Raw genomic sequence first — 45,166 nt, forward strand, 5'->3', positions numbered from 1 at the left:
TCAAGCCGCTGCAGCTCGAGGGGGACAACGCGATCCTGACCGGCACCACCGTGCACGTCTCCGCCGACGCCGCGAAGCTGCTCAACGACACCTTCAAGACCGACGCCGTCACGGGCGGCCTGCTCGTCGGCACCGCCACCATCACCGCCCAGATCAAGTAACAACTGATCTGACACACCACGAGAACGCCGCCCCGCACCCGCGAGGCGGCGTTCTCGCGTGCCCGGACCCGGCGCGACGGCCGGGAGGCCCGGATCACCTCACCCGCGTCGGCGCCACCACCGGGACGGCCGGGTCTCAACCGCGTGCGCGGCCGCAGCCGACGCGGCGGCCGCGGCACGGACCTCCCGTCGGTCCCGCCACCGCGCGACCTCGGCGTCGACGTCGCGCATCGGTGTGACCACCGGCGGCCCGCCGAGGAGTTGCCGACGCGCCTCCTTCACCCGCGCGTTGAAGTCCACGAGGACGTCCCGGACGTCCGACTCCACTGAGAGTGCGTCCAGGTGGTCGTCGAGCTCAGCGTCCTCGGTCCGCAGGGCGAGGGCCGGCGGCGCGATCCCGCGGATGTCCTCACGCTCGATCTTCGACTTGATCCACCAGTCCGGGTCGTGCTGGCCGTCGAGGCCCGGCAGCGGCTTGCCGTGGTACGGGTTGCCCTCGAACACCCCGCGGCGCTCGGCCTCGGCGATCCGGGCACGGGCATGCGCGGCGACGTCGGCGGCCTTCAGCAGCTGTCGCTCCTCGCGCTCGGCACGGACCTCGTCCGGGTCGAGGGAACCCCGCTCGACCTCGCTGTCCACGAGCTGCTGGTAGCGGTACCGCGCGGCCTTCCGCAGGCGGTCCATCCGGGCGTCGACGTCGTTCATCGTCGGGCCATGATGCCCTGGACCCCCGACGAAGCCGTCCAGCCGGCGCGGACCGGAGGACGACCCAGCCGTGAGGGTGCATCGTCACCCTCGTGGAATCCCTGCCCCTCTGGTTGCTCGTCGTCGTCTTCGTCGCCGGCGCCGCCGTGATCTGGATCGCCGGCATCCAGCTGTCCAAGACGACCGACGTGCTCGACTCCCGTCTGCACCTCGGCAGCGCGCTCGGCGGGCTCATCGTGCTCGCGGTCGCGACGAACCTGCCCGAGATCGCCATCACCGTCAGCGCCGGGCTGTCCGGGTCGATCGAGGTCGCGGCCGGCAACATCCTCGGCGGCATCGCCCTGCAGACCGTCGTCATCGCCGTCCTCGACGCGTTCGGCAAGCGCGGGAAGGGCGTGAAGCCGATCACCTACCGCGCGGCCTCGCTGACCCTGGTGCTCGAGGCGGTCGTCGTCGTCGCCGTCCTCGCCGTCGTCATCGCGGGCAGCCAACTCCCGCCGGACCTGGTCGTCGCCCGCCTGACCCCCGACGTCGTGCTCATCGCCGTGATCTGGGTGATCGGGCTCTTCCTCGTGCAGCGCGCGAGCAAGGGGCTGCCGTGGCACGAGAGCGGCCATGCCCCGGACGCCAGCCCGCACGCCGCCGGGCACCGCACCCGGAAGCAGGACACGAAGCCGATGAGCACCCGGAAGGCGGTGATCGTCTTCGCGGTGTCCGCCCTCGCGACCCTCGTCGCCGGTGTCGTGCTCGAACGCGCCGGAGACGCGGCATCGAATCAGATCGGACTGTCCGGTGTGCTGTTCGGGGCGACCGTCCTGGCCCTCGCGACGAGCCTGCCGGAGATCTCCACGGGCCTCCAGGCCGTCAAGCAGGGCGACGACAACCTGGCGGTGTCCGACATCTTCGGCGGCAACGCCTTCCTGCCGGTGCTGTTCCTCGTGGCCACCGTTCTGTCCGGCAAGGCGGTGCTGCCGCAGGCGAACGCGAGCGACGTGTACCTGACGGCGCTCGCGGCGCTGCTGACCCTGGTCTACGCGGTGGGGCTCGTGTTCCGGCCGCAGCGGCGGATCGTCGGGATGGGGGTCGACTCGTTCGTCGTCGTGGTGCTGTACCTGATCGGGGTCGCCGGCCTCGTCGCGATCAGCCTGGGGTGACGGTCAGTCCTCCGCGGGGGCCTCGTCCGAGGTGACCTCCTCGATCGTCAGCGCCGCCTGGATGAGCGCCAGGTGCGACAGCCCCTGCGGGATGTTCCCCATGAAGTCGCCGTCCTCGCTGATCATCTCGCTGAACAACCCGACCTCGTTCGCCTGGTCGACCATTTCATCCATCAGGTGCCGTGCGTCGTCGTGGCGGCCGACGCAGGCCATCGCGGCCGCGAGCCAGAACGAGCATGCGACGAACGGCGACTCCTCGTCCTCGATGCCGGAGTACCGGTAGACGAGTGGGCCGCGCTGCAGCTGCTCCTCGATCGCCCGGACCGTCGACTCCATCCGGGGCCCACGGTCGAACGTCGACATCGCGTGCAGCAGGATCGAGGTGTCCAGGGCGTCCGAGCCCGGGTACATCACGTAGTGGCCGAGCTCCTCGTCCCATCCGTGCTCGCCGACCCACTGCTCGATGAGCTCGCGGTTCTCGACCCACTTGTCCCGCGGGCCGTCGATCATGCCGGCGTCGTGCAGCTCGACCGCGGCGTCGAGCGCCTGCCAGCAGCCGATCTTGCTCGTGACGTAGTGCTGCGCGTCCTGCAGCTCCCACATGCCCGAGTCCCGTTCCACCCAGCGGTGGCAGGCGTCGTCGGCCAGGTCCTGCAGCACCGACGCGGTCTTCCGGTCGAGCACGTTGCCGGCGTTGACGTACTGGCGCATGATCGCGAAGACGTCGCCCCAGACGCCGAGCTGCAGCTGGTCACCGGCGCGGTTGCCGATGGTCACGGGTCCGATGCCGGTCCACCCCGGGACGTCACGCTCCTCGACCGCGTCGCTCTTCGAACCGTCCAGGCCGTAGAAGATCGGCATCGTCTCGTCGTGTTCGGCGATGGTCCGCATCACCCACGAGACGGCCGCGTGCGTCTCCTCGCGCAGGCCGAAGCGCGTGAGCGCGTTGACCGTGTAAGCGAGGTCCCGGACCCAGGCGAACCGGTAGTCCCAGTTCTTCCCGCCGTCGCGGTTCTCCGGGAGGCTCGTGGTCGGCGCCGCCGCGATCGCTCCGGTCGGCGAGGAGATGAGCAGCTTCAAGGCGAGGGCGCTCCGCTGCACGGCCTCGGACCACGGCCCGTCGTAGGAGAACTCCGTCGACCAAGTCGACCAGTTCTCGATCGTGCGGTCGATGCCCTCCATCGAGCGCTGCGGGTCGGGCATGAAGATCGGTTCGTCATGCGTGCCCACGATCGTCAGGATGTGCTTCGACCCCTCGGCCGTGTGGAAGCGTCCCGAAAACCGCGGCCCGTCGTCGTGCACCGGTTCGAAGCCCTGCTCGACGACCGCGATGGTGATGCCGTCGATCCCGATGACGGTGCCGTTCACGGTGTCGAGACGTTCCGGCTCGGCGGTGTTCAGCAGCGTGCCCGGGACGACAGCCCACTCCATCTCGACGGACCCCTCGACGCCCTGCACGCAGCGGCCGATCTCGGCCCACGGCAGGCGGCCGGCGACCCCCGTCACCATCGCGTCCGTCACGGTGGCCTGTCCTGAGGACGTCGTCCAGGTGGAGAGCAGGACGTTCGTCCCCGGTATGTACTTCCGGGAGACCGAGGCGTCGTCGTCGACCGGTCGGAGGGCGACGTGCCCACCGTGCTCGGCGTCGAGGATGCTCGCGAACACCGGTGGCGAGTCCATCGCGGGGATCGGCAGCCAGTCGATCCGGCCGTCCCGGGCGATCAGTGCCACGGTCCGGCCGTCACCGATCGCGCCGTAGGAGCGGAGCGGGACGTACCCGTCGGTGCGCTCCTCGTTGTCGGTGGCGTCGGGGGTGTCCCGTGTCCGTTCGGTCATGCCTCCATCGTGCCCGGAACGGCTCGACGTGCCGCGGACGCCACGTACCCCGGCTGTGCGGCCGGACAGGGACCGCTCGACCGGGCAAGCTCGTGGGGTGACCGACGCAGCCCAGGACGCAGCCCGAGAGACCGGACGACAGGCGCGCCGTGTCGCCGACAGCCGCTGGTTCGAGACCACCGCCCGCGCGGGCTTCGTCGGGACGGGGGTCGTGCACCTGCTCATCGGGTACCTGGCCGTCCTGCTGGGCATCGGCAACGCCTCGGCCGGCACCGGTGCCCAGGGGGCGCAGTCCGGCGACACGGACCAGTCCGGTGCCCTCGCGCAGATCGCCTCCGTGCCGGGCGGGGTCCTCCTGCTCTGGATCGTCGCGATCGGCACCGCTGCACTGACGGTCCGGCTGGTCGTCGAGGCCGTCGTCGGCGGACGGACCGACGACGCCCGCGCCTGGCTCGCCCGGGCGAAGAACGCCGGCAAGGCCGTCGTCTACGGGGCGATCGCGTACTCGTCCGCCAGCTACGCCCTCGGCGCCGGCAAGAGCTCGACCGGCTCGAGCCGCAGCGCCGCCGCGACCGCCCTGGCCACGCCCGGCGGTGTCGTCCTCCTGCTGCTGGTCGCCGCCGTCGCGATCGCCATCGGCGTCGGACTCGTCGTGATCGGCGTCCGCGGCTCGTGGAAGAAGAACCTGCGCCCGCAGCCGGAGTCCGTCCGCCGGACCGTCGCCGTGCTCGCGACGCTCGGGTACATCGCGAAGGGCATCGCGGTCGTCATCGTCGGCGTGCTCATCGCCGTCGCCGGGTTCCGCAGCGACCCGGACCAAGCGAGCGGTCTCGACGGGGCCTTCGACGCCCTCCGGTCGATGCCGGGCGGGTCCGTGGTGCTCGTCGTGGTCGGACTCGGGTTCGCCGCGTTCGGGCTCTACAGCTTCGTGCGTGCCCGGTACGCGCGGATCTGATCGCGACGCGCGGAATTGCTCGCGACGCGCGGATCTGATCGCGCACACGGGATGGTGGCGGCCCACGGGGTCCCGGCGGTGCGAAGATGCATCGTCGCGTCGGCGACACGCCCGATGAGTCGTCACGCCACGCGAGACGCCCCCACCGAAGACGAGGACGCATGGCCCCGACGGACGAAGCCCAGGAGCGCCCCGGTCTCCTGGCTGGCCGCTACCGGCTCGAGAAGATCATCGGCCAGGGCGGCATGTCCGTCGTGCACCATGCCTGGGACGAGTCCCTGGACCGGCCGGTCGCCGTGAAGCTCTTCCACCCGGGCATCGTCGACATCGCCCGCCAGGAGGCCGAGCAGGGCGTCCTGGCGACCCTCGACCACCACAACCTCGTCAGCCTGCTCGACGCCGGGGTCGTCGAGGACCGGCACGGGGCACTGCAGCGGTTCATCGTGATGGCGCTCGTGCACGGTCAGGACCTCGAGGAGCGTCTGGCCCTCGGCCCCCTCGCCTCGCGGCACATCGCCGAGATCGGCTACGACATGGCCGAGGCGCTCGACTACATCCACGCGCAGGGCGTCGTGCACCGCGACATCAAGCCCTCGAACATCCTGCTCGTCGACTACGGCAACGGGTCCGACCGGGCGCGCGCGCGGCTCACCGACTTCGGCATCGCCCTGGCCGCCGGCGTCGAACGACTCACGGCGGACGGGGTCACGACCGGCACGGCCGCCTACCTCAGCCCCGAACAAGCCCGGGGCGCGGACGTCGGCCCGGCCAGCGACGTCTACTCGCTCGGCCTGGTGCTGCTGCAGTGCTTCACCCGGCGGCGGGAGTTCCCCGGCTCGCTCGTCGAGTCCGCGCTCGCCCGCCTGTCCCGCGACCCCGTGGTGCCGGAGCCGCTGCCCGACCACTGGAAGAACGCCCTCGCCGCGATGACCGCGCAGGACCCCCGCGACCGACCGGTGGGTGCCGAGCTCGTCGCGCTCCTCCGGGACGTCGTCATCACGGACACCGCGGGGGAGGCCCCTCCCGCGGACCCGACGTCGGCCGACGTCGGGCACGCCGACGGACCAGCCGTCTCGTCGGCCGTGAGTGGTCCGGCCACCGGTGGCGGAGCCTCGCGTCCGGTGCCGCAAGCGTCGGGAACCGCCGCGTCAGGACCCGCCACCCTCGACGTCCTGCCGGAGGAAGCGCTGCAGCGGACCACGAAGATGGCCGCGCGACTGTTCGACGCCCCGATCGCCCTCATCGAGGTGCTCGACGAGGACCGCGAGTGGTCGCAGTCGTACGTCGCCGACGGCGTCGACAAGTCCGCCCGGAGCATCACCTTCCGGAACGGCTTCGCACCCGTCCCGGTGCCGGTCGTGATCCCGGACGGGTCCACGCACCCCGAGATGCGGAACAGCCCGCTCGTCACGGGACCGCTCGGCATCCGCTTCTACGTCAGCGTCCCCCTGGTCCGGCACGACGGGGTCACCGTGGGCACGCTCGCCGTGCTGGACTCCCGACCCCGAACAGCGGACGAGGCCGACATGGCGAACCTGCGCGACCTCGCCGCACTCGCCGTGACCCAGCTCGAGCTCCGGCAGGAGTCGCTCCGGACCACCAGCGACTCGGTCCCGATCGTGCGCACCGGGCAGGGCGCGCACGCGGCACCGGTGACCGCCGACGCGGACGCTGATCCGGGCACGTCCCGGCCCGAACACGCCGTCTGAGCCCGCACCCGGCACCGTCCCCGGGCGCGCGTGACTAGCGTGTGGGGCGTGGACATGGACGACGAGGCAACCCGCACCGACGAGCGGATCGCGGACGAGCAGCTGACCGGTGGACGACTGCCCGTCGGCGGGGTCCCGGAGCAGGACAGCGGCGACCTGAGCGGCGCCGAGACCGACGACGACGAGGCGGCTCCGGTCGCCCCGGAGATCACCTACGACGAACAGCTCTACCCGGCACGACCGCGTCGACTGCGCCCCCGGGTCAACCTGCGCGGCGGCAGCCTGCAGCGTCGGTTCTCGGACCCACGTGCCGCGAACGGTGAGAACCCGGCGTACATCGAGTGGCTCGTCCGGCAGTCGATGCTCAAGGACGCGGACGTCCTCAGCCGCACGCTCTCGGGCACGCCGGCCATGTGGCGGAACCCCTACGCCCGACCCGACGCCCGCCGTGCGGTGTCGACCTCGGACGTGTGGTTCACCGCGTACCCGATCTCGCTCATCACCCGCGAGGGCGAGTCCTTCCTCACCGCGCTCGCCGACCCGCAGCTCTGGACGGCGTTCGAGCGCATCGGCATCAACGGCGTGCACACCGGCCCGGTGAAGCGTGCCGGCGGCATCCGCGGCTGGCAGGAGACCCCGAGCGTCGACGGTCACTTCGACCGGATCGGCACCCAGATCGACCCGACCTTCGGTGACGAGGAGACCTTCCAGAGGATGACCGACGTCGCCGAGGAGCACGGCGGCAGCATCATCGACGACATCGTGCCCGGCCACACCGGCAAGGGCGCCGACTTCCGTCTGGCCGAGATGGCCTTCAAGGACTACCCCGGGATCTACCACATGGTCGAGATCCCGCCGGAGGAGTGGCACCTCCTCCCGACCGTGCCCGAGCACCGCGACTCGGTGAACCTGGACCCCGCCACCGAGTCGGCACTCGCCGAACGGGGCTACATCATCGGCGAGCTGCAGCGCGTGATCTTCCACCAGCCCGGCGTGAAGGAGACGAACTGGAGCGTCACGGCCCCGGTCGTCGGCGTCGACGGGACCACCCGGCGCTGGGTCTACCTGCACTACTTCAAGGAGGGGCAGCCCTCGGTCAACTGGCTCGACCCGACCTTCGCCGGCATGCGCCTGGTGATCGGTGACGCCCTGCACTCCCTCGGCGACCTCGGCACGAGTGCACTGCGCCTCGATGCGAACGGGTTCCTCGGCGTCGAGAAGAGCGCGGAGGGCGCCCCGGGTTGGTCCGAGGGCCACCCGCTCTCGCACGCGGCGAACCACGTCATCGCGGGCATGGTCCGGAAGGTCGGGGGCTTCACGTTCCAGGAGCTCAACCTGACGATCGAGGACATCCGCGACACCGGGGCCGTCGGCGCCGACCTGTCGTACGACTTCATCAACCGGCCCGCGTACCACCACGCCCTGGCCACCGGCGACACCGAGTTCCTCCGCCTGACGCTGCGCACCTCACTCGAGCTCGGCGTCGAGCCGGTCAGCCTGGTGCACGGCATGCAGAACCACGACGAGCTGACGTACGAGTTGGTGCACTGGGCGACGCTGCACCAGGACGACGTCTACACGTTCCACGGCGAGGACACCACGGGTGGTGCGCTCGCCGAGCGGATCCGCGCCGACCTCACCGAGGCGCTGACCGGGGAGGCCGCGGACTACAACCTGGTCTTCACGACGAACGGCATCGCCTGCACGACGGCGTCGCTCATCGCCGCGACCCAGGGGCACACCACGCTCGACGACATCGCCGAGGAGCACGTGCCGCAGATCCGTGACGCCCATCTGCTCCTCGCCGCGTTCAACGCCTGGCAGCCCGGCGTGTTCGCGATGTCCGGCTGGGACCTGCTCGGGTCGCTCACGGTGCCGAAGGAGCTCGTCACGGACCTCATCGCCGAGGGCGACACCCGGTGGATCGAGCGCGGTGCGCACGACCTGCTCGGCGTCGCCCCGGACACCGAGCGCTCGGCCTCCGGCATGCCCCGGGCGCGTTCGCTCTACGGCCCGCTGCCGGAACAGCTCGACCGGCCGGACTCGTTCGCGTCCCGCCTGAGCGAGCTCCTGCGCGTGCGGACCGAGTACGGCATCGCCTCGGCCCGCCAGGTCGACGTGCCCGAGGTCGCCCACCGGGGGATGCTCGTCATGGTGCACGAACTCGAGACCACCGACGAGACGGGCGAGCCGGTGGTGCAGATCACCGTGCTCAACATGACCGACACCCCGCTCGACGGCACGATCCGGTCCGAGTCGTTGCCGCACGGTGCGACGGTCGTCGACGCCACCGACCACAGCGAGCTCGGCACCGTCGACGACCTGTGCAGCTTCCCGTTGCGCATCGGCGCCTACGGGTCGCGTTTCCTGGTGCTCCGGCGGAACACCGAGCAGGGGGCGTGACACGGTGACGGAGCGCGCCACCTCCGGTCCGGCCCGGGTGTTCAGCGACGTCCGGGCGACCCTGGCCGAGAGCATCGTGTGGGACCCCGCGCAGGGGGTCGGCCGGTGGGTCGACATCCCGAACGGCACCCTGTTCACCGCGGACGCCGACGGACGGGTGCTGGACACCACGCAGCTCGACCCACCGTTGCCGTCCTTCCAGCCGCGTGCCGGCGGTGGCTTCATCGCCGCGCAGGACGCCACCGTGGTGCTGACCGACGCCCAGGGTCGCGTCGAACGCGAGCTGGCGAGCGTCGTGCACGCCAACGACGAGATGCGCTTCAACGAGGGCAAGTGCGACCCGTTCGGTCGCTTCCTGGTGGGGAGCATGGACCCGACCGACGGCCCACCGGCCGGGGTGCTCTACGCGTTCTCGGCGGACGGCTCGGTGTCGGTCCTGCGGAGCGGGTTCGGCACCACCAACGGCATGGAGTGGAACGACGACGGGTCCGAGATGTACGTGACGGACACCGACACGAACACGGTCTACCGAGCTGCTTACGGGGCGGACGGCGTGCTCGGCGACCTCGAGCCGTTCATCGACGGTGCCGCCCACGACGGCCTCGTCCGTGACGACGAGGGCTGCTTCTGGGGCGCGATCTACGGTGCGAGCAAGGTCGAGCGGTACGGCCCGGACGGCCGGCACCTGGAGACGGTGGACATCCCGGCACCCAACGTGACCTCCGTGGCCTTCGGCGGCTCGGACATGTCGCTGCTGCTCGTCGGGACCGCTCGGGAGAACCTGACGGAGGACCAGCTCGAACGGTCTCCCCACTCCGGTTCCGTGTTCGCGGTGCCGACCCGCGTGCACGGTCGTCCGGCGTTCCCCTTCGCCGGCTGAGGACCCGGCCGGCTCCGGTCGCGCCGACCCCGTGCGGTCGGGCGCCCGCGGTAGCCTGGGCGACCGCCAGCCACCGCGAGGAGCGCCCATGAACGACGAGCACCACCAGGGTCACCCCGTCCCGCCCGGCGCGCCCGACCCGGCCGGGGAACTCGCCCGTGCCGAGGACGCCGACGTCGAGGTCCGCGTCGACCGCATCGCCGTCGACCACACCCACGTCCGCGTCAGTTCGATCGGCGAGCCCGGCGAGCGCGCGTTCGTCCTGGTCGCCGGGCTCGGCATCGCCTCCACCTACTACGAGCGCCTGGCTCCGCACCTCAACGAGAACGGCCCGGTGCACGCACTCGACCTCCCCGGCTTCGCGGGGGTCCCGCGCTTCCGTGGCGGTGTGTCGATCGAGCGGTACGCCGACGCCGTCGAGAAGGTCATCGACGACCTGCGGTTGCACGACCCGGTGCTCATCGGGCACTCGATGGGGACGCAGGTCGTCGTCGAGGTCGCGGCCCGCCGACCCGACATCTCCGACCTGGTGCTCATCAGCCCGGTCCTCGACCCGGCGTCGCGGTCGGTCCCGAAGGCAGCGCTCCGCTTCCTCCGCTCCGCCGTGCACGAACCGCCAGCGGTCCGTTGGCACGCGATCACCGCGTACGCGCTCTGCGGGTGGCACTGGTTCGCCCAGGTCCTGCCGAAGACGATCGCGTACCCGATCGAGGACCGCGTCGCCGACGTGCAGGCGCACACGCTGGTCGTCCGCGGGGAACACGACGCGCTCGTGCCGCGATCCTGGGTGCGGCGACTCGCCCGCGCGCTGCCCTACGGCGTCCTCCGCGAGGTCGTGGGCGGCGCGCACTCGGTCATGCACGCCCAGGCGGACGCCGTGGCGCAGCTCGCCGTCGCACACGTCGACGGCCGTCTGCCCGACCGCGGCGTCTCGTCGTTGCAACGCGTCCGCGACCACTCCACCGCGACGGACCTCGACCGTCTCGGTCCGACGGACCGCTGGCTGGTCGTGAAGTCCCGGTTCATGGAGCTGTTCGGCATGGCGAAGGGGGACGACGAGCAGCTCGAGGCCGCGAAGTCCGCCCACGCCGTCGCGATGGCGGACCACGACGGCATCCCGGTCGACCCTCGCGAGCGCGACGAGGTCGTCGGGGCCGTCGCGCCGGAGCGTGGCGGTGACCGACGCCCCTTCTGACCACGCCCCGCGGACAGGTGGACGGACGGGAGGCCCGTGACCGGTCCCGCCAGACCGGTCACGGGCCTCCAGTCGGTCACGACCGACGGATCGGGCGGCCGACGTCGATCAGTCCGCGGTGATGGTCCCGGGCAGCATGTCCGGCGTCAGCGCGTGCGCCTCGGCCAGGACCTTGCGGGCCTCGTCGGTCTTGCCGGGGACGTTCCAGAGCAGGACGCCGGCGACCAGGTCGTCGTCGTCCAGGTGGTAGACGACACCCGTGACGTCCGGTTCTGCCCAGTCCTCGACGGAGCGGAGCGACGAGGACACCACGCCGACGGCCTCGTACCCGAGGTCGAAGACGTTCGAGTAGAACATCGGCGTGTGGTCGTACGTCTCGCCGGCGCCGGCCAGGTTGCGGCCCGCCTGCCGACCCTGCTGCTGGGCGTTGTCGACGTGCTCGACACGGCGGGTGCCGAGCAGTCGGTCCGGGTAGGACGCGACGTCACCCGCGGCGAACACCGCGGGATCGTCGGTGACGAGCGTCGACGACACCGTGATGCCGTCGTCGACAGCGAGGCCAGCGTCCTCGGCGAGCTGGGTCAGGGGTTCGATGCCGAGCCCGGCCACGGCAGCGTCCGCCGTGATGGTCGTGCCGTCGTCGAGGGTGAGCGTCACGCCGTCGGTGGTCTCCTGGCCGGACTCCACCCGGAGGCCCGTCCGGACCTCGACGCCGGCGTCGGTGAAGCGCTGCTGGAACGCCGCGGCCAGGCCAGCCGGGAACATGTGCCCACCGAGGACGTCGTCGGGGGTGACGAGCGTCACGCGCGCACCGTTCTGGACGAGCCCGGCGGCGATCTCGGTGCCGATGTAGCTGCCGCCAACGACGACCACGTGCGCGTTCGCGTCGGCGTGCCGTCGGAGCGTGCGGTAGTCGGCGGCGCTCCGGTAGCTGAGCACCCGGTCGGACGGCACGAGACCCGGCAGGTCCCGCGGGCGGCCGCCGGTGGCCAGGAGGAGCCGCTCGTAGCCGACCGTCGAGCCGTCGTCGGTCGTCACGGTCTTCGCGCCGCGGTCGATCGACGTCACGCGGGTACCGAGCACGAACGTGGCGCCGGTGTCCTCGGTGTGCAGGTCGACCTTCTCGTCCCAGCTGAAGTCCGGGTCCGTCCAGAGCTTCTTGGAGAGCGCGGGGCGGGCGTAGGGGCGATCAACGTCTGCGCTGATGACCCCGATCGAACCGTCGGGGTCGAGCTCGCGGATGCCGCGGGCAGCGGAGTCGGCGACCATCCCGCCGCCGACGACGAGGTAGCGGTGGTCGGTCATGGTTCCTCCGTCAGATGGTGGCGACCGAGCCGGAGTCGACCCGGTAGTTCGACCCGTTCACGAAGCTGGCGAGTTCGGAGCAGAGGAACGCCACGACGTTCGCGACCTCTTCCGGTTCACCGCGCCGCTCGAGCTCCATGTACGGACGCTGCTCGTCCAGGAAGCTCGAGATGGCCTGGTCGAACGAGGTGCCGAGCTGCTTCGACCGCTTGTCCATCATCGCGTCGGTCATCGGGGTGTGGATGAAGGCGGGGGAGACCGTGTTCACGAGCAGCCCCTCCTTCGCGTAGGACCGCGACAGGCCCTTGGCGAACGAGAGCACCCCGGCCTTCGCTGCGCAGTACGGCAGCTCGTCGTCGTACGGTTGCGTGGCGTCTTCGGACACCAGGTACACGATCCGCCCCCAACCACCGCTCCGCAGGTCCGCGATGAACTCGCGGGTGATGCGGACCGGGCCCATCAGGTCGACGTCGAGCGTCTCCTGCCAGCCGGCCTCGTCGATCTCGTGGAACATCCCCTGGGCGCCGGTGACGCCAGACGACTGCACCAGGATGTCGATCTCGCCGACGGCGTCCCGCACCTTGTCGTGCAGGGCGGCGAGGCTCTCGGCGCTGCGGACGTCCGCCGCGAACGCGTGCAACCTGCCGACAGGTGCTTCGAGCTGGTCGGCGCTGGTGTCGAGCCGGCTCTGCTCGATGTCGGTGACGACCACGGTGGCACCCTCCGCCAGGAGGATGCGCGCCGTGTTCCAGCCGATGCCGGAGTCACCACCGAAGACGAGTGCGGTCTTGCCCTGGATCCCGAGGTCCACGTGCGACCCGGACTTACTCGTGCTCGGATGCTTCGGCCACCGCGGCGGTCGTCGCGCTCGCCAGCGGCGTCCGGGGGGCGCGGTTCTCCGCACTGACCATCCAGGCGAGCTGCTCGAGGCGCTCGATGAAGCCGTGCAGCAGGTCGGCGGTCGTGGGGTCTTCCTCGTCGACCTCGTCGTGCACGTCGCGCATGGTCGCGGTGGCCTGGTAGAGGCGCAGCGTGACCAGGTCGATGGCATCGTGCGTGAGCACCTCGCCGTCGGGGAACGAGTCGAGGTGGGTGCCGGCAGCGACGGTCGCGGCGCGGCCGTCCGGGACGGCGTAGAGCGCACGCATGCGCTCCGCCATGTCGTCGGCGAACTCACGGGCGGCGTCGACGATCTCGTCGAGCTGCAGGTGGAGGTCACGGAAGTTGGTGCCGAGGATGTTCCAGTGGGCCTGCTTGCCCTGCAGGTGCAGGTCGATCAGGTCGACGAGGACCTTCTGCATGTTGGCGGCGAGCTTGTCCGATGCGTGCATGTGACGACTCCTTCTTCGCGGGACTGACCCTTCTGGTCTACGCGGTCCGCGACGAGGAGTTCCCAGTGGGTGTCGAGGAACCGGTCCCCCGGCATCCCGGCTGGCCGTCAGTGCGCGACGACGGCTGGATCGACCTGGTCGACGGCGATGCGCATCTCCTCGAGGAACATCGCGACGACGCGGGCGTCGGTCGCGGACAGGCTCTCGGCGATCTGCATCATGCGGCGGTGCATGATGCCGAGCGTGGCCCGGACCTCGGCGTCGGTCTCGGTGGTCGGCACGATGATGAGCCCGCGGCGGTCGGTGGGGTGCGGCTCACGGCGCACGTGTCCGCTCTTGACCAGACGGTCGACCAGGATCGTCGTCGAGGCGGACGAGATCTTGAGGTAGGCGGACAGGTCCTTCGGGCTGACCGAGCGGCCGGCGCGTTGGGCCTGCAGCAGGTGGCGGACCGCCAGCAGGTCCGTCTCGCCCATGCCCATCGAGTCACGTGTGCGGCGGCGCATGGCCGTCTCGGACGCCCGGTAGCGACGCAGTGCGTTCAACACGGCGACACCGCGCTGGGTGGCGTCGTCGTCCGGGAACCAGTAGCCGGACGGCTCCTCGATCTCCTGCGTCGTCATCCGATGATGCTAATCCGTCTGGTGACGAGGCTGCGGACGATCTCCTGGACATGACGGACGGGAGGCTGCCCACCCGCTGGTGGGGAGCCTCCCGTCCGTCATCGGTCGTGTCGGTTCGGGTCCGTCGCGACGTCGGGTGGGCTACGCGGCGACGGGCGCGCCGGCGGCGTCGGCGAGCGCGGTCAAGGCGCCGCGGACGAGACCGACGACCTCTTCGTCCTCACGCGGGTGCGTCTCGGCGAAGCGGACGACGGACTGCGGGATCGCGACCTTGACGTCCTCCAGGACCTTCGCGCCGGCGATGCCGGCGGCCTTGCGGGCGTCGTCGTGCGCCCAGACGCCGCCGTACTGGCCGAACGCCGACCCGATGACCGCGAGCGGCTTGCCGGAGATCGGCGACGAGCCGAACGGACGCGAGGCCCAGTCGAGTGCGTTCTTCAGCACGGCCGGCATCGTGCCGTTGTACTCGGGGGTGACGAGCAGGAGGCCGTCGGCGTCGGCGACGGCCTGACGGAACGCGACCGCAGCGGCCGGCGGGGTGTCGCCGTCGATGTCCTCGTTGTAGAACGGCAGGTCCACGATGCCGTCGAAGACCGAGAGCTCGATGCCCTCCGGAGCGTGCTGGACCGCGGCCTCGGTGAGCTTGCGGTTGATGGATCCGGCGCGGAGGCTGCCCACGAGGGCGACGATCTGGGTCATGACGTTCCTTCTGGTCGTGATGGTTCGACCGACAACCAATCCATCCCGCGCGGGATTCCCGCGCTGACGAGGCGGGCGTGTCCCGGGCCTCCCGACACGCGGAGCAGCCGTCGGTAGTGTCGGCCAGGTGACCCCGAGACGCACGCCGAGCGACACGCCCCGCACCACCGACCCGAACTGGTGGCGGCAGGCCGTCGTCTACCAGGTGTACCCGCGCAGCTTCGCCGACTCCGACGCGGACGGCATCGGGGACATCGCCGGCGTCACCAGCCGGGTGCCCTACCTGGCTGGACTCGGTGTGGACGCGCTGTGGCTCTCGCCGTTCTACCCGTCGCCCCTCGCCGACGGCGGGTACGACGTCGCCGACTACCGCGACGTCGACCCGAAGCTCGGTTCGCTCGACCAGATCGACGAGCTCATCCACGCCGCGCACGAGCACGACCTGCGCGTGATCGTCGACCTCGTGCCGAACCACACCTCGGACCAGCACGAGTGGTTCCGCGCCGCGCTCGCCGCGGCACCGGGCTCCCCGGAACGGGCCCGCTACGTCTTCCGCGAGGGTGCCGGGCCGGACGGTGAGCAGCCGCCGAGCGACTGGGTGTCCAACTTCGGCGGCAGTGCCTGGACCCGGGTGCCCGACGGCCAGTGGTACCTGCACCTGTTCGCGCCGGAACAGCCCGACCTGGACTGGACCAACCCCGAGGTCCACCAGGACTTCGAGCACACCCTGCGTTTCTGGTCCGACCGCGGGGTCGACGGATTCCGCGTGGACGTCGCGCATGGGCTCGCGAAGGACCTGTCGGAGCCGTACCGCCCGTCGAACGAACAGCAGCTGCCGCTCGACGGCTCCGATCCGCTGTACGACCGCGACGAGGTGCACGAGATCTTCGCCGCCTGGCGGAAGGTGCTCGACAGCTACTCACCGCCCCGTGCCGCGATCGCCGAGGCGTGGGCACCAGCGCCCCGCCGCGTCCTGTACGCCCGGCCGACCGAGCTCGGCCAGGCGTTCAACTTCGACCTCCTCGAGGCGCCGTTCGACGCGACCGAGTTCCGCACGCTCATCGCGCAGAACCTGGACGGAGCGCAGACCTCCGGCGGCTCGAGCACGTGGGTGCTCTCGAACCACGACGTCGTCCGGCACCCCACCCGGTACGGGCTGCCCGACGGCACGGACACCGACGAGTGGCTGATGACGGACGGGCAGACGCCGCCACTCGATCGGGACGGTGGACTCCGACGCGCGCGGGCTGCGACTCTCCTCGTCCTCGCGCTGCCGGGGTCGTCCTACGTGTACCAGGGCGAGGAACTCGGTCTGCACGAGGCGCCCGCGATCCCGCACGACCAGCTGCAGGACCCGAAGTGGCTCCGGACGGGGCACACCGTCAAGGGCCGGGACGGCTGCCGGGTGCCGATCCCCTGGACCGAGACCGGACCCTCGTTCGGCTTCGGCGACACCGCACCGCACCTGCCGCAGCCGTCGGACTTCGGCGCCTCGAGCGTCGAGGCAGAGGACCGGGTGCCCGGTTCCACGCTGTCCTTCTACCGGGAGGCGCTGTCTGCCCGTCGGCGCCTGCAGCAGGGCGAGGAGCTCGAGTGGATCGAGACGTCGTCGCCCGAGGTCGTCGCGTTCGCGCGGCACGACGGGTGGCGGTCGTACACGAACTTCGGCGCCGAGCCGGTGCCGATGCCCGAGGGCGCCGTCGTGGTGACGTCCGCGCCGCTCACCGACGGCGAGCTCCCCGGGCACACCACCGTCTGGCTGGCGTAGTCGCGGGAGGGCCGCCCGCCCCCTGACCGGCTCCTCCTGCACAGCAGCCAGGCCCACGGCATCGCTCCACAGGTCGTCGACCAGGCCGCTGGGGGTGCTCTCCGCGGCGCCACGATCGTGGTATGACACATGACACGAAGCGCACCGGTCCACCTCCGTTCCCCGCACCTCCGGACGTCCGGCCAGGGCTCCGTCGCCGGGCTCCTCGACAGGGGCTGCGGCGCTGGGCAGCCGGGGCGGCGGTCGCCGTCGCCCTGGGCGCGGCGACTCCGCTCGGCCTCAGCGGGACCGCCGCGGCGAACGACCTCACCTTCCCGTTCTCGACCGGGTTCGCCACCGCGGACGGCGGCACGCTGAGCGGTGACGCCCACATCGTCGACGGTCGACTCCGCCTGACGGACGCCGTCTTCAACGCTGCGGGTGCCTGGGCGATGGACGACTCGTTCCCGTCCGACCGTGGGCTCGACATCGAGTTCGACTACGCGATGCAGTCTGCGGACGCCCGTACTCCCGGATGAGGAGGGGTGATCACGCCCCGCTGGTCCGCACCTGGTCCGCAGAAGCCGTCGTCGATGCCAGCAGGTCGGCGGCGGCTGCTCGCGTCCGGTCCGCGGCATCCGGGAACAGGTGGGCGTAGATGTTCAATGTGATGGACGGCGACGCGTGCCCCATCGCTCGAGAGACAGACACCGCGTCGAGGCCTGCCCGAATCAACCCGGAGGCGTAGAAATGCCGGTAGTCGTGCGGCGTGATACACTCGACGCCAGCGGCCCGGCACGCCTTCTCAAACCAGCGGCGCAAAGCGTCCGGTGACGGCGGGCTACCAGGCAGGAACCATCCGCCGACATGCTCGCCGACCTCAGTAAGGTGCGCAGACAGCCGCAGGGTCAACTCGGCCGGCACTGGCACGACGCGCTCGCTGCCGTGCTTGGGCGGGCACACCTCACGGACACCGCCCGGTCGGTTTTGGATCTGGCGCGCGACGTGGAGCTCCTGCTGCAACCAGCGCACGTCGGCGGTCTGCACCGCTGCGCCCTCACCGATGCGCAGCCCAGCGAACGCCATGACGTCGAGCAGCGGACGCAGGAACGGCTCGGCAGCCTCCCGTACGGCCTGAACCTCGGCCGGGGTTGGGATGCGCATCGTGTGCTCGATGCGGCGCACAGCGGGTAGGCGCAGGCCCTTCGTCGGATCCGTGGCGAGCGCCCGGTCGAGCACGGCCGCCTTCAGCACACCGCCTACGTAGCGCACCCTCGTCTGGATCGTCGAGGCAGCGAGGTTCGACTGCATGGCCTTGACCCACGCTTCCGCGTGCGACCGTCGAAGCTTCCCGAAAGGCACGTCGCGGAAGGTGCAGGAGTCGACTGCGTAGTCCGCATTCCTGCGCGTCCCAGCCGCCCACACCTGCATCGGTGCCCACTGCGCGTAGAACGTGGCCAGCGTCGCCTTCGACGCGGCCGGCGCAACGTACGTGCCCGTCAGTCGGGACGATGCGACCTCGTCCAACCAAGCCTGCCCGTCACGCTTGCGCTCGAAGTGGCGGGAATGTTCCTTGCCTTCATCGTCTCGGTAGCGTGCCCGCCACTTACCGTCCGGCCGCTGGCGGATGCTGCTCATAGTCCCGGTGCCTCGTTCCAAGCCCTCTCGAGCTCGGCAGGGACGTTCGTAGCAATCAAGGCATCGAGCCGTCGAACGACCTCCGCATGACGCTCCTGCTGGCTTGGAGTCATCTCTGACGCTTCCCGGCTCATCAGCTCGTCCCGCACCTTGCGGGCCTCCAACCAGTTCCAGCGGACGTGTCCAACCTGCGCAAGCACTGTTTCCATGAAGTTGTGCACCATCTCGGCGAGCTCATTCGCCGTCAAGATCTCGCGATCAATCTTGCCTGTACTGGTCATCTGGTCGACCGACGTCTGGAAGATGCGGGCGTACGCGAGAGCCTCGTTCATACGGATCGGCCGCTGCAACTTCTCCGTGCGTGACACGGTCATCGAGTTGGCGTAGTCAATGCCCTCGCTACGCAGTGCGTCTGCCATCTCTCCGAGAGTCCACCCACGTTGCTCCCGCCTGCGCGCGGCCTCGTGAGCGAACGCGATCTCGTGCGGGGAGTACTTGTCTTCAGCCACGCCCCACACTCTTTCACACTTGCGTGCTTGACAGCCAACGTTTCTGAGGTCACACTGGCGTTAGTTGGTTGCAACGAAACTGTGAAGGAGTCGAGATGATGACGAAGTTGCTCACCATCGAGGAGGCCGCGCCCCTCGTACGGAAGACCGAAACCGCCATGCGCTGGTGGATCCGACAAAAGACCTGCCCCATCAAGGTCGCCAAGATCGGCGGTCGCCTGTTCATACGCGAGTCCGACATCACGAGCTACATCGACGCGCAGTTCGCGGAGGCGTCGTGACGAGAGCGCGGTCCAACCAACGCAAAAAGGCCCCCGACCAGAGCGGCAACTCGGTCGAGGGCACCATCCACAACATCCCCGCAGGAGACACCATGAACAAGACAATCGTCACGGTAGCAGACGCCCGAGACATCCACTGGCACGACATCGACAGCTCAGCGGTTGTCCTCGTGCCATGCACCGAGGCCGGTTGCTACAGCTACGGAACGCCGCACCTCCTTACCTGGGGGGACCTGCTGCAGCACAAGGCGTCCGTCGTCACTGCTCAAGACACCCGCATAGAGGTCATCAAGTACGCCGCCTCCGAGGAGATCCCTGAGGCCGAGTCCAACTGGTACGTGGCTGGCTTTCTCGTCGACGACGACGTCCCGCTCACTCCCGAACGCCTGGCCTTCTTCATCGCGCACTACAACAGCGCAGTGGCGCTCGCTGCTGAGCTCAACGCCGCTGAGGTGCCCTGCTGATGGGTGCCGTGCCGGTGAAGGGAGGCAATCCGATCGAAGTGTCGGCCGCTGTCGGGTCTGTCGAGCTCATGGTGTCGGCACTCGTGACACGCCTCGATAGCAACCAAGCCCGTCGGCTCGCCGTGTGCCTCATTGAGGCCGCTTCCGACGCGGACAACCCCACGACCGCCGATTGGCCGTGACCCAGACCGGGTGCTGCCGGATTCCCCTGCCGGCAGTGCCCCACCCCTCGGAAGGGAGGACAGATGACTGACGCACGGTTCCCCGAGCGCTACTTGAGCGACAGACGGGTGCTGAAGCTCAAGCCAGACGTCTTCCGCGGCTGGGTGCTCACCACTGCATGGAGTGTGTCCAACCGCACCGACGGCTACGTCGCGCAGGACGATCTCCCTCTCCTGCCGTTCATGCCGCAGAACGGGCCGGCCACGCTCGTTTCGCTTGACCTTTGGGCTGCTGTCGAAGGTGGCTGGCTGATCTCGGACTTTGAGCAGACGCAGACCAGCAAGCACGACCTCGAGGTGCTGGACAACATGCGGCGTGCTCAGCGTCAGAAGAAGGCGCGGCAGCGAGCGGCGAAAGGGTCAACGCCTTCCTTTTCGGATGTACCCGGGGACAGTACCGGGGACGTGTACCCGGGGACGTCCCGGGGACGTGTCCCCGAGGACAAGACAGGAGAGGAAAGGCCAGGCAGGGATCAAGAGAAGTGGTTCGTCGAGAACGAGACCGGCGAGATCACTGACCCTGCTCCTTCCGTCCCTGCTGGTTCTTCGGTGACCACTTGGGCTGTGGCACCGATCGGCCGGATGGCGTGCAAGGTGCCGGGCTGTTCGACGGACGTCTCCGAGATCTCCGCTGACGTCTGCTGGTCGCAGGATGACGCGCACAATGCCTACCGGGATCAGCACGGGTGGGGGAGTGCCGCCTGATGCCCCGCAGCCGAAGTGCTCAGTCCTTCGGTTCTCCGTCGCTGACGTACCGCGACCCAAACGGTGAGACGGCTGTCCGGAACTTGATGCCCGGCAACGTCTCGATCACGTGGCCGGATGGGTCAACGGTGTGGGTGGCGGAGGACGACGTCGGACCTCTCGTCGCAGCTGTACAGGCGAACTACAACCTCAGGCAGACACGTCGAGGGCATCTCTGGGCAAGCCGGCCACAGAGCGCTGCTCGCGACTGATTCATCGCCTCGAGGTGATCTCCCAACCGAATAGGCGGAGGACGCGGCGTCGCTGCTGAGCCTCGACCGCGTCCTCCGCCTCCACTTCCTGCGAAGCACCGATAGCTGTCAGCTGGATTCCGGTGAGGAGCAGGAGAACCCCGAAGGCAACCCAAGTGAGCACGCCGAACGGGACCACGAGACCTTCCGCGGCGACGCCGATTACGGCGACGGCGGTACCGACGATGCCGGCTCCGATCGACGGGATGGTGATCCAGTTCCGGAACCAGGGCAACACCCGGATGCGGGGATGCACCCGGGACGCCTCGAGGACGTTCGCGAGGACGAAGACGGGGATCACTTGGGCAAGCAGCCCACACACGGCCGGTGTCACCCCCACACCCTGCCACGGACCCAGGTCCGCACACGCCAACCGCCCAGCAACCGCAGGGCGGCCCAACCCTCACGCAGAGGAAAGACACGCATGACCCGACACGACGACCAGATCGAAGCGGCAGCGCTCGCCGCAGCGAACCCCAACATCCCCGAGGGCGACCCCACCGAAGACCTCGACAAGTTCGCCGCCGACGCCTTCAACCACTGAACACGAAAGGACCACCATGACCGACACCACCAGCACCACGATGACCACCGCTGCAACCGAGGCGCTCGACGGCGCACGGGCCAAGCTCGCCAGGCTCGAGGCCGCACGCGAGCGCCAGGAGCGGGAAGCGTTGGAAGGCAAGCTCGATGCGACGAGTCTCGCCGACTTCCGCGACCGACTCGAACTCGCGCGAGCTGTCGCAGCTGCAGCAGAGCGTGCAGTCGCGCAGGAGCAGTCCAAGCTTGCAGACCCGGACACCATCCGGGCCACCCTGCAGGAGTTCCAGACGGACGACGCCGTGGGCATCAAGCAGCTCAGCGCGGCGCTCAAGGCCCTGAGCACCGCAGCCGCCACCGTTGAGGTGGTCGCGGGACGACGTAACGCTGCTGTCCAGCAGTGGCGGGAGCGATTGATGCAGCTCGGCATCCCCGCGCGAGGGTTCTCCTTCGACGGCAACGCCGTCACCATCTCAGGCCGAGGAGACGACGCGAAGGTGACCGTCGCCGGACGCGGCGTCACGGCCACCAGTCACATCAACCGGCTCATCGCCGGATCCATCCCCGCCGCTGCGCAGAAGGCACAGCCGCTCGACACCAACACCATCGGCAACGACGACACCCGCACGACCACCAGCAGTCACGCGGAAGTGCGGCTCCTCACCGACACGGGTGGCAAGAAGGCGGGAACCATTCTCTCCACTCGGAGTGGGTACACGGTGTCCGTACTTCGGCGGCTCGTTGCGTATGGCAGCGCTGAACTCGTCAGTGGTGAGCTCGGCGAGATGACGCTCTTCGACCAGGATGCCGAAGCTTCGCGGGAAGCGCAGGCAGAGCGGTGGGCTGACGCGACCGAGTGCCCAGTGTCGCAATAGCGGGCACGCTTCCGCAGGGCGATGCTGATCGGTGCCCGGCACCCACCAGTGCTGGGCACCGATTCCGACCTGATACTGACCAGCGAGAGCGGGTAGGCCGATAGGACTGACCGTGTTGTCACTCGTCACGCTCGCCACGCCACCCTTCGTCGTGTTCGGAATTGATATCGGCTCAGCGGTTCCAGTGCTGGGCTCGGTGGTGCAATGGATAAGCCTGGTAGCGAGCGTCGTGGCAATCGTCTTGACGATTAGAGCTGCACGGAGGGCAGGTGCTCGGGACCTCCGGGAACAGGTCTCGGCGGTCTTCATCCGGCGCGAGAACTTTCCTGATTTGGACGTGCCCACGCGTCAGACAACCATCGTCAATCAGAGCCAACAGTCATTGTGGGACGTTGTTGTCGAGGAGCAACCGCCGGGCGAGAAGGTCGTCCGCTACAAGCTGCAGACACTCGGCGAGCTCAAGGCCGGCGAACGTAGGACCCACTCCACCTATGGCAAGGACGTGCGAGTGACGCTCATCGCTACCGACTATCAAGGCCGGAATTGGGAGCAGCGCGTCGATGTACCCGGCAAGTGGAAGCAGTCGAGTCGGGACGCCCGAGACCTGCATGACAAAGCGAACCCCTCGAAGCTGGACTGACCTCGCTGAAGGATTACCCAAGGGTAGACCCGACTCGATCGAGGCCCGGATCGGCGGGTGGGGGGTACCCCCTCGCCGAGGGTGGCGGTAACCGCCGGATAGCAGTTCTCATCCTGCGTGCGCCGTTCCTCTGTTTTTCGCCGCGCAAAAGCCCTGTTCAGCGGCCGATTCGGCCGAAAACGGCCTCAGACGTGCCCTCAAACTCGGCGGGCACGCTGGCGCTACTTCCGCGCGAATCCGGCGATTATCCGTTTCATCGGGCCAGGAGAGTATTCCGAAGGCGCAGCAGGGCCGCTCAGTGACTTCGGTGCGGAACTTGCATGTAGACAGGCGGAACCGGGCCATTTTCGGCTCATAAAGGCCGAAAACTGTTAGAATTAGAGCGCCTGCTGAAGCTCGCAGGTAAGTCGAGATGTTCACTCTCTCGGCTGCTCTCGCCGTAAGTGCTTACTGCGCCGGGACGCAGTTCTCGTTCTGGCTGGGTGCGTGTCTGCCCCGGTCGTCATCATCGGCAGGGATCGTAGTGCTCCCAAAGGTCAGGCCGTCGACCAGTTCTTAGATGCTCGTCCGAAGAGCTCGTCCGGCAGCTTTGGCCGTGCTGATGGTGTTTAGCTCTCGAAGCCCGAGGAGGGCCTCATGCTCAGTCTTAGCAAGCTCATCGCCGCACTGTCGGAGAACGGCATCGTGCACGTCGGCCTCGAGCCGCCGCCCTCGTCTCAGCCGGGATGGTGGCTGCAGGTGAACCCGGACGACCTCGACGACCCGGCGAACACGAACGGACTCCACAAGTGGAGGGACGAGCGATGACGTGGAATCGGAAGGCAGACCTCAAGGGCCCGCGTGGCCCCCAGGGCGACCCGGGCGATCCGTCGGCGGCCGTCTTCTCGGCGTTCCAGAGCGCGGGGATCGCGTCGCTACGGACAAACCTGATCCAGAACCCCGCGTTCGGTGTCGACCTTGCCGGCTGGAAGACGGTCGCCGGCACCGGCGGTACCACGACGTTCACCCGTCAGGCGTGCTCGTTCCAGGCAGGGTACTCCGCTCGGATCACGTGGACGACGGGTCCTACGGCGCAGGGCGGTGGCGTCGCTTACGACGCGCAGCCGATTCCTGCCGGCGCGACGCGGATGGCGGCGTCGGCGAAGATCAAGCTGAGCGCGACGCGGAAGGTGCGTTTCTCGTTCCAGTGGCGGACCTCGGCAGGGGCGTACATCTCGGACACGTTCACCACGGCAACCACGGTTGCGGCTGGTGATGTGACCGTGCTGACGTTCGCGGCCAACGTGCCAGCGACCGCCGCCACTGTGCAGGTCTCGATCCTCGAGGCCGGGGCGGACACCCTCTGGGTTGCCGGCGACTCGATGGAGTACACGAACGTTCTGCTCGAGAGCGTCGCCTCCACCGCGGTCGCGCCGGGCTCCTACTTCGATGGCAGCAGCCCGCTCTCGGCGTGGGCGGGCACGAATCACGCGTCGATCTCTCAAGGGCTGTCCGTCGGCGGGTACGTCAGAGTGGTCGAGGGGCCGCTCTCGTTCCTCGACGGCAGGGTCGGGGGTAACGCATCCGGAATCGACAACGCGGCCGCGTTCAACAGAGCGATGGCGCTGCTCGCGCCTGCCGGCGGTGAGCTGTTCGTACCACCCGGCATCTACAAGTTCGCGACGCGACCCGACAACGTCCCGGGCGGCGTGTGGGTACGCGGCACCGGCTACGACTACGCGATCCCGGGGCGAGCGTCACGCATGTCGGTGTTCCAAGCCACCGCGGCGATGGACAACTTCATCCGCCTCGGCTCGAGCGCCACGTCGAACGCAGCCGGTCAGACCGGAGCCTCGCTCGCGGAAATCATCATCGACGGCAATAACCTGCCCGACACCGTCGTCCAGACGCTGGGACGGCGCAACAACCTGCAGAACGTGCAGATCCAGTCGGGCAAGGTCCGCGCCTTCCACGTGGCCGGCCAGAACATGCGGTTCGTCGGCGGCGTCGTCCACCAGGACAACGTCGGAGACTGCATCCTCGTCGACGGGGCTGGCGTCATCGACAACAAGATTTGGGACGCCCAGATCCGAGGCATGGGCACAGTCGGTGCCGGCGTTCACCTCGTCAACGGCGGGAACCTCGACGTCGAACGCAACCACCTGTGGGCGGGAGGGAACGGTGTCCCGCACGACGCCGTCGCCCTCATCTGGCTCGAAGCCACGACGGCCGGGGCGACCTCGAACAACGTCGTCGGTCAGGTTCTCATCGACGGGAACACGATCGAGGGTGTCCTCGGCGCTGAGATCATGTTCCAGGGTCGCGACGCGGCGAGCATCATCAGGAACGTCGTCGTGGCAAACAACCGGTTCTACCAGAACAACGACGCGCCGGACGACCTGTACTCGGTGCTCGCTCTCCGCGGCGGCCAGATCTCCGGATTGGCAGTCGGCCCGAACATGTTCGGCGGGTCGGGTGCCACGGCGATGTACAAGTCCTTCGTCGACATCGACGCGGACGTGGTGTCGCTGAAGCGGTCCTCGTTCGACGGGAACGTCGGCCACTATGCGCGGAAGTGGGCGTCGGGAGCAAACGCGGCGCTGCTCACCGCCGACCAGGTCGGCATGAACCACACCAACAACGGTGCCGCCGACCTCAGGACGCGCGACATCGGACGTGTCGACCTCGGCATAGCGGACGGGGTGAAGACCACGTTCAGCTTCAACCACCGGTTGGTCACGTCGCCGGCTTCTGTCCGGCTCACCGCAGCCTCACCGGCTGCTGCGGGACCGCACTACGTCGTGTCCGACGCCGCGCAGATCAACATCACGTTCACCACTCCGCCGGCTCCGGGTGCTGTTCGCTTCGACTACGAGGCCAACTGCTAGCTCGGCAACGACTAGACCCCCTCGAGTTTCCTTCGGGAACTCGAGGGGGTCTTTCGTCGTTTCCGGCGTGCTAGCTTCTCGTCGTGGGGTCAGCGGATAGCCGAGTCGCGTTCAAATTTGCTGATGGACTGCGAGCGATCGCGGCAATCGGCGTGGCCCTCTTCCACACCTACACGTATACCGGGATGTCGGAGCAGAACCAGCAGCTCCCCATCGTCTTCAAGGTCCTGAACCTCGGGGACTTCGCCGTCGCCGTGTTCATCGTCCTCTCCGGCTTCGTGTTGATGCTGCCCGTTGCGAAGACCACTGACCTGTCGCTCCGCGGCGGCGTCACCGGGTTCTTGAAGCGTCGAGCTCGCCGCATCCTGCCGCCGTACTATGCCGCGCTGATCGCCTACCTCATCGTCATCCTGGTGATCCCCGGATTGAACGAGAAGACCGGGACAGCCTGGGACTCAAAGGTCCCGGTCACAGTCGGCGGCGTCGTGTCCCACCTGCTAATGCTCCACAACCTGTCGCCGGACTGGGTCTACCAGGTCGACGGACCCGCCTGGTCGGTGGCGACAGAGTGGCAGATCTACTTCGCGATGCCGTTGCTGCTGCTGCCGCTGTGGCGACGCTTCGGTGGCCGTGTCGCTGTCACGATCGCGGTCATCCTTGGTTGGGCGGTGCACTTCCTTCTCCCGCAGGTCGACGTGGCGCACTTCTGGTTCCTCGGCCTGTTCGCGTTGGGGATGGCGGCCGGCTGGTACGTGCACAAGGGGACTGCACGTGTGAGTGGTGGGCTCGTCACCGCGTCCCTCGTCGTGACGCTCGTGCCCGCGGCCGCCGCGTTCGGCCTCGTCCATCGGTTCGCGTGGCTCAGTGAGACGGCGGTGGGCGCAGCAGTTGCGCTCCTCCTCGTGTGGATGGCGCAGCGGACCGTGAGCGGTGAGACGACGTGGGCTCATCGGCTGCTCGAGTGGCGTCCGCTGGTGCAGGTGGGGAACTGGTCATACAGCCTCTACCTCGTCCACAGCCCGATCGTCGGCATAGCGAACCTCGTCCTCCTGCCCGTCCAGATGCCGCTGCTCGTACGCTTCTTGCTCCTCGCGCTGGTAGCGCTGCCGATCGCAGCTGCAATCAGCTACGGCTTCCACGGGCTGGTGGAGCGGCGATTCATGACCAGCCATCAACAGTCGGTTCGCCACACGGATGAGGCGCGGCGTACCACCGCCGCCACACGCTGATCGCTGCTCGGCCCCACGAAGAGCTCGCTCAAAGCCTGCTGCGCTGACGCTCCCGGGCGCTAAACTTTGTTTGTGGGGCCACCCCGCTCGACGGTTGGGTAGGCGCGTAGCGCTGCGATCGGCGGGAGAACTACCCAGAGTTTCATCGAGTCGACCGGCGGTTCCCCGGCGACGCGGTACCCCTTCGCTCCGATCCGATCGAGTTGCGGAGCATACGATGCGGCCTTCGCTCGCGCGAGGTAGCCCACCTTCCGCGTCGCGTCGTACACGGCAACCGCGTTCAAGTCGTGTTGGTTCTTTGGCTCCCGGACGAGCATGTACGCATCCCCGCCGACAGTCTTGCGCTTGCTGTGAGGCACGACGTGTGCTGTCCCCACGATCCGCAGTCGGGCTCCGCCCAGCGGGCGTAGGTCGGCGGTCATCTCCTCGGCGATGTTGAGCCGAGCCAGAGCTGTCCGAGGAGTCCGAGCCGGTGGGCAGGTAACTTCCTCAGTCTGCGCCTGATTGGCCGCCGCCGCAGGTTCCGGCGGCGGCGTTGCTGGATCCTCGTGCCGGTGTGGGCGACCGCGGACGAACACGACCAAGGCGACCGCGGCGACCGCAAGCAGGAGCGCGATGACCAGAAGGACCACGCCACCACACTACCGAGGCCGAGCAACGACCGGGATAGTTGCCGACCGATGCCGCTACCCGCGACGATTCCCTCGGGTTCCCTCGGGTTCCCTTTGGGAACCCGCGGGGTCCCCCAACTGGGGACGGTCCACCAGCGCCTTAGCCCGCTAATCTCCAACAGATCCTGAGGGGGACTCCATGTACGAAGACTCTGGCGCGAGCGTCGCCGGAAGCCTGGTCGGTGTCATCATCATCGCCGTCGTCAGCCTGCTGATCCTGTTCGTCATCATCCGCACCGCCGTCACGCAAGGCATGAACGCGCACTACAAGACCGTCCGCCGCTTCCAAGCGACCGGTGAGTGGCGTTACAGCACGGATGGCAAGTCGAAGCCACTCGACCTCGAGCAGTAGAAATGGCTGACACTCTCATCACGGTGCTCACCGCGGTTGGCCCGCCGGCGTTGGCCGTCGCGGGGAAGATCGCTCTTTCGAACCGAGAGCCGACACAGCTCAAGCGCATGAAGCGACACTCTGATCTCCTCGAACACCTGCCAGCAGACGCGCAGGTCCACATGGAGCGCTTGCTCGCTGCTGAGTCGGAAAATTACGCTGATGACCAGATCTTTCGGATGAAACGGAAGCTCGATGGCGGTTCGCTCGCCGCTCTGATCTTCGTCGGAGTCCTGACGGCAGGCGTGATCGTTGCTGGCTTCGCCCTCGCGGGCGTCCTGCACGCGCCGTGGGTCCACTTCATCACGGGCACGGTTGCCCTCTTCGGCCTGCTCCTGATGATCGTCGGGCTAGGACAGGTGTGGAAGGATCCGGAAGCATCGAGTCAGTCGAGGCAGTCTTCGAACCCGGAATCCGCAGTGTGAAATACGTACGTCTTGTTGTCAATGTCGACACGCCGCGTGCCCCCCGAACGGGGGGTACGCAGGGGTGGTGATTGCCACTCGGTATCAAGTAGCGTAACGATCATAAACACCGACCCCGCTGTCTATCGCCGACGTTCGCGTCAAGGATAGTTCAAGGGTCGGTTTTCTTTTTCCGGGGGCCTGCGCGTTTTGTCTGACATAAAGCCACACCTGACGTATGAGCAGCAGCTAAAGAAAATCACCGACCGGGGGCTTTCCAACAGCAATAGAGAAGCGGCTATTGCTGCTTTAAAGCGAGTTGGCTATTACCGACTTTCGGCCTACACCTACCCGTTCCGCATCCGCGAGGCAGACGGTCGAGTGCTAGATGATTTCGAGCCCGATGCCACGCTCGAGGATGCCCTCAGGCTTTATGCCTTCGATGCCAAGATTCGATCTATTTTGCTCGAGGGGCTGAATGCCATTGAAATCGGTCTGTCGGTGCAGATAGGCTATACACTTGGCAAACGAGACCCGCTCGGGCATATCGGCACCGACCACCTGAACTTTGCGCGTTGCGCCGAGTTGGTCGGCAAGCCGGAGGATAAGAAGACGCGATACGAGGCCTGGCATGCCCGGTACGAAAAGCTTCGTGGCGACGCTAAAGACGAAGAGTACGTCAAGCACCACATGCGGGAATATGACGGCCGCCTTCCGATCTGGGTAGCAACCGAGTTCATGGACTTCGGGTGCCTCGTTTGGCTCTTTGATTTGCTCGTGCCCGAGGATAAGAAGAAGATCACGGAAAGCTTTGGGCTCAATAGGGAAGCCTACGGAGTGCTTCATCGATGGCTGAAGGCCCTCAATATCCTACGGAACAACGCTGCGCACAGTAACCGGGTGTGGAATCGGGTTACAGTGGACGCTCCGCCGAAGTTCCCAAACAAGTTTGTAGATGAGCGACTTCATCACACGAATGCCATCGAGAATCCAGCAAGACTCCGACTATATGTTGCCGCAGCGATGATCGCTTACCTAACGACCCAGGTGGACCCGGGTACGCAGTGGCCTCGGTCATTCGCCACTCAGGCCAAGAAGCTTGGATCAGTTCGCGGCCGCACCTTACAAACGGAGATGGGGTTCCCTGATGACTGGGCGACGAAGCCCCTGTGGCACTGGCTGCCGCGGTTTTAGTTGAGCTCTGGCCAAGCCGATCGTTTAGTTAGCGCCTCCGGTCGAACGGCATCCCTCCACACCCACGCCGAGTCTGTAGTTTGGCCTGAGCCCCACTCGACGAGGACAGCGCGATCAGTCCAAGCGATGACGCGCGCCTCGACCTCAAGGATGCGGTCAGAAAACACCACCCAAGCCAGCACCGGGTCTGGCTTGGGCAAGTCGAAAACCGGACCGCCGTACGCCGCTTCGGGCAGCGAGAGCGCCGGACCTGTCGACCATCGGTCGCGTCGTCTTCTGGCCACGCATCGACGGTAACTAGGGCCACCGACAGCGTTGTGGGTGGTGCCTAGAGCTTTGAGAGTGATGCCGCGGAAGCTGCTGCAGCATCCCATTCGATCACGGCGTCCGCAGCCGCAGCATGGAACTTCACGCGTCCGCGCACTGCCGTCTCCGTAGCGGTGAACAGCTGATTGCTGAGGCCAGCAACGAGAACAGCGGCGGCGTCCTGCAGATCCCGGTATGCCGACAGGTCCTTGCCGTCCAGCTTCTTCGCGAGCGGCTTAGCGGCGGCAGCTGCTTCCTTACGCGCCTCAGCGCTCGCCTCTGCTGCATGGTCGATAGCCCAAGTCCGGAGCGCAGCAAGGAGCGTGGCCGCTTCGTCGTGCGCTGCAGCCGAGACGGAGGCCACCCGCGTGTAACGGTTCGCAGCCATCTCTACGAGTCCTTCGGACTGGAGGCGCGCGATCGCTTCGCGGACGGGTGTACGAGAGACGCCAAGCCAACTGGTCAACTCGTCGTCGTTGAGGCGTTCGCCGGCAACGAGTGTCCCGTCTTCAATCGCACCGAGCATCTGTTCGTAGACGACATCACGAAGGAGACGGCGGGGACCCTGGGCTGCTGCTGACGTGGGTACAGGCATGACGACACCATATCCCGGATATCAGCGCGCGTTCCGGTCTAGGTGCCGGCGGAAGACGTAGTCGCGGTCCACCAGCACCTCCTGCAGTCGTCCCTGCCACGACGTCTGCACCAGCACAGCCACCTCACACGACGCAACCGCGAAGCACTTGAGATGCAGCTTGCCCGGGATCTGCTCGAACGCGATGTCGGCCCACACCGGCTGCGGAGGGTCGATCGTCGCCAGGGGGCCGGCGAGCTTGGGGTCCAAGCTCACCGGCTGGTGCAGGGTGATGTCCTGATGCTCCGGGGGAGACCACTGGTGCTCGGCCATGCGGTGATGCTGCCGCCGGCCGCCGACATCGCTACTCCGCGCCCTTGAAGTAGACGGAGGCGTCTGCACCCGCGAAGGCGCGGATGACCCAGGTACCACCGGACACGGCTGCCGTCGGCACCTTCGCGCAGACAGTTCCGGTTTGTGAGGCATTGGGGTACATCGGTTGAGCCGCGAGGACGTCTGATCCCGGCAGCTGCCCGCACTCACCGATGCTCTGGTAGGAGTTGCCGTCATTGCCGACGTAGTAGACGCCCCAACTCGAGGTTGGGCTGGCCCCGTCTGCTGGGCTTTCGGCGCTCGTGCCATAGGCGACCGTTCCCAGGACGAAGTTCTCACCAGCAGCAGGCGCAGTATTGAACTCGTTCGCCGCCTTGATGTCCGGCCAGCCGTCGGCTTTCGTGCTCTGCCATGTGAAGGTCCAGATCGACGTCGCGTCGTACTGCACAGGCTTGCTGTAGTCGTACGGGTTCTCGCGGCTACCCACTTGGGGTGCAGCAGCAGCCGAAGGCGACTGCGTCGTGGTGGGAGTTGCGCGTGCCGCTGTCGGCGTCGTGTCACTCTCCACCGGCCCGCCGCTAGAGCAACCGACGAGCACGAGAGCGGCTGCGCCTGCGATGGTGAACGTGGCTAAAGTGCGACTGATCCTCACTCGTGGATCGTAAACCACCGTTGACGCCGGCCGCTGTCCCCTGGCTGAGGGGCGTTAGCCGTGACTTCGGGGCCGTGCTGAACCTGCTAAGCGTCGGGCGCACAAGATGCTCGGGGGCGGTCGATAGAGCTCACGGCCGGCCTGCCCGGAGCCAAGCGGCGTAGCGGGACGCGGCCTCCCGATCGACAATCCATTTCGTTCCGTTCGGCTGCGTCGCCGACAGATCACCGCTGCGGATGTCATTGCGAACGTACTGGGCGGACATACCAGTCACGGCCGCGACGTCGGCCACGCTGTAGAGCAGCTTGCGCTCGTCGGCTTCCGGCCCGGACCGCGACGCTGCGGCCACGCGCTCGACCTCCTCCCGGACGATCCGTCTGATGATGCTCTCGATGCCGCCTTCAGGGACGCTCATCGAGGTTCCGCATGAACGAGCTCGGGTCTCGGCCGGTCAGCAATGCGATGTAGACGATCTCCGTGAAGGTGATGTGCCGTTCCCCTCGCAGCTTCCGATACAGGCTCGAGACCGACATGTGCGCTCGTGGTGCCGCCTCCTCGACCGTCATCCCCGCTTCGCGTAGCGCTGCCCGCATTCTCTTCGCCACCAAGCGATTCGATTCATCTATTTCCATGCCGTGCAGCCTGCACGGCGTCGCTTCTCCACATGGGTCAGACCTAACGGCGTCCTCTCAGCGACCGTTGTCCAAGACATGCGCGAAGTCTGCGACGTCCGGCTACGTCTGGGTCTCCGCGTCTAGGTTGCCGACATGAATGAGAACGCTGTCGACATCAACGGGTTGGCGGAGCTCCTGTCGATCTCCGTGTGGAAAGCACGTGAGCTCGGCACGATCCCGCCTTCCCGTCGTTTCGCGTCGGACGCGTTCACCGGTTCTGGCCCTCTGAGGTGCGCGAACATCTGCAACGAGAGCGCGCACTGAGGGACCCGTGGAATCAGTCGCCTCAGTCGCTCGGCCGGAAGCGAAAGCGTAATAGTGACGCCGCTTCGCAGCAGCGCCGCATGCGCTCCTAGTCCGCAGCCAGTCCGCAAAACCTCCACCACGGGGCTACTTCCAGCGCATCTCACCGACGGTCAAACCCGCGTGGCTCCGCCGCTCACACGCACGTACACCACCCGGCAACACCCAAGCACGACTACGCGATGTACACCGAGGACGCGCAGGGGGCGGACGGCCTGCTCCTGTCCCTGGCCGACGGCTCCGTGCCACCGGGTGTCGGCGCCTACGGTGCCGCCCTCGGGTACTCCTGCCGGGCCGCGGACACGCAGGGACAGTCGACCTGCACGCTGCCCGGTCTGCCGGGCGCGTTCGCGGCCGTGGCCCTCGACCAGTACGGCAACTTCTCGCTGCCGTTCAACGACAGCGGCCCTGGTCGCACCCCCGACACCGTGACGATCCGGGGTTCCGGTGACGGCACGACCGGGTACCGCTTCGTCCAGCACGCCGTGATCAACGGCGGGGTGGCGACCGGTTCCCGCGTCCCGCGGAAGGTGCGTGTCGTCCTGCAGCCCGAGGACGACGGCCTGACCCTCACCGTCCGGCTGTCCTTCCCCGGCGGTGCCGACCGCACCGTACTCGACCACGTGCAGTTGCAGGGCACGGGCCAGTCGCCGCTCCCGGAGACCCTCCGGCTGGGCTTCACCGCGGCCACCGGGTCGTTCCGGAGCGTGCACGAGATCGACGCGCTCCGTGTGGCCCAGCCCGCCGACCTCCGTGTCGAGCACGACATGCCGCCGGTCGTCGCCGGGGACCGTGTCCGGTACACCGTCACGGCGTCGAACGTCGGGGTGAACCCATCCGCCCCGAGCCCGGTGACGGTGGACGTCCCCGACCAGCTCCGTGACGTCACGTGGGCGTGCAGCGTGCCCGGCCCCTCGGCCTGCCGTGACGCGTCGGGAAGCGGAGACGTCTCGACCGCGGTCGGACTCACCCGCGGTGCCGCGGCGACGTTCACGATCGAGGGGCGACTCGACCCCGGGGCCTCCGGTCAGATCGCGAGCACGGCGACGATCGACACCGCTCCCGGGCTGTCCGACACGAACCCGTCGGACAACAGCTCGCGGGCTGCGGCGCCCGTCGCCACGATCGCCCAGGTGTCGACCGACAAGAGCGTGACCCCGGGACAGGTCGAGCCGGGTGACGAGCTCGAGTACACCGTGACCGCACGCAACGACGGTCCGTCGACCGCGCGCGACGTGGGGGCCGTCGACGACTTGCCGGCGCAGCTGGCGTTCGTCGGTCCGGGTGGTCCAGGTGGCTCGGGTGGTGCGTGCACCGCTGCGGGGCAGCGGGTGACGTGCACCGGTGGCGGGGACCTGGCGCCGGGACAGGAGCACGCCTTCCAGTTCCGGGCGCGGCTCGACCCGCAGTACTCCGGAGACGGTTCCGACGTGGTGAACGTGGCCACCGGGACTTCCCCGACCGACCCGGACGGTGGCGAGGAGTCGCCCGAGGTGCCGATCCAGGTCGTCGACCCGGACGAGCCGGGTGACCCGGACGGGCCCGGAGAGCCTGACGGGCCCGGTGACCCGGACGGGCCCGGCGACCCGGACGGGCCCGGTGAGCCGGACGGGCCCGGCGACCCGGACGGGCCGGGCGACCCGGACGGCCCCGGCGGGACCGGAGGGCCGGACGTGACAGCGACGCCGGGCACCGGCGGGCTACCGGGCGCGGTCCCCGGACCGGGCGGGCCGAGCGCCTCGACCCCGGCGGGCACTGAACCGGGGGACGCGGCACCGCCACGGGCGGGCGCGCTGGCCTACACGGGAGTGCAGGGACTGGCGCTCGTGGGGCTGACCGGGCTCCTGCTCACGACCGCCGGGGTCATCGTGTGGGTGCTCCGCCGCCGCCGGACCCATGTCGGAGCGGAGTCCACCGAGTCGTGGCAGGTCACCGAGCAGAGCGCCGAGACCGGCCGGTGCGCGCAGACGGACCAGTGCACGCAGACGGACCAGTGCACGCAGGCGGGACAGTGCGCGGGCCGGTGCTCGGGATCGGGCCTGTTCTCCGAGTTGGCCCAGCAGGCCGGACGGGGGTAGGGCACCGGCGGGGTGGGCGCACCGCCCACCCCGCCGCGGTCCCGCCGGACAGGTCCCCACATCGACGGCGGTAGGATCGAGCGTACGAACCGACAGCCCGAGAGAGGTCCCGTGTCCCACTCCGTGGACGACGCCGCGCAGCGAGCACGGTACTGGCCGGTCCCGGTCCTCCGGGCCGTCCCGGCAGCCGTGATCGCGATGGTGATCACGTTCTCCCCGAACCACTCGGCCGGCTTCGGCCTGGTGCTGTTCGGTGTCTTCGCCCTCGTGGACGGCGCGGTGCTCGCCTGGGGCAGCGCGTCCCGGCTCCCCGGGGACGATCGCTCACGACGGTCGGGTCTCGCGCAGGCCGCGCTCTCGGTCGTGGCCGGTGTCGCGGCGCTCGCATGCAACGGACTCGGACTGCCGGCGTTCATCACCCTGGTCGTGGCGTTCGCCGTCCTGACCGGCGCACTCGAACTGTCACAGGGTCTGCGGGCCCGTCGGCGCTCGCCGTTCGCCCGCGACTGGATGACGGTCGGCGGCCTCACGCTGTTGCTCGCGATCGCGTTCCTGCTGACGCCGCCGGACTACTCGCAGCAGCTCGGCGGGGTGGAGCGGGTGACCGGCACCCTCGACGCGTCGATCGTCCTGGTCGGTCTCCTCGGCGCCTACCTCGCCATCGCGGCGGTCTTCCACCTGATCGCCGGCCTCTCGCACAAGTGGGGAACGGCTGCCCCGGCGGTCGCCCCGGACGGAGCACCACACGTATGAGCACCCCCACCCGCCGCGACCGTCTGCGTCCCGCCGAGCTCCTCGGGATGTCCGCCGTGATCGCGGTCGTCGTCGGGCTCGTCGTGCTGATGTCGACGCGTGAACCCACGCTGTCGTTGATCTTCTTCGGTGTGAGCTTCGTCGTCGTGGTCGTCGTGATGGCCATGCTCCAGCTGACCTCGACGACCGACCAGGACGACAACGACATGCTCGGCGGCCACAACACCCCCGGACGAGGAGACGACGACGGCTTCCACTGAGTCCGAGACCCGACGAACCACGTCGGGATCGCACCGACCCGAGCAGGGTGACCCGGGCCTCCCGGCCCGCTACCGCCACCGGTACCTGATCCTCGCGGTCTGCTGCATGAGCCTGTTCATCGTGTCGATGGACGCCACCGTGGTGAACGTCGCACTGCCGTCCATCGGCCGCGAACTCCACAGCACGATCTCCGGCCTGCAGTGGACCATCGACGCCTACACGCTCGTCCTCGCCAGCCTGCTGCTGCTCTCCGGTTCGACGGCGGACCGCATCGGCCGGCGCACGACGTTCCAGGTCGGGCTCGCGCTCTTCACGGCCGGGTCGCTGCTGTGCTCGCTCGCGCCGAGCGTCGGCTGGCTCGTCGTCTTCCGCATGGTCCAGGCGGTCGGCGGGTCGATGATGAACCCGGTCGCGATGAGCATCATCACGGCGACCTTCGACGACGCGAAGGAGCGAGCGCGCGCCGTCGGTGTCTGGGGCGCGGTCGTCGGTGTCTCGATGGGTGTCGGACCGCTGGTCGGTGGCGCGCTGACGGACACCGTGGGATGGCGGGCGATCTTCCTCATCAACGTCCCGATCGGGATCGCCGCGGTCGTGCTGACGTTCCTCTTCGTCCCGGAGTCGCGTTCGCCGAAGCCGCGGAAGCTCGACCCGCTCGGGCAGGGCATCGTCATCGTGCTGCTCGCGAGCCTGGTCGGCGGTCTCATCGAGGGTCCGCGCCTGGGCTGGGCGTCGCCCGGCGCGCTCGGGCTCTTCGTCCTCGCGGCCGCGGCGCTGGTCGCCCTCGTGGTCGTCGAGGGGCGCACCGCCGAGCCGCTGATCGACCTCCGGTTCTTCCGGAGCATCCCGTTCTCCTCCGCCGTCGGCACCGCACTCGTGGCGTTCGGTGCCAACGGGGCGTTCCTGTTCCTCAGCGCGCTCTACCTGCAGGAGGTCCGGGGGATGACCCCGTTCGAGGCGGGCCTCTGGACGCTGCCCTCCGCCCTGATGACGATGCTCGTGTCGCCGATCTCCGGCCGGCTCATCGGCACCGTCGGTACGAGGGTGCCGCTCGTCCTCGCCGGCATCGGGATCGCCGGTGCCGGTGCGGTCCTGACGACCGTGCAGGCGTCGACGCCGATGTGGGTCCTGGTGGCGGCGTTCGTGCTGTTCGGCTTCGGGTTCGGCATGGTGAACGCACCCATCACGAACACCGCGGTGTCGGGGATGCCCCGTGCCCAGTCCGGCTCCGCTGCCGCCGTCGCCTCGACCAGCCGGCAGACCGGGGTGTCGCTCGGAGTCGCCCTCGCCGGGACCGTCACCGGGGCCAGCGCGGTCGCGACGGTCGGGTCCGGGTTCGCGGTGGCCACGCACCCGATGTGGTGGATCGTCGTCGGGATCGGTACGGCGATCGTCCTCGTGGGCTTCCTGTCGACCACGACGGCCGCGCGACGGTCCGTCGAGAGCATCGCGCCGCTGCTCCGCGGCTGACGCACGGGCGGCGGTACCGCTCGGTGCGGCCACCCGGTGCCGGAAACCCGTCGCCCGGGACGCCATCGCTCGGGACCCCACCGCCCGTGACGCCCGTGCCCGTGACGCCCGTGCCCGCGACGCCCACGCCCACGCCCGCGACGTCAGCGCCGCGACGTCAGCGCCCGCGACGTCAACGCCGCGCTGCGACGATCGCCCGGGCCAGCGCCTGCGTCGCCCGGTTGGGTTCCGGGTCGCTGCGCATCGCGAGACCGATCCGGAGCGGCTCGACCTCGTCCTCGAGCTCCAGCACGGCACCGTCGTGGCGGACGCCCGAGTCCGGGACGACGCCCACGCCGATGCCCGCCGACGCGAAGCGCACCACGGCCGGCATGTCGTTCATCTCGGCGACCACCCGGCGCCGGATGCCGAGTCGGTCGAGTACGCCGTCCAGGATCATCCGGTTGCCGAACCCGTGCGCGGTGTCCACGAAGGACTCGTCGGCCAGCTCCGCCAGCGACACCGAGGAGCGACCGGCGAGCGGGTGGTCGGCGGCGACGAACACCCGGAACGGCATCTCGCGCAGGGGTTCGACGACGACACCGGACGGGGTCGTCGGCAGGCCGGTGTACGCGAGGTCCAGCCGTCCCGCGACCAGGTCCTGCACGAGCCCCGTGGTCCCGCTCGGTGAGGTCATGAGCTCGACGGCGACCAGCGGATGGCGCTGCCGGAAGCCGCGCAGGACCCCGGTCAGGTCGACGATGTCCATGCTCGTGAAGATCCCCAACCGGACCCGGCCGCGGAGTTCGGCGTCGGACACCGCGGCGACGTCGCGCATCCGGTCGAGCGACTCGAGGACGGCGCGGGCATGGGGCAGCAGGTCCTCGCCGGTGGCGGTCAGGACGAGGCGTCGGCCGCCGCGCTCGAAGAGCCGCACTCCGAGCGTCCGTTCCAGGCTCGCGATGCCGGCCGAAACGGTCGACTGTGCCGCCCAGAGCCGTTCGGCCGCACGGGTGACGCTGCCCTCGGCCGCGACGGTGACGAACTGTTCGAGCAGACGCGTCTCCATGCCGCCATCATCGACGACATCGATGGCGCACATCAAGATGATCCGTTTGACCCGATGGGCAGGCCGCGCGAGCATCGGAGCATGTCAACCGTCATCGAATCCCCGGCGACCGGCTCACCGGCCACAGCTCCGGCCCCTCGTGGCCGTCGTGCGCACACCCGCCGGCGCCACGGCTACGGCTTCTGGGCCGTCGCCTTCGCGTTCACCTCGGTGATGGCCTTCGCGACCGTCCCCGCGCCGCTCTACGTCATCTACCAGGCCCGAGACGGCTTCCCGACCTTCACCACGACCGTCGTCTTCGCCGCCTACGGGCTCGGCGTGGTCGGGTCGCTGTGGCTCGCCGGACACCTCAGCGACGTGCACGGTCGTCGCCCGCTCATCCTGGTCTCGATCGCGCTGGAACTCGTCGCCGCGGTCCTGTTCCTGGTCTGGAACGACGTGACGGGTCTGATCGTCGCGCGACTGGTCACCGGTCTCGGCGTCGGCACCCTGACCGCCACGGCGACCGCGCACCTCGGCGAACTCAAGGTCCGGGCGACCGGCGACGAGTCCTCCGCGAAGGGCGCGAGCGTCGCAGCCGGCGTGGTGAACCTCGGCGGCCTCTCCCTCGGCGCACTCATCGGCGGCGCACTGGCCGAGTTCGTCGGGCAGCCGCTGATGGTCCCGTACGTGGTGTTCGTCGTCGCCCTCGTGATCGCGTTCGTGGTCGTCCTCGCCGTCCCGGAGACCGTCGACCGTCCGACCGAGCCCGTGCCGTACCACCCGCAGCCACTGCGGGCACCCGAGGGCCAGGGCGCCGCGTTCTGGGCTGCCGGCACCGGTGCCTTCGCCGCGCTCGCCGTGCAGGGGCTCTTCACGTCGGTCGCGCCGACGTTCCTCGGAACCACCTTCCACGTGACCGACCGGCTGGCCGCTGGCGCGACGACCTTCGGCGTCTTCGCCGCGAGTGCCCTGTCCCAGGTCGTGTTCGCGAAGCTCCCGCAGCGCACCCAGATCCGTCTCGGCGTCGTCCTGCTGGTCGGCGGGCTCGCCGTCCTCGCGGTGTCCGCGGTGGTCCTCCAGGTCGCTGGCTTCATCGGCGGCGGCGTCGTCGCCGGTGCCGGTGTCGGGCTGCTCTTCCGCGCCTCCATCGGGAGCGCCGGTGCGCTCGTCGGCCCGGAGGAGCGTGGCGGGGTCCTCGCCGCCACCTTCCTCATCGCCTACGCCGGGCTCACCGTGCCGGTCGTCGCGGTCGGTGCCGCGCTGCTCGTCCTGCCCACCCTGCCGGTGCTCATCGGGTACGTGGTGCTCGTCGCGGCGCTCGCGGTCTTCGCCGGAGCCCGACTGGCCGCACGCGCCTGACCGGCACGCGCCTCCCGGCCGAAACGGTCCGTCTGCGCGAGACGCCGCGGACTCGGCGAGACACCGCCCGATCCAGCGGCGTCTCGCCCGCCCGGCGGCGTCTCGGGCACACGGCCCCCGGCCGGGAGGCCCGCACCCCCTCCGGCATACTGGCCGCATGCCCGCGAAGCGCTCCCGTTCCACCCTGACCGGCATCGCCGCCGCGGTCGCCGCCGTCGTCGTGATCGGCGGCTTCGCGCTGACGAACGCCCGGGAGGGTGACGACGCCGTCCTCTCCGCGGCTCCCTCGGCGACCGCGACCGCTCCGGCCGGCCAGGGCAGCGCCGGGGGCAGCACCGACAGCGGCGGCGCCGACACCGGCAGTACCGAGACCAGCAGCGACAGCAGCGTCGCGGTCATCACCCGCAACGGCCCGGACCTTCCCGGCACCGCGGTCCTCGACCGGTGCGCATCGGACGGTCGAGCCGCGGTCACGCAGTACGCCACCGCCGCACTCGGCGAGGTCGTGCTGCAGTGCGGCACCTCGGCGCAGGGCTACGAGCACATCCGCGTCCGGCACACCCGCGACTGGCAGGACGTCCTGGCGGGGCACACCACGCAGCGGGACTGGGACGACGCCATGCTCACGGCGGTGCGGACGGCGCTGACGAACCCGCAGAAGGGGCTGCCGGTCGACGCCGGGGACGGCAAGGTCTGTTACGCAGCCCCCGTCCGCTTCGACGACGGCAGCACGCCCAGCCCGGACGGGTTCGTGAAGGTCATCGTCTCGGCGACGACCGACCGGGTGATCACCGCCTACCCGACGCGCGACTCCGACTGCTGACCGGCTGGCGCCGCACCGCCGCCAGGGTCGGAGCCGACACCGGGGTCGGGTGTCACCATGCGGCAGCCGTCAGGCGTGCACCTCGTGCTCGTGCCGCTGGTGCGAGGCGGGCTCGAGCTGGAACGTGGAGTGCTCGACCGGCACGTCGAAGTGCTCGGCGACGCACTGCTGCAGTTCGTCGAGGATCGCCGGCGCGTGCGCGGTCGTGAAGCAGTGGTCGTCCACCACGACGTGCGCGGTGAGGTTCGGGACGCCGGTCGACACCAGCGTGGCGTGCAGGTCGTGCACCGCGATGACGTGGTCGAGCTCCAGGATGTGTCCGCGGACGGCGTCCAGGTCCAGGCCGCGCGGGGTCGCCTCGAGCAGCACGTCGGCGGTCTCGCGCAGGAGCTTCACGGCCCGGGGCAGGATGAGCACGCCGATGAGCAGCGCGGCGACGGAGTCCGCTCGTTGCCACCCGGTCAGGAACAGCACGACGGCCGCGGCGATGACGGCGACGGACCCGAGGGTGTCGTTGAGGACCTCGAGCCGAGCGGCCCGCGAGGTGAAGCCCTCACCGGATGCCCGGACCAGCACCGCGAACGCGACGAGGTTGCCGACGAGGCCCACGAAGCCGAAGACCAGCAGCGGTCCGGCGTCGATCTCCTCCGGGACGAACAACCGTCGCACCGCCGAGATCACGACGTAGATGCCGACGGCGAGCAGGATCGCCGCCTGGGCTGTCGCGCCGAGGACCTCGGCCCGCTGGTACCCCCAGGTGCGCCGTGCGGTCGGGATGCGCCGGGCGAGCCGGGTGGCGACGAGGCCGATCCCGAGCCCGCCGGTGTCGACGACCATGTGCCCGGCGTCGACGAGCAGTGCGAGCGACCCGGTGACGACGGCGCCGACGACCTCGGCCAGCAGGATGCCCGCCGAGATGCAGAACGCGATCAGCAGCGCACGCTCGGACGCGTGTCCGTGCGTGTGGCCGTGGTCGTGTCCCATGTCGCCCATCGTAGGAGCCGCCTCCGACGACGTGCCAGGATCGGGAGCGTGACCAGGTCGCCGTACCGACTGAGCGTGCCCGACGACGTCCTCGCGGCCCTCCACCCGCGGCTCCGCACCTACTTCGGGGCGGTTCCGCCCGGACACGTCGGCCGCGGCACCGGCGTCTTCTCCGTCGTCGGCACCCCGAGGCGCTGGCTCTGGCCGCTCCTGGCCGTCTTCGCGCGGGAGGCGGTGATGTTCCCGGTCTGGGAGCACGACGTCCCGTTCACGGTCGAGAACCGCCCGGTCCGGGTGCGTCGCGGACGGCCCGGAACGGACCCCGGCCGGGAGGCGCGCCCAGCGGTCCGCGCGCACCGCACCTTCCACTTCGCGAACGGTGACCGCACCATGGTCGACGCGATCACGGCGGAGCCGGAGGGACTCGTCGACCACCTCGGCCACCGCGGCCGGGTGAGCGCGCTGCTGGCGGTCAAGGTCCCCGTGACCGGACCCGATGCCGGGGCGCTCCGCCTGGTCTCCACCCGTGTGAGCGTGCATGCGCTGGGTCGGGAGTGGAGCCTCCCGGTCGTCATCGCGCCGCGGGTGGAGCTGACGGAACGATTCGATGACGATGCGGACGAGCAGCGCGTGTCCCTGGCGCTCTCCGCGCCGGTGATCGGCACGCTGTACCGGTACGAGGGGGCGTTCCGGTACGCCGTCGTGCCCGACGACGTGTGACCGGAGCCGGGAGGACAGCATGGACGAGCAGCAGCAGCAGCAGCAACAGCAACAGCGGCGTGTGGTGGTGGCGGGGGCGAGCGGTTTCGTCGGCCGCCACCTGCAGGACGCTTTCCGCGCCGAGGGGTACCAGGTCGTCACCGTCGGCCGGACCGGTGATGCGGTGTGGGGCAACACCCTGCGGATCCGCGAACTCGTGGACGGTGCCGACCTCGTCGTGAACATGGCGGGCAAGAGCGTCAACTGCCGGTACGGGCGCCGGAACCGAGCGGAGATCGTGCGCTCCCGCGTCGACACCACGCTCGAACTCGCCGAGGCGATCCGGTCGGCCGAGCACCCGCCGCCGCTGTGGCTGAACGCCTCGACCGCGACGATCTACCGGCACGCCGACGACCGGGCGCAGGACGAGGCGACCGGTGAACTCGGCGAGGGCTTCTCGGTCTCCGTCGCCCGCGCGTGGGAGGACGCGCTCTTCGCAACGGACCTGCCCGGCACCCGGCGTGTGGCGCTCCGGATGGCGATCGTGTTCGGTGACGGCAGTGCGTTGCTGCCGCTCCTGCGGTTGGCGCAGGTCGGACTCGGCGGTCCCCAGTACGACGGGCCGTGGTTCCCGACCCGAGCACGCCTGGCGGCCGGGACCTACCACCACGACCGGCACACCCACGGGCGGCAGCGCTTCAGCTGGGTGCACATCGACGACGTCCTCGGTGCGATCCGGTTCATCCGGGACCACGAGGACATCGACGGACCGGTGAACGTCACCAGCCCGGAGCCGTCCGACAACCGCACCGTGATGGCGACCCTGCGCGACGCCGTCGGGCGCCGCTTCGGCCTGCCGACCTGGCGGTGGATGCTCGAGCTCGGGTCGTTCGCCATCCGCACCGAGACCGAGCTCGTGCTGAAGAGCCGGTGGGTGGTGCCGACGCGGCTGACCGAGGCCGGCTACGTGTTCCGCTACCCGCACCTGCACGGCGCGCTCGCCGGGATCATCACGGAACGGCGTCAGCACCGGCGCTGAGCTCGGCTGCCGGAGGCTGCTGCCCCGGTCGAGACGCCGCCGTCTGCGGTCGAGACGCCGCCGTCTGCGGTCGAGACGCCGCCGTCTGTGCAGGACGCCCCGGTGTGCTCGAGACGCCGCCGGATCCCGCGGCGTCTCGGTCACGCGGCGGCGTCTCGGGAGCGGCAGCGCCGGCCCGCGGCGGCCGCGACGACCACAGCACCGCGCCCACGACCACCGCGCCCGCGAGCACCTCGACCAGATCCGGGACCTCGCCGAACGCCGCCCACGAGGCCAGCACCCCGACGACCGGCACCAGCATCGAGAACGGCGCGACCGTGCTCGACGGGTACCTGCCCATCAGCCGCGACCAGATGCCGTAGCCGACGACGCTCGCCGCCAGCACGATGTAGAGCACCGCGAGGTCCGCGGGTACGGCGGCGGCGGTGAACGCGGTGCCGAGCGCCTGCCCGATCCGGTCCGGCCCCTCGACCAGGAAGGACAGGACCGCCATCGGGATCGGCGGCACCACGGCCCACCAGAGGGTGAGGTGCAGCGGGTTCACCGGGCCGGCTTTCCGGGTCGCGACGTTGCCGATCGCCCAGCCGAGGGCGCCGCAGAGCACGAGCACGACGGGCAGCAGTGCCGCGGTCTGCGCGCGGTGCAGGGCGATCACGGCGAGGGCGGCCACGGCGACGCTGACCCCAACCACCTGCCGAGCACTGAGGCGTTCGCGGAGCAGCACCCCGGCGAGCAGCACGGTGAACGGCGCCGAGGCCTGCACGACGAGCGACGCCAACCCCGAGGGCATGCCGGCCGCCATGCCGAGGTAGAGGAACGCGAACTGCAGCACGCCGAGTGTCGCGCCGACCAGGACGATCCACCGGAACGGGATCGGCGGCCGCGGCACGAACAGCAGCGTCGGGACGGCGAGCAGTGTGAACCGGAGGGCGGCGAGCAGGAACGGCGGGTAGTGCTCGAGGGCGATCGCCGTGGCGGGGAAGTTCAGTCCCCACGCGACGGCGACGACGAGGGCCAGGATGCGGTCGCGGAGCAGCACCGGACGATCGTCCCGCACCGGACGCGGTAGCACCAGCGAACGTTCCGACACTGTCGTTGTAGGGTCCCTTCATGGTCGGCTTCGACATCGCCCTGCTGCCCGTCCTCCGCGAACTCGCCGAGCGGGGCAGCGTCACCGCGGTCGCGACGGCGACGCACCGGACGCCCAGCGCGGTGTCCCAGCAGCTCCGGACCCTCCAGCGGCAGGCCGGTGTCCCGCTCGTCGAGCGCATCGGCCGCGGTGTCCGGCTCACCGACCACGGCCGGGTCCTGGCGGGCCTCGCCACCGGCGTCGCCACGGCACTGGCGACCGTCGAGTCAGCGTGGGCCGAGCACCTGGCGGGGGCCAACGGCACGGTCGACCTGGCGGTGTTCCCCTCGGCCGCCGAGCTGCTGCTGCCCGGCCTGCTCACCCGGATGCGTGCGCACCCCGGGATCGCGCTGCAGCTCTCGGACGTCGACGTCAGCGAGGGGGAGTTCGCGCCGCTCACCGCCGACCACGACATCGTCATCGGCCACCGCCCGGACGGCGCGCGGGGCGCGGACCGCCGGAGCGTGGAGACCGTCCCGCTGCTCCGTGAACCGCTCGACGTCGCCCTGCCGCTCGACCACCCGCTGGCGGACCGGCACCGCGTCGGCATCGAGGACGTCGTCGGCGCGACCTGGATCGGCGTCCCGGAGGACTACCCCATCGACCGGGTGCTCACCGCGATGGCCGCCGCGACCGACGCACCGCCCGAGGTCGCCTTCCGCACGATCCACCTGCCCGTCATCGAGAACCTGGTGGCGGCCGGACACGGCATCGCGCTCGTCCCGCGGTACACCTCGCGGACTCGGGCACCGGGCCGGTTCCGGCTGGCGACCCTGGCGGACGTCCGAGCCGGACGACGGATCGAAGCCCTCGTCCGTCCCGACCGTGCGGTCCGACCCGCGGTCCAGATCGTCCTGGAGGCCCTGGTCGCCGAGGCCACGGCCGTCACCGCCTGAGACGGCCCGGACGGGCCACATCGCTCCGCTACGCACCGTGCGTATTGCCCGCCCTACCGGGAGCCGCTACGCTGCAGGCGTAGCACGGGGGGTGTTACGGGGCGGCCGGTCGTCCGGGGTGCGTGGTTGAGGGGGTCGGGTGGTCGGGCTGCATCGCCAGCCCGAGCGCGCGAACCACGCG

The 45,166-nt window shown here is 69.4% G+C and carries 47 protein-coding genes; 28 read left to right on the plus strand and 19 right to left on the minus strand.

Annotated elements, in window-relative coordinates:
• Positions 1 to 260: 260 nt before the first annotated feature.
• Entirely contained in the window at positions 261 to 866 is a 606-nt protein-coding gene (locus DEJ33_RS15625; protein ID WP_111079519.1) for a DUF1992 domain-containing protein, read from the minus strand.
• Between the two features lie 92 nt (positions 867 to 958).
• On the opposite strand from DEJ33_RS15625, the gene DEJ33_RS15630 reads away from it, so the two are divergent.
• Positions 959 to 2,020: a sodium:calcium antiporter gene (locus DEJ33_RS15630; RefSeq protein ID WP_111079521.1), complete on the plus strand. Its 1,062-nt coding sequence runs from the start codon at positions 959 to 961 to the stop codon at positions 2,018 to 2,020.
• Between the two features lie 3 nt (positions 2,021 to 2,023).
• On the opposite strand, the gene DEJ33_RS15635 is transcribed toward DEJ33_RS15630, so the two are convergent.
• Positions 2,024 to 3,856 (minus strand): glycoside hydrolase family 15 protein, encoded by a 1,833-nt coding sequence (locus tag DEJ33_RS15635; protein WP_111079523.1) that lies wholly within the window; start codon positions 3,854 to 3,856, stop codon positions 2,024 to 2,026.
• 97 nt (positions 3,857 to 3,953) lie between these two features.
• Here DEJ33_RS15635 and DEJ33_RS15640 point away from each other — a divergent pair, with 97 nt between their 5' ends.
• The 5 genes from DEJ33_RS15640 to DEJ33_RS15660 all read left to right on the plus strand — a co-directional run bounded on the left by DEJ33_RS15640 (position 3,954) and on the right by DEJ33_RS15660 (position 10,998).
• The gene (locus DEJ33_RS15640) at positions 3,954 to 4,811 is read left to right on the plus strand and encodes a DUF1206 domain-containing protein (protein ID WP_181432993.1); all 858 of its coding nucleotides are present in this window, start codon (positions 3,954 to 3,956) and stop codon (positions 4,809 to 4,811) included.
• Positions 4,812 to 4,972: 161 nt separating this feature from the next.
• Entirely contained in the window at positions 4,973 to 6,520 is a 1,548-nt protein-coding gene (locus DEJ33_RS17350) for a GAF domain-containing serine/threonine-protein kinase (protein WP_111238209.1), read from the plus strand.
• Between the two features lie 54 nt (positions 6,521 to 6,574).
• Entirely contained in the window at positions 6,575 to 8,923 is a 2,349-nt protein-coding gene (gene treS / locus DEJ33_RS15650; RefSeq protein WP_111079527.1) for a maltose alpha-D-glucosyltransferase, read from the plus strand.
• A 4-nt stretch (positions 8,924 to 8,927) separates the two neighbouring features.
• Positions 8,928 to 9,803 carry an SMP-30/gluconolactonase/LRE family protein gene (locus DEJ33_RS15655; protein ID WP_111079529.1) on the plus strand — a complete coding sequence of 292 codons (876 nt, stop codon included), beginning with the start codon at positions 8,928 to 8,930 and terminating at the stop codon, positions 9,801 to 9,803.
• A gap of 88 nt (positions 9,804 to 9,891) precedes the next feature.
• Positions 9,892 to 10,998, plus strand: a complete 1,107-nt coding sequence (locus DEJ33_RS15660; protein ID WP_181432992.1) for an alpha/beta fold hydrolase — start codon at positions 9,892 to 9,894, stop codon at positions 10,996 to 10,998.
• 108 nt (positions 10,999 to 11,106) lie between these two features.
• On the opposite strand, the gene DEJ33_RS15665 is transcribed toward DEJ33_RS15660, so the two are convergent.
• The 5 genes from DEJ33_RS15665 to DEJ33_RS15685 all read right to left on the minus strand — a co-directional run bounded on the left by DEJ33_RS15665 (position 11,107) and on the right by DEJ33_RS15685 (position 14,956).
• A complete protein-coding gene (locus DEJ33_RS15665) occupies positions 11,107 to 12,303 on the minus strand; it encodes an NAD(P)/FAD-dependent oxidoreductase (RefSeq protein WP_111079531.1) in 1,197 nt (398 codons plus the stop codon).
• 10 nt (positions 12,304 to 12,313) lie between these two features.
• Positions 12,314 to 13,114: an SDR family NAD(P)-dependent oxidoreductase gene (locus DEJ33_RS15670; protein WP_111079533.1), complete on the minus strand. Its 801-nt coding sequence runs from the start codon at positions 13,112 to 13,114 to the stop codon at positions 12,314 to 12,316.
• A gap of 13 nt (positions 13,115 to 13,127) precedes the next feature.
• Entirely contained in the window at positions 13,128 to 13,634 is a 507-nt protein-coding gene (locus tag DEJ33_RS15675) for a Dps family protein (RefSeq protein WP_111079535.1), read from the minus strand.
• 107 nt (positions 13,635 to 13,741) lie between these two features.
• Entirely contained in the window at positions 13,742 to 14,257 is a 516-nt protein-coding gene (locus DEJ33_RS15680) for a MarR family winged helix-turn-helix transcriptional regulator (RefSeq protein ID WP_111079537.1), read from the minus strand.
• Between the two features lie 141 nt (positions 14,258 to 14,398).
• The gene (locus DEJ33_RS15685) at positions 14,399 to 14,956 is read right to left on the minus strand and encodes an NADPH-dependent FMN reductase (RefSeq protein WP_111079539.1); all 558 of its coding nucleotides are present in this window, start codon (positions 14,954 to 14,956) and stop codon (positions 14,399 to 14,401) included.
• Between the two features lie 127 nt (positions 14,957 to 15,083).
• On the opposite strand from DEJ33_RS15685, the gene DEJ33_RS15690 reads away from it, so the two are divergent.
• Complete coding sequence (locus DEJ33_RS15690; RefSeq protein ID WP_111079541.1) at positions 15,084 to 16,724, plus strand: glycoside hydrolase family 13 protein; 1,641 nt, start codon at positions 15,084 to 15,086, stop codon at positions 16,722 to 16,724.
• Positions 16,725 to 16,846: 122 nt separating this feature from the next.
• Positions 16,847 to 17,242: a hypothetical protein gene (locus tag DEJ33_RS15695; RefSeq protein ID WP_111195485.1), complete on the plus strand. Its 396-nt coding sequence runs from the start codon at positions 16,847 to 16,849 to the stop codon at positions 17,240 to 17,242.
• A 10-nt stretch (positions 17,243 to 17,252) separates the two neighbouring features.
• On the opposite strand, the gene DEJ33_RS15700 is transcribed toward DEJ33_RS15695, so the two are convergent.
• On the minus strand, positions 17,253 to 18,341 hold the full coding sequence (locus DEJ33_RS15700; protein ID WP_111195486.1) for a site-specific integrase: 1,089 nt from the start codon (positions 18,339 to 18,341) through the stop codon (positions 17,253 to 17,255).
• Positions 18,338 to 18,850 carry a helix-turn-helix transcriptional regulator gene (locus tag DEJ33_RS15705; protein WP_146242655.1) on the minus strand — a complete coding sequence of 171 codons (513 nt, stop codon included), beginning with the start codon at positions 18,848 to 18,850 and terminating at the stop codon, positions 18,338 to 18,340. Before DEJ33_RS15705 ends, DEJ33_RS15700 begins: the two co-directional genes overlap by 4 nt.
• Positions 18,851 to 18,948: 98 nt before the next feature.
• Between DEJ33_RS15705 and DEJ33_RS15710 the strand changes: the two genes are divergently transcribed.
• From DEJ33_RS15710 to DEJ33_RS15720, 3 genes are all read left to right on the plus strand, one after another.
• Positions 18,949 to 19,131, plus strand: a complete 183-nt coding sequence (locus DEJ33_RS15710) for a helix-turn-helix domain-containing protein (RefSeq protein WP_258378191.1) — start codon at positions 18,949 to 18,951, stop codon at positions 19,129 to 19,131.
• A 92-nt stretch (positions 19,132 to 19,223) separates the two neighbouring features.
• Positions 19,224 to 19,595 carry a hypothetical protein gene (locus tag DEJ33_RS15715; RefSeq protein ID WP_146240651.1) on the plus strand — a complete coding sequence of 124 codons (372 nt, stop codon included), beginning with the start codon at positions 19,224 to 19,226 and terminating at the stop codon, positions 19,593 to 19,595.
• Positions 19,596 to 19,840: 245 nt separating this feature from the next.
• Positions 19,841 to 20,521 carry a hypothetical protein gene (locus tag DEJ33_RS15720; RefSeq protein WP_111195490.1) on the plus strand — a complete coding sequence of 227 codons (681 nt, stop codon included), beginning with the start codon at positions 19,841 to 19,843 and terminating at the stop codon, positions 20,519 to 20,521.
• A 252-nt stretch (positions 20,522 to 20,773) separates the two neighbouring features.
• Here DEJ33_RS15720 and DEJ33_RS15725 read toward each other — a convergent pair whose 3' ends face one another.
• Positions 20,774 to 21,145 (minus strand): hypothetical protein, encoded by a 372-nt coding sequence (locus tag DEJ33_RS15725; RefSeq protein ID WP_146242656.1) that lies wholly within the window; start codon positions 21,143 to 21,145, stop codon positions 20,774 to 20,776.
• A 226-nt stretch (positions 21,146 to 21,371) separates the two neighbouring features.
• Here DEJ33_RS15725 and DEJ33_RS15730 point away from each other — a divergent pair, with 226 nt between their 5' ends.
• From DEJ33_RS15730 to DEJ33_RS15745, 5 genes are all read left to right on the plus strand, one after another.
• Entirely contained in the window at positions 21,372 to 22,226 is an 855-nt protein-coding gene (locus tag DEJ33_RS15730; RefSeq protein ID WP_111195492.1) for a hypothetical protein, read from the plus strand.
• 112 nt (positions 22,227 to 22,338) lie between these two features.
• Positions 22,339 to 22,866, plus strand: a complete 528-nt coding sequence (locus DEJ33_RS15735) for a hypothetical protein (RefSeq protein ID WP_111195493.1) — start codon at positions 22,339 to 22,341, stop codon at positions 22,864 to 22,866.
• Positions 22,867 to 23,502: 636 nt separating this feature from the next.
• Positions 23,503 to 23,673, plus strand: a complete 171-nt coding sequence (locus DEJ33_RS17355; RefSeq protein ID WP_181437331.1) for a hypothetical protein — start codon at positions 23,503 to 23,505, stop codon at positions 23,671 to 23,673.
• Positions 23,670 to 25,733 carry a hypothetical protein gene (locus DEJ33_RS15740; protein WP_111195494.1) on the plus strand — a complete coding sequence of 688 codons (2,064 nt, stop codon included), beginning with the start codon at positions 23,670 to 23,672 and terminating at the stop codon, positions 25,731 to 25,733. Before DEJ33_RS17355 ends, DEJ33_RS15740 begins: the two co-directional genes overlap by 4 nt.
• A gap of 83 nt (positions 25,734 to 25,816) precedes the next feature.
• A complete protein-coding gene (locus DEJ33_RS15745) occupies positions 25,817 to 26,962 on the plus strand; it encodes an acyltransferase (protein ID WP_111195495.1) in 1,146 nt (381 codons plus the stop codon).
• A gap of 59 nt (positions 26,963 to 27,021) precedes the next feature.
• Here DEJ33_RS15745 and DEJ33_RS17020 read toward each other — a convergent pair whose 3' ends face one another.
• A complete protein-coding gene (locus DEJ33_RS17020; RefSeq protein ID WP_146242657.1) occupies positions 27,022 to 27,594 on the minus strand; it encodes an HIRAN domain-containing protein in 573 nt (190 codons plus the stop codon).
• Positions 27,595 to 27,772: 178 nt separating this feature from the next.
• Here DEJ33_RS17020 and DEJ33_RS15755 point away from each other — a divergent pair, with 178 nt between their 5' ends.
• From DEJ33_RS15755 to DEJ33_RS15765, 3 genes are all read left to right on the plus strand, one after another.
• Entirely contained in the window at positions 27,773 to 27,985 is a 213-nt protein-coding gene (locus DEJ33_RS15755) for a hypothetical protein (RefSeq protein WP_111195497.1), read from the plus strand.
• A gap of 2 nt (positions 27,986 to 27,987) precedes the next feature.
• The gene (locus DEJ33_RS15760; protein WP_111195498.1) at positions 27,988 to 28,449 is read left to right on the plus strand and encodes a hypothetical protein; all 462 of its coding nucleotides are present in this window, start codon (positions 27,988 to 27,990) and stop codon (positions 28,447 to 28,449) included.
• 189 nt (positions 28,450 to 28,638) lie between these two features.
• Complete coding sequence (locus tag DEJ33_RS15765; protein ID WP_181437332.1) at positions 28,639 to 29,622, plus strand: Abi family protein; 984 nt, start codon at positions 28,639 to 28,641, stop codon at positions 29,620 to 29,622.
• A gap of 328 nt (positions 29,623 to 29,950) precedes the next feature.
• Here DEJ33_RS15765 and DEJ33_RS15770 read toward each other — a convergent pair whose 3' ends face one another.
• From DEJ33_RS15770 to DEJ33_RS17790, 5 genes are all read right to left on the minus strand, one after another.
• Positions 29,951 to 30,523: a GntR family transcriptional regulator gene (locus tag DEJ33_RS15770; RefSeq protein WP_111195500.1), complete on the minus strand. Its 573-nt coding sequence runs from the start codon at positions 30,521 to 30,523 to the stop codon at positions 29,951 to 29,953.
• A 21-nt stretch (positions 30,524 to 30,544) separates the two neighbouring features.
• Positions 30,545 to 30,835, minus strand: coding sequence for a hypothetical protein (locus tag DEJ33_RS15775; protein ID WP_111195501.1), 291 nt, complete (start codon positions 30,833 to 30,835; stop codon positions 30,545 to 30,547).
• Positions 30,836 to 30,866: 31 nt separating this feature from the next.
• Entirely contained in the window at positions 30,867 to 31,283 is a 417-nt protein-coding gene (locus tag DEJ33_RS15780; RefSeq protein WP_146236940.1) for a hypothetical protein, read from the minus strand.
• 334 nt (positions 31,284 to 31,617) lie between these two features.
• Positions 31,618 to 31,902, minus strand: coding sequence for a hypothetical protein (locus tag DEJ33_RS15785; protein ID WP_111195503.1), 285 nt, complete (start codon positions 31,900 to 31,902; stop codon positions 31,618 to 31,620).
• Complete coding sequence (locus DEJ33_RS17790) at positions 31,889 to 32,119, minus strand: helix-turn-helix domain-containing protein (protein ID WP_375342156.1); 231 nt, start codon at positions 32,117 to 32,119, stop codon at positions 31,889 to 31,891. The genes DEJ33_RS15785 and DEJ33_RS17790 overlap by 14 nt, the downstream gene beginning before the upstream one ends.
• Before the next feature lie 527 nt (positions 32,120 to 32,646).
• Here DEJ33_RS17790 and DEJ33_RS17515 point away from each other — a divergent pair.
• From DEJ33_RS17515 to DEJ33_RS15805, 4 genes are all read left to right on the plus strand, one after another.
• Positions 32,647 to 34,542 (plus strand): DUF11 domain-containing protein, encoded by a 1,896-nt coding sequence (locus DEJ33_RS17515; RefSeq protein ID WP_111195504.1) that lies wholly within the window; start codon positions 32,647 to 32,649, stop codon positions 34,540 to 34,542.
• A 111-nt stretch (positions 34,543 to 34,653) separates the two neighbouring features.
• Positions 34,654 to 35,295, plus strand: a complete 642-nt coding sequence (locus tag DEJ33_RS15795; protein WP_258374708.1) for a DUF308 domain-containing protein — start codon at positions 34,654 to 34,656, stop codon at positions 35,293 to 35,295.
• Entirely contained in the window at positions 35,292 to 35,555 is a 264-nt protein-coding gene (locus tag DEJ33_RS15800; RefSeq protein WP_110905010.1) for a hypothetical protein, read from the plus strand. Before DEJ33_RS15795 ends, DEJ33_RS15800 begins: the two co-directional genes overlap by 4 nt.
• 88 nt (positions 35,556 to 35,643) lie before the next feature.
• On the plus strand, positions 35,644 to 37,026 hold the full coding sequence (locus DEJ33_RS15805; protein WP_309147022.1) for an MFS transporter: 1,383 nt from the start codon (positions 35,644 to 35,646) through the stop codon (positions 37,024 to 37,026).
• Positions 37,027 to 37,198: 172 nt separating this feature from the next.
• Here DEJ33_RS15805 and DEJ33_RS15810 read toward each other — a convergent pair whose 3' ends face one another.
• Positions 37,199 to 38,074: a LysR family transcriptional regulator gene (locus tag DEJ33_RS15810; protein ID WP_181436639.1), complete on the minus strand. Its 876-nt coding sequence runs from the start codon at positions 38,072 to 38,074 to the stop codon at positions 37,199 to 37,201.
• 81 nt (positions 38,075 to 38,155) lie between these two features.
• Between DEJ33_RS15810 and DEJ33_RS15815 the strand changes: the two genes are divergently transcribed.
• Both DEJ33_RS15815 and DEJ33_RS15820 read left to right on the plus strand, forming a co-directional pair.
• On the plus strand, positions 38,156 to 39,415 hold the full coding sequence (locus DEJ33_RS15815; RefSeq protein ID WP_111079549.1) for an MFS transporter: 1,260 nt from the start codon (positions 38,156 to 38,158) through the stop codon (positions 39,413 to 39,415).
• Between the two features lie 157 nt (positions 39,416 to 39,572).
• Complete coding sequence (locus tag DEJ33_RS15820; protein WP_111079551.1) at positions 39,573 to 40,238, plus strand: hypothetical protein; 666 nt, start codon at positions 39,573 to 39,575, stop codon at positions 40,236 to 40,238.
• 69 nt (positions 40,239 to 40,307) lie between these two features.
• Here the strand turns inward: DEJ33_RS15820 and DEJ33_RS15825 are convergent, their stop codons facing one another.
• Positions 40,308 to 41,222: a cation diffusion facilitator family transporter gene (locus DEJ33_RS15825; protein ID WP_111079553.1), complete on the minus strand. Its 915-nt coding sequence runs from the start codon at positions 41,220 to 41,222 to the stop codon at positions 40,308 to 40,310.
• A 48-nt stretch (positions 41,223 to 41,270) separates the two neighbouring features.
• On the opposite strand from DEJ33_RS15825, the gene DEJ33_RS15830 reads away from it, so the two are divergent.
• Positions 41,271 to 41,942, plus strand: a complete 672-nt coding sequence (locus DEJ33_RS15830) for a DUF4166 domain-containing protein (protein ID WP_258374707.1) — start codon at positions 41,271 to 41,273, stop codon at positions 41,940 to 41,942.
• A 19-nt stretch (positions 41,943 to 41,961) separates the two neighbouring features.
• Positions 41,962 to 42,960 (plus strand): epimerase, encoded by a 999-nt coding sequence (locus DEJ33_RS15835; RefSeq protein WP_111079555.1) that lies wholly within the window; start codon positions 41,962 to 41,964, stop codon positions 42,958 to 42,960.
• On the opposite strand, the gene DEJ33_RS15840 is transcribed toward DEJ33_RS15835, so the two are convergent.
• Positions 42,932 to 43,999, minus strand: coding sequence for an EamA family transporter (locus tag DEJ33_RS15840; protein ID WP_111195506.1), 1,068 nt, complete (start codon positions 43,997 to 43,999; stop codon positions 42,932 to 42,934). The genes DEJ33_RS15835 and DEJ33_RS15840 overlap by 29 nt on opposite strands.
• A 71-nt stretch (positions 44,000 to 44,070) precedes the next feature.
• Between DEJ33_RS15840 and DEJ33_RS15845 the strand changes: the two genes are divergently transcribed.
• On the plus strand, positions 44,071 to 44,985 hold the full coding sequence (locus DEJ33_RS15845; RefSeq protein ID WP_111195505.1) for a LysR family transcriptional regulator: 915 nt from the start codon (positions 44,071 to 44,073) through the stop codon (positions 44,983 to 44,985).
• Positions 44,986 to 45,166 lie beyond the last annotated feature (181 nt).

The organism is Curtobacterium sp. MCPF17_047 (genome assembly GCF_003234045.1).
GTDB lineage: Bacteria > Actinomycetota > Actinomycetes > Actinomycetales > Microbacteriaceae > Curtobacterium.

What these genes read in the sequence shown, in the direction of transcription:
- DEJ33_RS15680 (WP_111079537.1), bottom strand. Translation starts at nt 14,257, where the DNA reads ATGACGACGCAGGAGATCGAGGAGCCGTCCGGCTACTGGTTCCCGGAC.
- DEJ33_RS15665 (WP_111079531.1), bottom strand. Translation starts at nt 12,303, where the DNA reads ATGACCGACCACCGCTACCTCGTCGTCGGCGGCGGGATGGTCGCCGAC.
- DEJ33_RS17355 (WP_181437331.1), top strand. Translation starts at nt 23,503, where the DNA reads ATGCTCAGTCTTAGCAAGCTCATCGCCGCACTGTCGGAGAACGGCATC.
- DEJ33_RS17350 (WP_111238209.1), top strand. Translation starts at nt 4,973, where the DNA reads ATGGCCCCGACGGACGAAGCCCAGGAGCGCCCCGGTCTCCTGGCTGGC.
- DEJ33_RS15710 (WP_258378191.1), top strand. Translation starts at nt 18,949, where the DNA reads ATGACGAAGTTGCTCACCATCGAGGAGGCCGCGCCCCTCGTACGGAAG.
- DEJ33_RS15685 (WP_111079539.1), bottom strand. Translation starts at nt 14,956, where the DNA reads ATGACCCAGATCGTCGCCCTCGTGGGCAGCCTCCGCGCCGGATCCATC.
- DEJ33_RS15760 (WP_111195498.1), top strand. Translation starts at nt 27,988, where the DNA reads ATGGCTGACACTCTCATCACGGTGCTCACCGCGGTTGGCCCGCCGGCG.
- DEJ33_RS15740 (WP_111195494.1), top strand. Translation starts at nt 23,670, where the DNA reads ATGACGTGGAATCGGAAGGCAGACCTCAAGGGCCCGCGTGGCCCCCAG.
- DEJ33_RS15715 (WP_146240651.1), top strand. Translation starts at nt 19,224, where the DNA reads ATGAACAAGACAATCGTCACGGTAGCAGACGCCCGAGACATCCACTGG.
- DEJ33_RS15825 (WP_111079553.1), bottom strand. Translation starts at nt 41,222, where the DNA reads ATGGGACACGACCACGGCCACACGCACGGACACGCGTCCGAGCGTGCG.
- DEJ33_RS15730 (WP_111195492.1), top strand. Translation starts at nt 21,372, where the DNA reads ATGACCGACACCACCAGCACCACGATGACCACCGCTGCAACCGAGGCG.
- DEJ33_RS15695 (WP_111195485.1), top strand. Translation starts at nt 16,847, where the DNA reads ATGACACATGACACGAAGCGCACCGGTCCACCTCCGTTCCCCGCACCT.
- DEJ33_RS15675 (WP_111079535.1), bottom strand. Translation starts at nt 13,634, where the DNA reads ATGCACGCATCGGACAAGCTCGCCGCCAACATGCAGAAGGTCCTCGTC.
- DEJ33_RS15785 (WP_111195503.1), bottom strand. Translation starts at nt 31,902, where the DNA reads ATGAGCGTCCCTGAAGGCGGCATCGAGAGCATCATCAGACGGATCGTC.
- DEJ33_RS15720 (WP_111195490.1), top strand. Translation starts at nt 19,841, where the DNA reads ATGACTGACGCACGGTTCCCCGAGCGCTACTTGAGCGACAGACGGGTG.
- DEJ33_RS15660 (WP_181432992.1), top strand. Translation starts at nt 9,892, where the DNA reads ATGAACGACGAGCACCACCAGGGTCACCCCGTCCCGCCCGGCGCGCCC.
- DEJ33_RS15635 (WP_111079523.1), bottom strand. Translation starts at nt 3,856, where the DNA reads ATGACCGAACGGACACGGGACACCCCCGACGCCACCGACAACGAGGAG.
- DEJ33_RS15625 (WP_111079519.1), bottom strand. Translation starts at nt 866, where the DNA reads ATGAACGACGTCGACGCCCGGATGGACCGCCTGCGGAAGGCCGCGCGG.
- treS (WP_111079527.1), top strand. Translation starts at nt 6,575, where the DNA reads ATGGACGACGAGGCAACCCGCACCGACGAGCGGATCGCGGACGAGCAG.
- DEJ33_RS15755 (WP_111195497.1), top strand. Translation starts at nt 27,773, where the DNA reads ATGTACGAAGACTCTGGCGCGAGCGTCGCCGGAAGCCTGGTCGGTGTC.
- DEJ33_RS15845 (WP_111195505.1), top strand. Translation starts at nt 44,071, where the DNA reads ATGGTCGGCTTCGACATCGCCCTGCTGCCCGTCCTCCGCGAACTCGCC.
- DEJ33_RS15800 (WP_110905010.1), top strand. Translation starts at nt 35,292, where the DNA reads ATGAGCACCCCCACCCGCCGCGACCGTCTGCGTCCCGCCGAGCTCCTC.
- DEJ33_RS15835 (WP_111079555.1), top strand. Translation starts at nt 41,962, where the DNA reads ATGGACGAGCAGCAGCAGCAGCAGCAACAGCAACAGCGGCGTGTGGTG.
- DEJ33_RS15815 (WP_111079549.1), top strand. Translation starts at nt 38,156, where the DNA reads ATGTCAACCGTCATCGAATCCCCGGCGACCGGCTCACCGGCCACAGCT.
- DEJ33_RS15700 (WP_111195486.1), bottom strand. Translation starts at nt 18,341, where the DNA reads ATGAGCAGCATCCGCCAGCGGCCGGACGGTAAGTGGCGGGCACGCTAC.
- DEJ33_RS15770 (WP_111195500.1), bottom strand. Translation starts at nt 30,523, where the DNA reads ATGCCTGTACCCACGTCAGCAGCAGCCCAGGGTCCCCGCCGTCTCCTT.
- DEJ33_RS17790 (WP_375342156.1), bottom strand. Translation starts at nt 32,119, where the DNA reads ATGGAAATAGATGAATCGAATCGCTTGGTGGCGAAGAGAATGCGGGCA.
- DEJ33_RS17515 (WP_111195504.1), top strand. Translation starts at nt 32,647, where the DNA reads ATGTACACCGAGGACGCGCAGGGGGCGGACGGCCTGCTCCTGTCCCTG.
- DEJ33_RS15775 (WP_111195501.1), bottom strand. Translation starts at nt 30,835, where the DNA reads ATGGCCGAGCACCAGTGGTCTCCCCCGGAGCATCAGGACATCACCCTG.
- DEJ33_RS15820 (WP_111079551.1), top strand. Translation starts at nt 39,573, where the DNA reads ATGCCCGCGAAGCGCTCCCGTTCCACCCTGACCGGCATCGCCGCCGCG.
- DEJ33_RS15810 (WP_181436639.1), bottom strand. Translation starts at nt 38,074, where the DNA reads ATGGAGACGCGTCTGCTCGAACAGTTCGTCACCGTCGCGGCCGAGGGC.